Origin of the sequence: Limnobacter parvus, assembly GCF_024623725.1 — a bacterium.
Taxonomy (GTDB): domain Bacteria; phylum Pseudomonadota; class Gammaproteobacteria; order Burkholderiales; family Burkholderiaceae_B; genus Limnobacter; species Limnobacter parvus.
On sequence record NZ_JANKHG010000014.1, the window covers coordinates 115343 to 173013 of the forward strand.

A 57671-nucleotide genomic window follows, 5' to 3' on the forward strand; every position below is an offset into this window, starting at 1 on the left:
AGCTTTCATCCCAGCCTTGGTCAAACAAGGTGTGGGAATCGATCTGCAACAAATAATCTTGATCGTTGTACAACGAAAAAGCGATGGAACGCGCCCAGCATACCCCGCGGGAATCGATAGGTGACAAACCCACATAGTTGATATTTTTTCTGGCAGGAAAGTCAGCAAGCCATTGCGGGTTCAAGTTATCGGATTGATCCACCAAACCCACAAAAATTCGCTCAGGATGTGTGGCCTTGGCAAATAGTTGATGAACCGTAAGGTACAAATGCGGCTCGCAAAAAGCCACAACACTGACGAAAATGGTGGGTGGACTTTGCTGATTCAATTCAAAGCCGACCACACTTTGAATGCGTCGACAGTTTCGCGTACGTCGTGCACACGAACCACCGCAGCACCATGCTGGGCCGCATAGTTTGCCGCGGCCACTGAACCAGACATGCGCAACACCGGATCATTTTGCCCAGTCAGTTCCGCAATCATCTTCTTGCGTGAAACGCCCACCAACACCCCTGCACCCAAGGTTGAAAACAAAGGGGTGGCTTTCATTAACTCGATATTGTGTTGCAGGGTTTTGCCGAAACCAAAACCGGGATCTACCAAAATACGATTGGCTGGTACCCCCAACTCTTCAAGCTCGATCAATCGATGATTCAGGAAATTTTCTACATCACCAACCACATTGCCGTACTCAGGAGAATTTTGCATCGTGCGTGGTTCGCCCTGCATGTGCATTACCACAGCCCCTGCATTGGATTGGGCCAAGACCTGATCGGCACCCTCGGCCCGGAATCCATTCACATCGTTCAAAATATCAACACCCAAGTCGACAGCCTTGGCCATCACCGTGGTTTTCATGGTGTCAATTGACAGGGGCACATTCCAGGTCACAAGTTCCTTGAGCACATCGCCCACACGCTTCCATTCTTCTTCAGCATCCACCGCGCAAGCGCCAGGGCGAGTGGACTCACCACCAATGTCCAGAATGTTGGCACCATTCTCAAGCTGCTGGCGGGCATGGTCGATGGCTTTCAAGGTGTGGAAAAATTTCCCACCATCAGAAAATGAGTCGGGGGTTACATTCACAATGCCCATAATCAGCGGCTTGCCGTGCGTGTAGCTCAGGTCGAATCGACCGGCTTTCCAGGTACGAACCATGTGTTGCCTTGCAAATTGTTGTGCATGTCATTTTACGGCAATGATACTGTTTGCGAAGCTGCTCGTTTATAGCATTCGCAAAGTCGCATGCCCTCACCCCCATGAAAGTCTGTATTTCCCTTTTTGAAATTCACACTGACTCACCTCGCTCGGCAAAAAAGATGGCCGAGTCTCGGTGCCGGCCTTTGGCCGACCGTGCCGTGTGAATTCAAACGGGCAGACTTCCTTGAAGGCGGGATGAGGTCAATGCGAGCATTGCGACTGCAGCGAACCCGCCAGTGACTTGCGACTTGCTGCTCTGCTGCGGCTTAAGTCACCGTTTTACTCTCCAGCGCGGGGCGGTTCCGGCAGGAACCGATGCGAAGACGCTTCCGCGTTTCGCATGACCCAAGCCAGAATCATCAAACCGGGAAAAAAGTCTTGCTTGAGGCAAGGCGATGTGGCACCTAAACCGACCCAAGCGCGGCTGCCAAAACAAAAAAGCCGCTGATTAAAACCAGCGGCTTTCTTGAATTCGCATCAAACCGACTAATCAGTCTTCAGCTTTCACACTCATCGCAGCAGGAGCAGGCTGGGGAGTTGGAACAACCTTCTCACCGCCACCGCCGCCACTTGAACTTGGGCTGCCACCGGTGGGTGGTGTGCTTCCACCTGCTGATGGAGGACGTGGGTCTTTCCCATCCATGATGTCGTTGATTTGATCAGCATCAATGGTTTCCCATTCCAGCAGCGACTTGGCCATCAAATGCACCTTGTCGCGATTTTGATCAAGAATATCCCAAGCCACCTTGTACTGAGAATCAATGATCTTGCGAATTTCGGCATCCACCATTTGCATGGTTTGCTCGCTCATGTGCGTTGTCTTGGTCACTGAACGGCCCAAAAACACTTCACCTTCGTTCTCGGCATACACCATGGGGCCCAAGGCCTCGGTCATGCCGTAACGAGTCACCATGTCACGGGCGATGGCTGTTGCACGCTCGAAATCGTTCGATGCGCCAGTGGTCATCTGGTTCATGAAAATTTCTTCAGCAATACGACCACCAAACAGCACGGCAATGGTACACAACATGCGTTCTTTGTCCATGCTGTAACGATCACCTTCCGGCAATTGCATGGTGACACCCAAAGCGCGACCACGTGGAATGATCGTGACTTTGTGCACTGGGTCAGTTTTGGTCATCAACTTGGCAACCACCGCGTGGCCAGACTCGTGGTAAGCCGTGTTGCGGCGTTCCTCTTCGGGCATCACCATACTGCGGCGCTCGGCACCCATGATGATCTTGTCCTTGGCTTTCTCGAAGTCGTTCATTTCCACTACACGGCCGTTGCGGCGTGCAGCAAACAAAGCAGCTTCGTTCACCAGGTTGGCCAAGTCGGCGCCAGAAAACCCTGGGCAACCACGGGCCAATACAGACGCATCCACATCTGGAGACATTGGAATTTTGCGCATGTGCACTTTCAGAATCTGCTCACGGCCACGAATGTCCGGCAGGCTTACCACCACCTGGCGGTCAAAACGACCTGGGCGCAACAAGGCTGGGTCCAACACATCGGGTCGGTTGGTTGCCGCAATCACGATAATGCCTTGATTGGTGTCAAAACCATCCATCTCAACCAACATTTGGTTCAGGGTTTGTTCGCGTTCGTCGTTACCGCCGCCCAAACCGGCGCCACGCTGGCGACCTACCGCATCGATTTCGTCGATAAAAATAATGCAAGGTGCCTGCTTTTTGGCTTGTTCAAACATGTCGCGAACGCGGGCGGCGCCCACACCCACGAACATTTCAACGAAATCCGAACCTGAAATCGCAAAGAATGGCACCTTGGCTTCACCCGCAATTGCTTTCGCAAGCAGAGTTTTACCTGTACCGGGTGAACCGACCATCAAAACACCGCGTGGAATTCGCCCGCCCAACTTTTGGAATTTGGTTGGATCTCTCAGGAACTCAACCAACTCGTGCACGTCTTCTTTTGCTTCGTCACAGCCAGCAACGTCGGCAAAGGTAACGGGATTGGTGTTTTCATCCAGCAGCTTGGCTCGGCTTTTACCGAAGCTGAATGCTCCGCCCTTGCCGCCACCCTGCATTTGCCGCATGAAGAATATCCACACACCAATCAGCAGAATCATGGGGAACCAGCTAACGAACAGGCTCATCAACAAAGATGGCTCTTCTTCGGGCTTGGCCCGCACCTGGACACCGTACTTCAGCAAGTCGCCCACCATCCAGATGTCGCCAGGCGTGTAAATTACCCGCTCGCGGTCGTCTGTAGTCAGGGCACGCACCGTGCGGCCTTCCACAATGGCGCTTTTAATGCGTCCGTTCTGCGCATCTTGCATGAACTCGGAATAGGTCATTTCATTGGAACGAACCTGTTGCCCTTCGAACTGCCTGAACACAGTGAAGAGCACCAGCGCCACGACCAACCAAACTGCTGCTTTTGAAAACGAATTATTCAATGCTACTTCTCCTCGAGGACACTGGCCCCACCCTATGGAAATGGGGGCAGGTTGTCCATTTTAAACCCAAGCCACTGAATTGCGCCATCACACTAATTCATGGTGTGCATAAACAATGGTAATCGCCAGGGCAATTTTGCTGCTAAATACCTATTTAAGACCCTTGCAAAGCAAAAAGGTTTCCCTGGATTTGTCTCTGGAAGCCTTTGGTTTACGCGGTGAAACGCTTTTGAAGACTTGTTTCATTTGATGCACCACGTTGCTGTAAGACGATCCGTGAAATATTTTTACAATCAGCGCGCCATTGGGCTTCAAATGATTCACGGCAAAATCCATGGCCAATTCGCAAACATGTTCAATTCGGGCCGCATCGGCTGCGGCCACCCCGGAAAGGTTAGGAGCCATGTCAGAAACCACCAGATCCAGCTTTTCGCCACCCAAGCGCTGATTCAGGTCTTCCAGCACGGCTTCGTCGCGAAAATCCCCAAGAATGAATTCAACACCCGCAATAGGTTCCATTGGAAGCAGATCCAGTGCGATAATACGGCCATTGATGACCCCACCGGGTCCTACCAAGGCTTCCCTAAGCACCTGCGACCAGCTACCTGGCGTGCTGCCCAGGTCGACCACCTTGATACCCGGCTTCAACAACCCTTCCGGCTCGGCAATTTCCTTCAGCTTGAAGGCTGCGCGGGCGCGATAACCCGCATTCGTGGCCATTTTCACGTAAGGGTCGTTGATGTGATCATGCAACCAGTTTTTATTGAGTTTCTTCTTTTTAGCCACCGATTACCCAACCGAGTGAAAAATTAATATGACGGACACCACTGCTGTAACCCTGACACCTGCTGAAAAAAAGGCGCTTAAAGCCCAGGCCCATGCGTTGGATCCGGTGGTTTTGATTGGCGACAAAGGCTTGACACCCAATGTAGTCAAGGAAATTGACATGAATTTGAGTGCCCATGGCCTGATCAAGGTTCGTGTAGCAGGCGATGACAGGGAAGCCCGACTGGAATATGCCCAAACCATTTGCGATGAAACCGGTGCAGCGCTGGTACAACACATCGGTAAATTGCTTGTGCTCTTCCGCACCAAGGCGGAAGACCCTGAAAAAGCCAAAGCCAAAAGCCGCCCTAAACCAAAAGGCCCGCGCCAAACCAAACGTCAGTTTGCTTCAAAGGCTTGATTAGCTACCTTAGTGCCAAACTTCGTGGCGTACCAAGCAGCGGGCTTAACTGGCCTGCTTCACGCCAAATCGGTTTAAGCCCCACACCAAAGCGCCAATCATTTTGACGGAATACAGCACGCTGGAAATGGCATGCATGTTTCCGAACTGGCTGCGCATGGCAGCCAATTCATCGCCTTGCAAACCAGCCATGGCATTGCGCAAATCATCCATGTGCGGCTGAAGCCAAGCCAATTCCAGCACGCTGACACCCAAAATTACTGCCATCAGCACATTCAGACGCAGCGCAGCGCGTAATTCACCTGCCCAATTCGACAAGGCCAACAACAGCCCGCTGCTGACCAAGGAATACAAAGCCAACATATAAAACAGACGGCCTGCCACCAAACCCGCTTCCGGGCGAGGCAACCACTTGAACAAGCCGGGTGCAACCAGGATGGCCATGAACCACAAGGCTCCTAGCCAAATGGCCCAGAACGCAAGCTCCGCACTCCGAAAACCGCGCCAAGTCATTGTTCGAGTACTCCTTTATTGATTCAACATCAAATGTACCTAACTTCCAGCACTTCGTATTCACGCAGGCCACCTGGGGCCTGAACATGGGCCACATCGCCTTCGTACTTGCCAATCAAGGCCCGAGCAATAGGGCTTGAAATGGAAATCAAGCCAGATTTAATATCAGCTTCGTCGTCGCCCACGATTTGATATTCCACGGTTGCACCGGCTTCGATGTCTTCCAGTTTCACTGTAGCGCCAAAAACCACACGGCCTTCAGCGTCAACATTGGTGGGGTCGATGATTTGCGCATTGCTCATCTTGCCTTCAATTTCCTTGATACGCCCTTCGATAAAACCCTGCTTTTCTTTGGCTGCATCATATTCTGCGTTCTCAGACAAATCACCTTGTGCACGCGCTTCAGAAATGGCATTAATCACAGCAGGGCGATCAATGGTTTTCAGGCGATGCAATTCTTGTTTCAGCTTTTCAGCACCTTTGACGGTCAACGGGATAGTGGCCATAACTTCAATTGTTCCTGCAAATAAATGGAAAGCCGCCTGATAGCAAACGTTGCTATAAGACGGCTCGTAAAAGTTCAGACAGGCAGATTAAGCAGAGAGTTCCGCGTGCAGGCTTTGAACGCTGTATACATCCATTGAGCCAAGGTGTTTCATGCCCTCAACTGAAGCCAGTGCACCTGCCATTGTTGTGAAGATCGTAACACGAGAACTCAGCGATGTGGTTCGAATATAACGGCTGTCGTTGATCGCACTGCGGCGCTCTTCAACCGTGTTCACCACCAACTGCACCTCGCCGTTTTTCAGCATGTCCACAATATTTGGGCGGCCTTCCAGCACTTTGTTTACCACCGTGCATTCAATGCCACCCGCTGCAATGGCCGCTGCCGTGCCACGTGTCGCGATAATTTTGAAACCCAGTTCAACCAGCCCTTTGGCCAGCTTCACAGTGTGCTTTTTGTCTTCGGTCTTCACACTGATGAAGGCTGTTCCACCTTCAGGTAATTTAACCGAGGCGGCCAATTGCGACTTCACGAAAGCTTCACCAAAAGTACGGCCCACACCCATTACTTCGCCAGTGGACTTCATTTCAGGGCCAAGAATGGTGTCAACACCGGGGAACTTCACGAACGGGAATACAGCTTCTTTCACGGAGAAGTACTTGGGCACCACTTCACCCTTCACGCCCTGAGATTCAAATGTTTGCCCAGCCATACAACGGGCAGCAATTTTTGCCAGTTGCAAGCCTGTGGCCTTTGAAACATACGGTACGGTGCGCGACGCGCGTGGGTTTACTTCAAGTACAAACACATTGTCGTTTTGAATTGCAAACTGCACATTCATCAAGCCCACTACATTCAAGGCTTTGGCCATGACTTCCGACTGGCGCTTCAGTTCATTGACCATTTCAGCCGACAGGCTGTACGGGGGCAAGCAACAGGCGGAATCGCCGCTGTGCACACCCGCTTGTTCAATGTGCTCCATCACGCCGCCGATCATGACGGTTTGGCCATCGCACAGCGCATCCACGTCCACTTCAATTGCGTCATTCAGGAAGCGATCTAGCAGCACGGGGCTGTCGTTGCTGACCTTCACCGCTTCGCGCATGTAGCGCTCAAGGTCTTTTTGCTCGTGCACAATTTCCATGGCACGACCACCCAGCACATAGCTTGGGCGCACAACCAGTGGGTATCCAATTTCCTGGGCATGTGAAATGGCTTCGGCTTCAGTGCGCGCAGTGCGGTTTGGCGGCTGGCGCAGGTTCAGCTTGGTCAGTAATTTCTGGAAACGCTCGCGGTCTTCAGCAATATCAATACTTTCCGGGCTGGTACCAATAATAGGTACGCCGTTGGCTTCCAGCGATTTCGCCAGTTTCAACGGGGTTTGACCACCGTACTGAACAATTACGCCGATGGGCTTTTCAATGGCCACAATTTCCAGCACATCTTCAAGTGTCAAGGGCTCGAAGTACAAGCGGTCGGAGGTGTCGTAATCGGTTGAAACTGTTTCAGGGTTGCAGTTCACCATGATGGTCTCATAACCATCTTCACGCAACGCCATGGCGGCGTGTACGCAGCAGTAATCAAATTCGATGCCTTGGCCAATCCGGTTGGGACCACCGCCCAGCACCATGATTTTTTTCTTGTCGGTGGGCGCTGCTTCGCATTCCTCTTCATAGGTGGAATACATGTAGGCCGTGCCGGTTTTGAATTCAGCCGCGCAGGTGTCGACGCGCTTGTAAACAGGGCGCACATTGTACTGGTGGCGTAGCTTACGAATTTCCGCTTCCGATGTATCAAGCAGGTAAGCCAGGCGACGGTCTGAGAAACCCTTGCGTTTGAGCAAACGCATTACTGGCTCAGTCAAATCGGCCAGGGTTTTGGTTTCTAGTTCCAGTTCAGTGTCCACGATGTCTTGAATTTGAACCAGGAACCACCGGTCGATTTTGGTCAACTGGTGCACTTCTTCCAGGCCAAAGCCTTGAGCAAAGGCATCGCCCACGTAAAAAATACGCTCGGGGCCAGGTTCACCCAGCTCGCGCTCAATTACTTCACGATCCGTGGTTTTCTGATTCAGGCCATCGACACCCACTTCCAGACCGCGCAAGGCCTTCTGGAAACTTTCCTGGAAGGTACGGCCCATCGCCATGACCTCACCCACGGACTTCATTTGGGTGGTCAAGCGGTCGTCAGCAGTCGGGAACTTTTCGAATGCGAAGCGTGGAATTTTGGTAACCACGTAATCGATCGAAGGCTCGAACGACGCAGGAGTCAAGCCACCGGTGATGTCGTTCTTCAATTCATCGAGCGTGTAGCCCACTGACAACTTGGCTGCCACTTTGGCAATCGGGAAGCCGGTTGCTTTGGAAGCCAGTGCCGAGGAACGCGACACACGCGGGTTCATTTCGATCACGATCATGCGGCCGTTGGCCGGGTTGATCGAGAACTGCACATTGGAACCACCGGTGTCTACGCCAATTTCACGGAGAATCGCAATAGACGCGTTGCGCATCAACTGGTATTCGCGGTCAGTCAACGTTTGTGCCGGTGCAACAGTAATGCTGTCGCCTGTGTGCACACCCATGGGGTCCAGGTTTTCAATGGAACACACGATAATGCAGTTGTCTGCGCTGTCACGCACCACTTCCATCTCGAATTCTTTCCAGCCAATCAGGCTTTCTTCGATCAACAATTCGTTGGTGGGCGATGCTTCCAAACCACGACGACAAATGGTGTCAAATTCTTCGGCGTTGTAGGCAATGCCGCCGCCCGTGCCACCCAAGGTGAAGCTGGGGCGAATAATGACGGGGAAGCCGTTGCTGCCCACTTCTTTGGCAATGCGCGCCTGCACTTCAAGTGCTTCTTCCATGGAATGGGCCACACCGCTTTTCGCAGAATCCAGACCAATGCTGGTCATGGCATTCTTGAACTTCAAACGGTCTTCGGCTTTTTCGATGGCTTCTTCTTTCGCACCGATCAACTCCACGTTGTACTTGGCCAGCACGCCGTGTTTGGCCAGATCAAGCGCGCAATTCAGCGCGGTTTGGCCGCCCATGGTGGGCAGCACCGCATCTGGGCGCTCTTTTTCAATAATGCGCTCAACAACCTGCCAAGTAATGGGTTCGATGTAGGTGACATCAGCCATTTCGGGGTCGGTCATGATGGTGGCCGGGTTGCTGTTCACCAGCACCACTTTGTAACCCTCCTCGCGAAGCGCTTTGCAGGCTTGTGCACCCGAGTAGTCGAATTCGCATGCCTGGCCGATCACGATGGGGCCGGCGCCGATAATCAGGATGGTCTTTAGATCGTTACGCTTTGGCATAACTTCCCTTTAATTTTAAAATTTTCAATACGGTTCAAACAGGTTTGCACAATGGCTGCTTAAGCCTTGGCTGCCTTGATGTCTGAAATAAAACGGTCGAACAGTTCTGCCAAATCGTGCGGGCCTGGGCTTGCTTCCGGGTGTCCCTGGAAACAGAAGGCTGCGCGGTCAGTGCGCTCAAGGCCTTGAATCGAGCCATCAAACAGTGACACATGCGTAACACGCAGGTTGGCAGGCAATGAATCGGCATCGACTGCAAAACCATGGTTCTGGCTGGTGATCGCCACGCGCTTGGTTTTCAGGTCTTGTACAGGGTGGTTGGCCCCGTGGTGGCCAAACTTCATTTTTAGTGTTTTCGCGCCGCTGGCCAGTGCCATCAGCTGATGCCCCAAGCAAATGCCAAATACAGGCAGCTTGGTTTTATCAAGAATGTGCTTGATTGCAGAAATGGCATAGTCGCAGGGCTCGGGGTCGCCGGGGCCGTTGCTCAAAAACACACCATCAGGGTTCAAGGCCAGCACTTTTTCAACGGGGGTTTGCGCCGGAACCACTGTAACGCGGCAACCGCGCTGGGCCAGCATGCGCAAAATATTGCGCTTGGCGCCATAATCGAACGCCACCACATGGTGTGGGCGTTCGCCGGCCTGGAAATGGGGTTCTTCGGCAGCAACACCCAGTGCCCATTCGCCTTCAGTCCATTCATGCGGTGCTTTGCAAGAAACTACCTTGGCAAGGTCCATGCCGGCAAGGCCGGGGAAACCTTTGGCCAATTCAACAGCGCGTTCGGCGCTGAAAGTTTCGCCACTGTCCTCGGTCAACAGGCAACCACTCTGGGCACCCTTTTCGCGAAGAATTCGGGTGAGCTTGCGGGTGTCAATGCCAGCTATGCCGGGCACACCGTGCTTTTTCAGGTAATCGGCCAATGGCAGGGTTGAACGGAAGTTCGACACCAACTGGGGCAGGTCTTTGATGACCAAACCAGACAAATGGAGCCCATCGGACTCTTCGTCTTGGGGGTTGGTGCCCACATTACCGATGTGCGGGTAAGTCAGGGTAACAATTTGGCGACAATAAGATGGGTCGGTGACAATTTCCTGGTAGCCCGTAAGCGAGGTGTTAAACACCACCTCACCCACTTTCGTGGTTGGGGCGCCAAAAGAAATGCCCTCGAATACTGTGCCGTCTGCGAGCGCGAGCAAGGCGCGCGGGTGGGCGCTTGCGACTAATTTCGACAAGGGAAACTCCAATAGATGCGACAAAACACCCGGGGACAAATAACACCCGCGCAGGCTTTTGCCTAAGAATCATTCAGCTAGCCGAGAATTATACCCGGAACGGTGGCGTTCGGCCACACCGAAATGCGGCCTACTCAGAACTTTGGAGAACTTTGAGCTAATTGGGATGCTGGATTAACTGGGCAGTCTTCTGCCGTACCAGCACAACAAGGCAACGGTTACGTACATCAACAGGCCGTAAACCACCACTGGCACCGCAATCTCGGCGTCTTGCAACAAAGAAAGAGCAATGGTTAGCCCCAACGTTGAATTCTTTACACACATCTCAATAGACACGGTAAGGCTGTCTCGCGGATTCAGTCCGCTAATTTTGCCACCCAACAAGCCCAGCGCAATCGCTGCCAAGTTCAGGGCCACAACCGGCATCCACGCTTGGGCAAACCAAGTGGGCATGTTTTCAGATTCGCTGACACCAATCAAAACAATAATCGCCACCAACACAAACACCGCGAACTTGTTGATTGCAGGTTCAAATTTTTTGGAAAGCTCTGGCCGCTTGGCTCGAATGAACATGCCAATACACACTGGAATAATTACGATGACCATCATGGTGATCAAGGTTTTCAGAAACGGCAGTTGCAATTCAGTGTCTTGCCCCACGAACATGGGCAAAGCATAGGCCATGTAAAACGGGATGGTGATCACGGTCAAAAGACTGGCTATTACGGTCAGGGTGATGGACAAAGCCAGATTGGCTTTGGCCATGTAAGTGAGCACATTGGAAGTGGTACCACCCGGCATTGCAGCAGACAAGACCAGGCCTGCCGCCATGACCCCGCCACCAAAAAACCCACCGATGGCAAAGCCCAGCAAGGGAACGCCAATGAGCTGAAGCAAGGTACCAACGACAACGCCTTTGGGCTGCTCTTTGATGCGACGAAAATCTTCGACAGTCAGGCTAAGTCCCATGCCGACCATGATGATGAACAGTGAAACGGGCAAGCCGATCGTGATGTAGGTGTTGCCGAGCATTGTGTCTCCGTCAGTGTTTTTTATTGTTCGCTTACTGTAGCTGAACGTCGGCTACAGTGTTGTCAGCAATTTGACGTTTAAGTCGACTTTTTGAACTCAGCCCGCGCAATTTCTTCAAGAAAATCAGCCACCACCCGGGTTTTTAGTGAAATCTGGCTGCTCAAGCCTGGCGGGAATACAAGGTACATGGGCAAACCACCTTGATAGGGGTTGTCGCAATACCAGTCGGTAAGAATTTCAACCAGTTCGCCGCGGGCCAGTGCACCTTGAAGCATCCAGTCGGCGCTGCGCCCGCAACCCAAGCCAGCCAGTATTGCACGCACCACCATCATTGGGCTCGAACAGGTCAGCCAGGAAACCACACGGTGTTTCTGGCTGGGCGCATCGCCCCCTTTGGGCCAGAACTCCCATTCTTTCATGTCGCCACGCTGTGAAAATGCAATGCATTGGTGATGAACCAAATCGCCCGGCGTTTGCGGCATGCCGTGCTTTTCAATGTAGGCAGGCGATGCATAAAGTTTGCGCCAGATGGTCGCAATTTTTCGGGCTCGCAATGTGGAATCTTGCAGCTGCCCCACACGCAGGGCTATGTCGAAACCCTCTTCCACAATCAAGGCATTGCGGTTGGAGAGGTCGATTTGAAGTTGGACATCGGGGTATTTGGCATGAAATTCAGGCAATCGTGGGGCCAGTATTTTTTCACCGACAATCACCGGCAGGCTGATACGCACCGTGCCCTGCGGATTGCCGCTTTGCAACTGGGTCAGCGCGTCGCGCGCCTCTTGCTGACTTTCCAGCATGCGCTGGGCGTACATTTTGTAAATTTCTCCGGCTTCGGTAATCTTGACTTGCCTGGTGGTGCGGTTCAGCAAGCGAATATTCAGATGAGCCTCAAGCTGGGCAATCGCCCTGCTGATGCTGGAAGGATTCTCGCCCTTAAGCTTGGCCGCAGTGGCAAAACTGCCTGTGTTGACGACCATCAGGAATGTTTCAGCCGCTTGAAGTTCATTGAAATTGTTGCTCATGGCGCAATAGTAAAGTTCCCAATAGGTGGTTTATTTGCACAATGTACATCAATAATATGATTTCACACCATCTCAAAAGGAGTGTGAATCATGAATGAATGGCCCGAAAACCTGCCTGGCCTGGAGTTGAACTGGAGCTTGTTTGAAACAGCAAACAAGGCATTCCGGGCAAGCTTGATGTTGATCGTTGTTTTGGCCGGTATTGGCCTTGCTCAAGCCACCGAGCTACCCACAGTGATTGTGGCTGAAACCGCAGAATGGGTCGACTTCTCTGCATGGTTTGCCGATGGATCAATGGGTGGATTTGATGCCGCAGGTGCGGGTTATGGAGGCTGGTGATGTTGCTTGAACTGATTTGGCAGCGCCCTGCTAGGCCCCGCTTCGCCGAGGTGGCCACCGCCACCAGGCGGCAACAACCAGTGCCGCAAAGGCAGCATAAACCGTTGCGAACACCCAGCCCGGAGCGCTGTAAAACATCACTTGATGCACCCAAAACTGAATGAAGCTGCCCTGATAAACACCCTGCCCCGCTTGAATGCGCAGCCAGTTCTCAAGCGTGGTAAGGGGGCACTCGATGCCCAGCAAACTTTCAGCCACCACGATCAATATGGCCAGCAGGTGCAGGGCCCGAAACCAGGTGGTGTTCACCCAGGGCCAACTCATCACATTGCCCAAAACAATCAGCAACAGACCACCCACCACAAACAGCACTATGGCGAAGTGAACCAGCAAAATGATGTCAGCGAATAAGGAATAATTCATGCCCTAGGATAAAACAGAAGTTGAACCTTAAGCACTTGAAGTGATACCCAGTATTTTTAAACAATAAAAAGAGCCATGGGTTATTTCACCATTGATCAAAAAAAAACGAGACAAAATGAACGTTGCATCGCCACATGCGTCGACCACAATTTAGAGTCTACAAAGGCTTTGCAACGGGGCGCCAATGTGCTTCAAAAGTGCGTGAAGAACCTGGCTGAACAGTCGAGTGCCTTAAGCTGCCAATCAGGCCCCTTCAAACGCTGGACACAGAAAACTTTCGATTCAGACTTCGCCAAAATTTTGCAGCAGCAAAAATCTTCGCGACCAGCGGCGCTTGATGCATTGAATAAAACAAGCGAGTTGACGACACAGGCCAAGCAACGACTTGCGGCGACGGAGGCGTTGATCAAGGATTTGGAGGATACAAACAGGCGGATCGAGGCCAAGGTGGATCAGCTACACAAACCACGTTTGACAAGAGATTTACGACTCTCTCAGTCCAGCATTGTTCAAGGTGCGAAGGATTTAACCCTTGAACTTAGTTACAGACAAAGCGCAGAGCAGGTGTTGGCGCTGAGGGATCAGATTCGCGCTTGCGGCGACCAGATTGAAAATAACAAAGATACGTTGATGAACCAATATGGTTTCCCCGCACCGTAGGCGGGGAAACCACAGTAGTAAAACAATTAGAAGTTTGCAACGGCCATTTCAGTGACCGATTGATGGCCGTTCACGATGCTGTCGCGAAGGCTTGGCACAGCGTTCATTACATGGTCAGCAAAAAAGCGTGAAGTCAAAATCTTGTCGCTGTAGAAACTGTCTGTTTCGCCAGCCTTGATTTTCGCTTCCGCTGCCAACAACGCGCGCGCCATTTGCCAGCCTGCCACTGTGGCGCCTGCCAACTTCAGGTAAGGCACTGAGCCGGCGAACACAGCATTGGGATTGCCCTTCATGTTCTCAACCACAAACTGCGCGGCTTCCAAAAATGAAGCACGGGCTGCATCCAGGCGGGCAGCAACAGCCTTGGCATGGGCAGAACCTGATTCGTTCAGTTGAACCACGGTACGAGCGATTTCCGCGCACAAAGTTTTCACCATGGCTGCGCCGTCGCGAGCCGTTTTACGTCCCACCAGGTCGTTGGCCTGAATGGCGGTTGTGCCTTCGTAAATCGTCAGAATTTTGGCGTCGCGGTAGTACTGGGCTGCGCCTGTCTCTTCAATAAAACCCATACCACCGTGTACCTGCACACCCGTGGATGTTACGTCGATACTCATCTCGGTCGACCAGCCTTTGACCAGCGGAACCATGAATTCATACACGGCCATGTTCTGTTTGCGAGTGGCTTCATCGGCGTGGTAATGGGCAGCGTCGTAAGCCGCACCCGCCACGCAGGCCATGGCGCGAGCCGCTTCAACCTGGCTGCGCATGCTCATCAACATGCGTTTCACGTCGGGGTGATGAATAATCGCAACCGCTTCATTCGAAGAACCATCGACAGGGCGAGACTGCACGCGATCGTTGGCGTACTGCACTGCTTTTTGGTAAGCACGTTCAGCCAAACCGATGCCCTGAACACCCACCTGGAAACGGGCGGCGTTCATCATCACGAACATGTATTGCAGGCCTTTGTTTTCCTCGCCCACCAGGTATCCGATGGCGCCCTGGCCCACTTCGCCTTTGTTGTCGCCATACAGCAGCACCGCAGTAGGTGAAGCCTTGATGCCCAGCTTGTGCTCAATCGATGCGCAGTACACATCGTTGCGCTTGCCCAGTGAACCGTCTTCATTCACCATCACTTTTGGCACCACGAACAAGCTGATGCCTTTCACGCCTTCAGGCGCATCAGGTGTGCGGGCCAACACCAGGTGTACGATGTTCTCGGCCATGTCGTGTTCACCGTAGGTGATGTAAATTTTCTGACCAGAAATGCGGTAGGTGCCATCGCCCTGCGGCACGGCCTTCGAACGCACCAAGGCCAGGTCTGAACCAGCCTGCGGCTCAGTCAGGTTCATGGTGCCGGTCCATTCGCCAGAAATCATCTTGGGAATGTACGTTTCTTTCAGTTGCTGGCTGCCTGCCACCAACAAAGCCTCAATGGCGCCATCGGTCAGCAGGGGGCACAGCGCAAAGCTGAGGTTGGCACCATTGACCATTTCCATGCACGGTGTTGCCACCAGCTTGGGCAAACCCTGCCCGCCAAATTCAGAAGGGTGCTGCAAACCTTGCCAGCCCTGTTCTCCAAATGCCTTGAAGGCTTGCTTGAAGCCTTTGGCAGTGGTTACAACGCCGTCTTTCCAGTTGGCGGCTTCCACGTCGCCCGACCAGTTCAGTGGCGCAACCACTTCGCTGGTGAACTTCGCGTTTTCGTTCAGAACCGCATCCACGGTTTCCTCGGTCGCGTCTTCACAACCGGGCAACTGGGATACTTGATCCAAGCCGGCCAATTCTTTCAACACAAACATCATGTCTTTAACTGGGGCGTTGTAACTCATTGTCGTCTCCTGATACAGCTTTGCGTTTTTGTTTGCTTACAGTTTTTCAGTCAGTTGTGGCACCACATCGAACAGGTCGCCCACCAAGCCGTAATCGGCCACACCAAAAATTGGTGCTTCAGGGTCTTTGTTCACGGCCACAATCACTTTGCTGTCTTTCATGCCAGCCAAATGCTGAATGGCACCGGAAATCCCGAAGGCCATGTACAGCTGGGGCGCCACGATTTTGCCGGTTTGACCAACTTGCCAGTCGTTTGGCGCGTAGCCTGCGTCGACCGCAGCACGCGATGCGCCAATGGCCGCATTCAATTTGTCGGCCAAGGGGTTCAGTACGCTGAAGTTTTCAGCAGAGCCCATGCCACGGCCACCAGAAATAATGGTGCCCGCAGCGGTCAATTCAGGGCGATCGCTCTTGGCCACTTCACGGCTTACAAATGTGGACTTGCCGGAATCGGCAGCGGCGCTCAGGTTTTCAATCGCGGCAGAACCACCCTCAGTAGCCACTGGGTCGAATGCCGTGGTGCGCACGGTGATGACCTTGGTGGAATCAGAAGATTGGACCGTGGCGATCACGTTGCCTGCGTAAATTGGACGTGTAAATGTGTCGGCGCTTTCAACGCTGATGATGTCGGAAATTTGTGCAACGTCCAGTTTGGCTGCAACCCGTGGCAACACGTTTTTGCCCACGCTGGTGGCAGGTGCCAGAATGTGGCCGTAGTTGCCGGCAATTGCCAGAATTTGTGCAGCCAGATTTTCTGCCAACTGGTCGCCCAGTGAGTCGGAATCGGCCACCAATACTTTGGCAACGCCTGCTGCCTTGGCAGCCTGTTCAGCCGCAGCGCCACAAGCCTTGCCAGAAACCAGCACGTGAATGTCTCCACCAATTTTCTGGGCCGCTGCAATGGTATTCAGCGTGGCGGGCTTGATGCTCTGATTGTCGTGTTCTGCAATAACAAGTACTGACATTTTTTGCTCCTTGAATCCCTGAAATTAAATGACTTTCGCTTCGTTCTTCAGCTTGTCGACCAGCGTGGCCACGTCGGGCACGGTGATACCAGCAGAACGTACGGGAGGGTCGCTCACTTTCAGGGTTTTAATACGTGGATCCACATTCACGCCCAAGTCAGCAGGCTTGATGGTGTCGATCTGCTTTTTCTTGGCTTTCATGATGTTGGGCAAAGTCACATAGCGTGGCTCGTTCAAACGCAGGTCGGTGGTTACCACTGCTGGCAAGCTCAGGCTGACTGTTTCCAGGCCACCATCCACTTCGCGAGTCACATTCACTTTGCCACCTTCAACCACCACCTTGGATGCAAAAGTACCTTGGGGCATGTCGGCCAGCGCTGCCAACATTTGACCGGTTTGGTTGCAATCGTCGTCAATGGCTTGCTTGCCCATGATGACCAGGTCGATACCCTCTTTCTCAACGATGGCTTTCAGGATTTTGGCCACAGCCAGAGGCTGCAACTCAACATCTGTTTCAACCAGAATGCCGCGGTCTGCACCAATGGCGGCTGCAGTGCGCAGGGTTTCAACGCACTGGGCCACGCCACAGCTTACTGCGATTACTTCAGTGGCCACGCCGGCTTCTTTCAGGCGCGTCGCTTCTTCAACAGCGATTTCGTCGAACGGGTTCATGGACATTTTAACGTTGGCAATATCCACACCTGTGCCGTCGCTTTTGCAGCGAACCTTGACGTTGTAATCGACTACGCGTTTAACGGGTACCAGGATCTTCATGCAAGCCATCCCTTCTTGAAATTAGAAAATGTGTAATTTGGATTATACGAAGCGTTTTCTCAAAAAACGCACGATCGTTCGATTTTTGATAGAGTTTACACTCTAAGGGGTGATTTGTCGAGACTAACGGTAACGCACGCAGATCGCTTTCATGGCCTCGAAACACACCGAATCCACCTCGTCCTGACTGGAAATTGTGCAATTCAGGTTTTCAACCACGCCCGTGCGCAAGCAATACACCAAGCCTGAAATGGCCAATGGTTCGCCCCGAATCCATGCGGCTTGCACCGCTGGACTTTGCGAGGCATTGCGCACTTGCTGAATGACGTTCAATTCACAAAGCTTGTCGACCTTTCGATCGATTGCACCAGCCGATGCACACGCAGTTTGATCGTCAAACATTTGGTGGTCATAAGCCAACTCCCGCACGCCTTCAAGCCAGTCACCGGGCGACCCTTGCAATTGCGCCCCCAAGGCCAAGCGTATACCGCCACAGTTGTGGTGCCCGAAGACCACGATGTGGCGCACCTTCAAACTTTCAATAGAAAACTGCAGGGCGGTTTGCAAACTCAGATCATCAACACCGACCAGGTTCGCCACATTTTTATAAACGAACAACTCCCCCAAATTGCCTTGCAGCAAGGTGTTGGGGTCGGCGCGGCTGTCGCAACAACTGACCACGGTAAACCCGGGACTTTGACCAGACGAAAGTTTTTGAAAATATTCCGGATTCTGAGCAGTAACCTGATTGGCCCACGTCCTGTTTTTGGCCAAAAGCGTGCTTAAACGATCCAGTTCAAGCGGGTCGATCATGACGCCAGCGCCTCGACATGGGCATGCACCGAATCCGCCAAAGCCTCCAGTTCATAACCACCTTCCAGCGTGCTGATCAACCTTCCATCACAGTACTCCTCGGCCACGCGCTTGAGAAAATGGGTAATCCAGCCATAATCCTCGGTGGTCAACCGCATGTCAGCCAGTGGGTCGCTTTCATGCGCATCAAACCCTGCGGATACCAGCACAAGTTGGGGCTTGAACCGGTCAATCGCATCAACCCAGTGGGTTTGAATGGCCTGCTTGATTTCTTCTCTTCCTCCACCTGGCGGGATCGGGCAATTGATCATGTTGCGGCCTTCGTCAAGCCCGCCGCTGAAGGGATAAAGCGGCGACTGAAAGGTGCTGCACATGAGCACTTTCGGATTGTTGGCGAAAGCATTCTCTGTGCCGTTACCATGGTGCACATCGAAATCCACGATCAACACACGCTCCAGCCGATAGGCATCGATGGCATGTTGGGCCGCAATGGCCACGTTGTTGAACACGCAGAATCCCATGGCTCGATCTACGCAAGCATGGTGGCCGGGCGGGCGTACGGCACAAAAAGCATTGTTCACCGCATGCGCCATCACCAGATCAACCGCATGCACGCAGGCACCTGCCGCGCGGCGCGCTGCATCCAGCGAAAACTCTGACAAGGTGGTGTCACCGTCAATATCCACATTTCGCTTCAACGGAAAGCGCGACTTGATGCTTTCAACATAGGCAGGAGTATGCACAGCATTGACGGCAGACCAAGGCACCTGGGGGGCCTCCGCATGCACTAGCCGTGCCCACAAATCGGAAGACTCCAAACGCTCACGAATTACCCGCAAGCGGGCCATGCTTTCAGGGTGGCCCAAGCCCGGGTTGTGCAGGGCGCAATCCGGGTGGGAAATAAAGGCGGTGGTCATGGCTTAGGCCTGAACAGCACGTGGATGCTGGGTTATAGTGAATGAAGGGCCTGCTGCAACCAATGAACATGCGCCGGGCCAACCACACCATCTTCTGACTTTGCCTGAACCGGACATGCTGACTCCAATAATTCGATCAATTGCCTCCATTCTAATCAGCACAGTGCTTTGCACTCAAGCGGTGCGCGCTCAAGACGCCAACAAGGTGAATTTTGCGAATCAACAACAGGCCGCCGCCATGGCGGAACGCTTGCAAGCCAAGGAAGGCATTCCTGCCAGTGAAACCCTGGAATTGTTGCGACAAGCCGAGTTACTGCCTCAAGTGGTGAAAGCGGTGCAGCCAGCAAAAACCAAGAGTGTTCGAAACTGGGACCGATACAGAAACAACTTTGTAGAGCCCTACCGCATTCGCAAGGGTGTGGAATTCTGGGAAGCCAACGCCGACACCCTGAAAGAAGCAGAGGCCCATTACGGCATTCCACAAGAGGTGATTGTGGCCATTATCGGCGTGGAAACCATCTATGGGCAACACATTGGCAATTACCGCGTACTCGACTCTTTGGCGACGCTGGCATTTGCTTACCCGGCGGGGCAAAGAGACCGTTCTGAGTTTTTCTTGAGTGAACTGGAATCCTTCATTGCCCTGTGCAACAAAACCCACTTGAACGCTCTGGAAGTGAAAGGTTCGTACGCAGGTGCCATTGGCCTGGGGCAGTTCATGCCCAGCTCCTGGATTGCGTACGCAGTGGATGGCGACGGCGATGGCGTTGTTGACTTGTTCAACAGCCGCCGCGATGCGATTTTCAGTGTGGCAAATTTCTTGAAGGTTCACGGCTGGGAAAACGGCAAAGCCACACGTGTACTGGTGGAGATTGAACGCACCGACAACCTGCCTGAACTTCTGGCGCCCGACATTGTGCCCACCTTTACCCCGGCCGTAATGCAAGAAAAAGGTGTTGCGCTAAATGGTGATACCCTGCCCGACGAAAAGCTCGCCTTGATTGAACTGGTGCGCGGCGATGCAGAGACTGCGTATGTGGCGGGCGGGCACAACTTTTACGTGGTGACCCGCTACAACCGCAGCTCTTTCTACGCCAACGCGGTGCTGGAACTCAGCGAAGCGTTGAAGCTTAGAAGAGATATGTTGAACTGAGCAATCAGGCTGGGAACACGCCGGTGGACAAATAGCGATCGCCACGGTCACACACAATGAAAACGATGGTGGCGTTTTCAACCTCTTCAGCAATTTTTAGGGCAATGTGTGCAGCACCTGCGGCTGAAATTCCGCAGAAAATACCCTCTTCGGCCGCCATTTTTCGGGCCATTTCTTCGGCTTCAAGCTGCGTAACCTGCACCACGCGGTCCACGCCAGCGGGCTTGTAAATTTTGGGCAAATATTCTTGCGGCCATTTGCGAATGCCCGGAATTTGCGAACCCTCGCTGGGTTCCGCGCCAATAATCTGGATTTCCGGATTCTGGCTTTTCAGGTAACGCGACACACCCATGATGGAACCGGTGGTGCCCATGGCACTCACGAAGTGGGTCACCTTGCCATCGGTATCAAACCAAATTTCAGGGCCCGTGGTCTCGAAGTGAGCCAGCGGATTGTCTTCATTGGCGAACTGGTCAAGAATTACGCCTTTCCCCTGGTCGCGCATTTGTTCGGCCAGATCGCGTGCGTATTCCATACCGCCTTTTTGCGGTGTCAAAACAATTTCAGCGCCAAAGGCACGCATGGTTTGCCTGCGCTCGATGCTGAGGTGTTCAGGCATGATCAACACCATGCGATAGCCTCGAATGGCTGCCGCCATGGCCAAGGCGATGCCGGTGTTACCGGAAGTGGCTTCAAGCAGAGTGTCACCAGGCTTGATGTCACCACGCTCTTCTGCGCGGCGAATCATCGAAATTGCGGGACGGTCTTTCACCGAACCAGCAGGATTATTGCCCTCAAGCTTGCCCAAAATGATATTGCCTCGATCAGCATTTTGCTTGCCGGGCAGTCGTTGCAACAGCACCAAGGGGGTGTTGCCAATGGTGTCTTCAATGGTGAGGTATTTCAAAGCCGGATCACTTCTAACAAAGGTAATCCGGCTATTTTACTGCGCCCGCGAGACACGTGCTGAATGTGGGTGCTTAATGTGGATGTACAACGCCATCCCGCAATGCAGGGCGATGCTCGATCCATTGCGGCAGCAATGAAGCAATGATCATTGCAACAAAACCCAGCACCATACCCAGCAACAGGGGTGGCCAAATTTCGCTGGGGAAGAAGTTTTTCGCGATCAACCAGCTGCTTACACCCACAATGATTGACCACACTGCACCCTGAGAGGTGGCCCGCTTCCAGTACAAACCCATCACAAGCGGAACAAAGGCGGCAGCCAGGGTAATTTCATAAGCGCTTTTGACCATCTCGAAGATTGAGGACTCGCTATTGATGGCAAAAGCCACCACGATGATGGTGAAAACGAACACAGACACCCGCATGGTCAGCAACAGGGCTTTGTCGTCCATCTTGGGATAAATGTTCTTGACAATGTTTTCTGCAAACGAGACGGAGGGCGCCAGCAGGGTGGCGCTTGATGTACTCATGATTGCAGAAATCAAGGCACCAAAAAATATGATCTGGGCAAACACAGGGGTGTGCATCAATACCAGATTGGGCAAGACCATCTGCGAATCTTCAGCCACCATCGCGCTGAATACAGCGGGATCAATCATGATGGCGCCATAGGCCAAAAATACCGGAATGAAAGCGATGAAAAAATACAAAGAGCCCCCAAGCACCGCACCACGCACGGCAGTTTTTTCATTCTTTGCAGAGCTGATTCGCTGAAAAATATCCTGCTGTGGCAAAGAACCGAATGCCATGGTCAGGAACGCGCCAACAAACGGTACCCACAACACGTAACTGAATTCATCCGGGAACAACTGGAGTTTGCCCGCTGCCTCAGCATGGGCAACCACCGTACCAACACCACCTGCCAAGTCGGCCACAATCCACACGATGTAGAAAAGGCCTGCGACGATCACCAGCATTTGAATGAAATCCAGTACCGCCACTGACAACATGCCACCGAACAAGGTGTACACAAGCACCACGGCGGCGCCAATCACCATGCCCCATTCTTGGGACACTGCACCATCCGTGAGCACATTGAAGATCAAACCCAGTGCAGTAATTTGCGCTGCTACCCAACCCAAATAAGACACCACGATGCAGGCGCTACAAAAAACCTCTACTGCACGGTTGTAACGCACCCTGTAGTAGTCGCCCAAGGTTAGCAAATTGAGTCGGTAGATTTTGGGGGCAATGAATAAACCAGCCAGAATAAGACAGGTTGCCGCGCCAAAGGGGTCGGCAATAATGCCGATCATGCCCTCTTCCACAAAAGTGGAAGAAATACCCAACACAGTTTCAGAGCCAAACCAGGTGGCAAATACGGTTGCAGTAACAATGGGCAGGGAAAGGTTTCTACCCGCGACCGCATAGTCAGCGGTGTTTTTCACATTTCGGGCCACATACAGGCCAATAAATACAGAAACCAGCAAATAGGCGACTACGGAGGCAAGCAACATCTTGAAAACCCACCAGAGTGAAAATGATTTCGGATTATAGGCAAGAACCGTGCTCGGTGCTAGAACAAGCCTTTCGGGCCGGCATATCCCATCAAAAATGGCCACAGGAGGTCAAGCGCCACCACGCCAAACAATACAGCCAACATCAATACCATCCAGAACAAAGCCCGGTTAAGGCGTTTTTGCTGTTTGACCAACTGTTCAATCTGGTCGTCTACCCGGCCATTGGAATGGGTCAGGGTTTGATGCAACAAACGTGGCAAGGCGGGCAAAATTTGTGACCATTGTGCGGCTTCCCATTGCAGGGTGGATTGAAACCCCTTGAAACCGATTTGCTGATGCATCCAGTTTTCAAGGTAGGGCTTTGCAGTTTTCCAAAGATCGAGGTCGGGGTCGAGCTGACGGCCAAGGCCTTCCACATTCAGCAGGGTTTTTTGCAGCAACACCAGTTGGGGCTGAATTTCAACATTGAACCGGCGGGAAGTTTGAAACAAGCGCATCAAGGCCTGGCCCAGTGAAATTTCCTTCAATGGCTTGCCAAAGAAGGGCTCAATACAAGCACGAATAGCCGATTCAAGTTCGTCAATGCGCGTGCCCTTGGGCACCCAACCCGATTGCACATGAAGTTCAGCCACGCGCTTGTAGTCTTGCCGAAAGAAAGCCAGGAAGTTTTGCGCCAGGTATTGTTTATCAACGTCGCTCAGCGTACCCACAATACCGAAGTCCAGCGCAATGTAGCGGCCAAAATCTTCAGGCTGATCCCCCACATAAATGTTGCCAGGGTGCATGTCCGCGTGAAAAAAGCCATCACGAAACACCTGGGTGAAGAAAATTTCCACACCCTCGCGGGAAAGCTTTTTCAGATCAATGTTGTTTTCTCGCAGCCGTTCAATCTGCGAAATTGGAATGCCGTGCATGCGCTCCATGGTGATCACAGTACTGCAGCAGTAATCCCAGTACATTTCAGGCACACGCAGCAGGTGCCCACTGCCGGACGTCGGCGAGAAATTGCGGCGTAACTGCGAAGCATTGGCCGCTTCCCGCATCAAATCGAGTTCGTCGTGCAAGTATTTGTTGAACTCGGCCACCACCTCGCGCGGCTTTAACCGTTTGCCATCGGATGAAATTTTTTCAATCCATTGCGCGGCGGTTTTCATCAGGGCCAAGTCTTTGTCGATCACCTCGATCATGCCTGGGCGCAGCACCTTCACTGCAACCTTCTTGCCTTCATGTTCACCAGCGCGAATTACAGCGAAGTGAACCTGTGCAATGGATGCGCTGGCCACTGGTGTGTTTTGAAAATCAAGAAACATGTCGTCAATTTGACGACCCAAACTCACCTCAATCAACTCGCGTGCTTTCTCGGAAGAAAATGCAGGCACCTGGTCTTGAAGTTTGGCCAATTCATCAGCAACGTCTTCGGGCAACAGGTCGCGCCGGGTGGAAAGCAGTTGACCAAACTTCACAAACAACGGGCCGAGGTCCTCGAGCGCGCGGCGCATGCGCTCGCCTCGGGGCGCCTGTACATGCGAGCGCGAGGAAATCAGGGTTAAAAACCACTTGGCCAAGCCGTTGTTGATTGAATCCGCGGCAATCAGAAACAGGCCATACTTTCGGGCCACCAAGGCAATGCGTGCCAAACGGCGAAGCTTCATGACGCCGAATCCGCTGAAGAACCTGACCGGGGAACAGCTGCGGCATCCAGCTTGCCCAAACGCTTTTCCAGACGCGCCAATTCGTCGCGCAACTGGTTAACATCGCTTCGGAACGAATCGAACTCTGATGCAGTAGGCGCCATCGACTTTTCATGCACCACGTATTCACGCAAATTGCTTTTGAAACGCTGCACCACATCGCGCGCATTGGTACCCAAAGCCGACAAGGTGTTCATCACCCACACTGCCTGCGCATCCCCCACCACTCGAGCCAAATCACGTTCAGGGTCCCAACTTAAATCGTTGATCACAGTGGAAACCGTTTGCGCAAAGTCCATGTCGCCTTCAATGGCCGCTTTTCTGGACATGGCATTGGGGTTGCTGACCGAGCCAATCAAATCGGCCCATTGCATTGTAATTTGCGTATCCGCTGGGGCGCTTATACCGTTGGTGGCGCTGCTGGGCTGAAAATAGCCTTGATCGGTGACGCGTAATTTCAAGTGCATCGATGAAACGCTCAAGGCGAGCACTTTGCCAGCATCCTTCTGCAATTTGAACTTGCTACTGCGCTGTTGGTCTAGCAAATGATTCAACACCAAACAAACCATCTGCGTCAAAGTGATCGACATCAAATTCAAAGGGGCGGACAATAGGCCGCCTACTGCGGTAGCACCTTTGGCCTGACTGGTGGACAACAATTTGGAGGCAAACTGAAAAAGCAATTCGGGGGGACTGGCCAAGGCACACTTCCAAACAGTAAAAATTTGTTTGAGTGTAACCCAGCCGGCCAGACCAAGCCCGGCTGAGGGGTTCAAAACTTAAAGATTGTGAATTCCAGAAAGCACCCAGCCACCACCGGTTACCGGGCGGGACATAATCCATAGTTCATTGATTTCAGCTGCGGCAGCGTCTTGCTCTTCGCGCAACATGCCGGTGAAGGCCACGGTTGCGATTTGCTCATCGACATCGGTCTCAAATCCAATTAGCTGCGCATCAAGTGTGACCACATCGGTGCGGTTTACCGTGTTGCCACGGGACTCAATTTCTGCTTTAAGGTGATCCACAACTTCGTCGCTGCAATATTCACGCAGGCCTTCCACGTCGCCTTTGTCGAACACGCCCTGCATGGTCACGAAGAATTTCTTGGCGCTGTTTACAAAGCCAGGCTCATCAAACCCAACTGGCAACTCCTTCAGGGGAGTTGCTGCGGGTGTCGGCGCATCGAACGCATCGGAGTTACCAAACTGGCCAAAACCCTGAAAACCTTGATCAGCGCGAGGCTGACCCATGCCCGGAACAGGGTCGTTGATCGGGCTGGAAGGCGAATCGTAACGCGGTGTTTGTGGCGAAGCGCGGTAGCTGTTGTTGCCTGAACCAGCAGCACCTGGAGCACTGTAAGCGGGGCGCTGCTTTGAAGCCTGCTGACCACGCAACATGCGAACCAAAAACACCACGGCAAACACAGCTGCAGCAATCATTAGCAGCGTACCGAGAAATTCAGCCATGCCCGCGCCAAAACCCAAGTAGCCGAACAAGGCCGCCAGGCCCAAACCCGCAGCCAAGCCACCCAATGGGCCCAGAAAGCGGTTACGTGGTGCGGCTGCGCCTGCGGCACCGGCCGCATTCGGGCTAGCCGCCTGCTGGTTGGGCGCAGTGCGCTGGGGCGCTGCGGCAGGTGCAGTCGGGGGCGACTTCTGGAACTGCGAGGGCGCAGAGCGGCCAAAACTGCCACCACCGCCCATGCGGCGTGCTTCGGCATCAGTTGGCAACACGCTAAGGCTCAAAAAGGCCGCAACTACAGCAAACACAGACAATCGAACAGACCAGATACGGGTTTTCAAAGCAAAAGCCTCCAGAAAATAATAATTTTCACTGAACTAGGTAGACACTGTCAGGCGAATTTGGTTCCTTGGTGCAGGGCGACAACGCCCGCAGTGTAATTGGTGTATTTCACTTGATCAAACCCGCTTTCAAGCATGATGCTTTTCAGGGTCTCCTGATCGGGGTGCATGCGAATACTTTCTGCCAAATACTGGTAGCTGGCGCTGTCTTGCGCCACAATCTGGCCAATTTTAGGCAACACCTGAAATGAATACAAATCGTAAGCCGGGGCCAACAAGGGATTCACCTTCGAAAACTCCAGCACAAGTACCTTGCCACCCGGCTTGATCACCCTGCGCATTTCCGCCAGTGCCACATTTTTGTGGGTCATGTTGCGCAAACCAAATGCCACAGTAACCACATCGAAATAATTGTCAGGGAAAGGCAGTTTTTCGGCGTCGCACAGGGCCATTTTTGGCAAATACCCATGGTCAATCATGCGATTGCGGCCCACACGCAACATGCTCTCATTGATGTCGGTCAGCCACACTTCGCCACTGGGGCCCACTTTATCCAAAAATGCCTTGCTCAAGTCGCCAGTACCGCCTGCAATGTCAAGCACCTTCATGCCTGGGCGAACTCCCGCAGCACGCACAGTGCTTGCCTTCCAAAGGCGGTGCATGCCACCCGACATCAAATCATTCATCACATCATATTTCGCGGCCACCGAATCAAATACTTCGGCCACTTTTTTGGCCTTTTGATCCTCGGGTACTTTTTCAAAGCCGAAATCGGTAGTTTTGTCGTTCATGGTCTTAGTGGCTTGCGCAAGCGCCGCCTTTTTTCTGTTCGAATGGAATGTTCTCGGGTGCATTTGGCTCGCGGCTTGCGCCCGCTGTGTTTATCCGCTCCAGGTAGTCTTCCCACAAACCCTCCTGGTTCTCACCCATCCACAGCAGGTATTGCCAGCTGAACAAACCAGAATCATGGCCATCGGAGAAAAATGGCTTCACCGCGTACATGCCCACAGGTTCCAGATTGGTAATGGTCACTTCCTTTTTCCCCACTTGAAGGGTTTCCTGCCCGGGACCGTGGCCACGAACTTCGGCAGAAGGCGAATACACGCGCAACAGCTCGAAAGGCAGGTTAAAGCAGGCTCCGATATCGAACTCGATTTCCAGAATCTTGGACTTTTGATGCACCACGATGCGTGTTGGGGTGGGAATGTTAGTTGTTTCCATGCTGCGTTGGATCTTTGTGATACGTAATACATAAGTGTATCTCATCGACGCAAGCTGCGGCTTGGGCAAGGTGTCCGGAATAATTTGATGACGATTCATTCAAGTGTCATATTACTGTCATAGAAATCTACTACTTTAGTCAGGATTGCAAAAAACAAAATGAGCCAGAGAAAAGGGAAACCAAGATGTCCAGCACTATCCTAGTTGTTGAAGATGAACCAGCGATTGCAGAGCTGATTGCTGTAAACCTTAGCTTTGCCGGGCACAAAGTGCTGCGCGCCGCAGATGCAGACCAGGCAAAAACCCTGATCACGGCTGAACTGCCCGACTTGGTGCTTCTGGACTGGATGCTACCTGGCAAAACCGGGATTCAATTTGCACATGAACTGCGCGCCCACGAACGCACGCGCGCCGTGCCTGTCATCATGCTGACTGCGCGCACGGAGGAACAAGACAAGGTAGATGGCCTTGAAGCCGGCGCGGACGACTACATCACCAAACCTTTCTCCCCAAAAGAATTGCTGGCCCGCATCAAGGCAGTGCTTCGCCGCCGAGCACCGCAGTTGACTGACGACATTGTGGAAGTACACGGTTTGAAGCTGGACCCTGTGACCCACCGCATCATGGGTCACGATAAAATCATCGACATGGGTCCCACTGAATTCCGTTTGCTGCACTTTTTCATGACGCACCCTGAACGCGTTCACAGCCGTACTCAGCTTCTTGATCAGGTTTGGGGCGACCATGTGTTTGTGGAAGAACGCACCGTGGATGTTCACATCCGCAGGCTGCGCCAGGCCTTGACCATATCGGGCCATGACCGCTTGATAGAGACTGTGCGTGGCGCAGGCTACCGCTTTACCGCGACACAAAACGAAAGCGCGCTGAATTAAGCACGCCCACCGGCAGCATATTCGCCTAGAATACGCACCTATGGCATTCATCTTTTTTCGATTGATTCTATTGGCCATGGTGCTGGGTGCAGCTGCCATTGTGGGCCAAATGCTTCTGGGCCACCTGGGTGCAGTGGCGGGGTCCATTCTTGCGTCGCTATTTGTTTACGCACTGCACATCCGGTCAGGGCTTCGAATTATCGAGTGGCTCGATGACTTTAAGGTTGAAAACGTACCGGATGTGTCGGGCTGGTGGGATGATCTGGCTGCAAAACTGTTTCGTTACCTGCGCCTGCACCAAAGGCAACAACAGGCCTTAACCAACGCCCTTGTTTCATTCCGCACAGCAGCGCAAGCCTTGCCCGATGGCGTGGTGACCCTCGACTCCGAAGGCCACATTTCATGGTGCAATGACACCGCCCAAGATCATCTTGGCTTGAAGCTTGGTAGCGACATTGGACAGCCGCTGATCAACCTGGTGCGCAATCCCAACTTCTCACAATACATCCGCAGTCGTTCCTGGGAACATCCCCTCGTAATGAGTGCCCCAAGAAGCCGAAGCAAAGTGCTTTCTGTGCAGCTGGTTAGCTATGGCGACCAACAAATGCTGGTGCTTACGCGCGACGTAACCCAGGTTGAAAAACTAGAACGCATGCGCCGCGACTTTATTGCCAATGTGTCGCATGAATTGAAAACTCCATTAACGGTACTCAGCGGCTTTCTGGAAACCTTTCGTGATCTGCCTTTGAGTAAAGCGCAGCAAACCGAATACCTGAACTTGATGTACACCCAGGCCAACCGCATGCAAAATTTGGTGGAAGACCTATTGGCGCTGTCGGCCCTTGAGTCTTCACCAAATGCAGGGGAAGGCGGAGAACCAGTCGACCTGAGCGGCATTGCGCAAAAGACCAGCGACGAAGCGCATCAACTTTCCGCAGGCAAACACCACATATCGATTGACATTGAAAAAGGACTCGTGGGTTTCGGCAATTCAGCCGAAATATTCAGCGCTTTTTCAAATATCGTAACCAACGCAGTGCGTTATACACCCGAGAACGGCCACATTACGATTACGCTTCGCAAAACCGAGAATGAAATCGGCAAATCCTGCGCTTCTTTTGTGGTGAAAGACACGGGTATTGGCGTTTCTGCTGAGCACATTCCAAGGCTGACTGAACGTTTTTACCGCGTAGACCGTAGCCGTTCGCGGGAAAGTGGTGGTACTGGCTTGGGATTGGCGATTGTGAAACATGTGGTGCAACGCCACGATGGCGAGCTTGATATTCAAAGCCGGCCAAATGCGGGTAGTACCTTCACGATTCTGATGCCGCTTGCGAAGACTGGTGCTGCTTTCAAGCCTGCTGTGGCTGAAGCGACAATCGGTTGAGTAGAGCGGAGCTTAACTTCACGCACCGCATGCCGCACCGCAAGTCACCCGCTGTTTGCTTGAGCTGGCTCAGGTAGCTATGCCCTCGCAGCGCCGGTCAAGAAAGCCTGCCCTTGGGGTTGAATTCACCGCCCGTTCGGCTGAAAGCCGAAAGCGCAGCCCGCCCGCTTTGTTTGCGGGGCGCTTAGGGTGGTTAATCAACAACAAGGGGGTATTCAGGCTTTCTGGCGCAAAAGGGTATGCGACTGGGCCAACTCAAGCAAACAAGCGGCCAGGCATGCGAATGGACAAGCAGTTCAAACTCAGCAGGGAAAGGCGGCCAGCAACTCGGCTCGCAAAGCCTGCATCCATTTCGGCTTGGAATCCAGCACCCACTGTTGTCGCGGCGACAAGGAAACCCCAGGCTTGACCGCAGCCCAAACCGGTGCCGGAAAATGTTTGTCGTCTGAAAACCGCGGAATGACATGCCAATGAAGATGTGGCACCACATTGCCCAGTGTTGCAACATTGGCTTTGTCTGCTTTGAAGGCACGCAATACGAACTGCTCCAGCAATACCACCGCGTCCATACACAAGATGCGGTCTTCCCGACTCAAATCAGAAAACTCGCGAACATGGTCGTTCCAGATTAGGCGCAGAAAACCCGGGTAGTCTGCATCGACGGCTTCGATGACGCGAAATTTGCTGCAATTGAAAACCCAATCGCCACCCGGTGTAGCGCACAGGGGGCAATTGGGGTTTTGCTCAATGTTATCGGTCATACCAAAATACGTTCAATGCCGCCGTCGTTGGCTTCTTTCACGTAGTTTTGCAACCAGTCCTGGCCCAATACATTTTTGGCGATTTCCACCACGATGTAATCGGCTTCCAGGTTGGCATCGTCGCTGTAGCGACTCAAACCTTGCAAGCAGGAAGGGCAGCTGGTCAAGATTTTCACATCTGCACCCGGCGCCTTGTCGCGCAACTTGTCTGCGCCTTTGCGCATTTCCTCTTCCTTGCGGAATCGAACTTGCGTGGCCACATCAGGACGGGAAACACCAAAGGTGCCCGACTCGCCACAACAGCGGTCGTTCTTCGTGATGTTCTGGCCCTGCAGCTCGCTGTTCATCAACTGGTTCACAACCTTCAAGGGGTCGTAAGTTTTCATGGGCGTGTGGCAGGGGTCGTGGTACATGTACTGCGTACCAGTCACGTTGTCCAGCTTCACGCCTTTTTCCATCAGGAATTCATGAATATCAATGATGCGGCAGCCCGGGAAAATCTTGTCAAATTCATAACCCTGTAACTGGTCATAACATGTGCCGCAACTGACCACCACGGTTTTAATGTCGAGGTAGTTCAGCGTATTGGCCACGCGGTGGAACAGCACACGGTTGTCGGTGATCATTTTCTCGGCTTTGTCGTACTGCCCTGCCCCGCGCTGCGGGTAGCCGCAACACAAATAACCGGGTGGCAACACAGTTTGCACGCCAACATTCCACAACATGGCTTGCGTGGCCAGGCCCACCTGGCTGTACAGCCGTTCTGAACCACACCCAGGGAAGTAAAACACCGCTTCAGTGTCGCCCTGCGTGGTTTTCGGGTTGCGAATTACTGGTACGTAATCGCTGTTCTCAATATCGAGCAATGCGCGTGCGGTTTTCTTGGGCAAACCACCTGGCATGGGCTTGTTGATGAAGTGAATCACCTGCTCCATCACCGGTGCTTTGCCAACGGTGGCGGGCGGCTTGGCGGTTTGTTTGTTCAACATGCCGAGCGACTTGGCCACTTTGTATGCACCGCGCTGAAGCTTGTAACCCACACCCGTCATACCAGCACGCATGGCCTTGATGGTGGCCGGGTCTTTCGCGTTCAGGAACGTCATGGCCAAGGCCGTGCCGGGGTTGAAGCTTTTTTTGTCCATCTTGCGCAGCAAGGCGCGCATGTTCATAGACACTTCGCCGAAATCAATATCGACCGGGCAAGGCGTCAGGCACTTGTGGCACACCGTGCAGTGATCGGCCACGTCCTCAAATTCTTCCCAATGCTTGATCGACACACCACGGCGGGTTTGTTCTTCATACAGGAAAGCTTCGACCAACAGCGATGTGGCCAAAATTTTGTTGCGCGGGCTGTACAGCAAGTTGGCGCGCGGCACGTGGGTCGAACACACGGGCTTGCACTTGCCGCAACGCAGGCAGTCCTTAATGGACTCGGAAATCGAGCCAATGTCGCTTTGGCTCATGATCAAGCTTTCGTGCCCCATCAGGTTAAAGCTGGGCGTGTAAGCGTTGGTCAAATCGCCACCAGGCAACAACTTGCCTTTGTTGAAGCGACCTTCCGGGTCAATGCGCTGCTTGTAATCCTGAAACGGCTGCAGTTCTTCTTGCGTCAGGTATTGGTATTTGGTAATGCCAATGCCGTGCTCGCCGGAAATAACGCCGTCAAGATTGCGTGCAATTTGCATAATGCGGTCCACGGTGTGTTCCGCTTCATGCAGCATTTCATAGTCATCGGAGTTCACGGGAATGTTGGTGTGCACATTGCCGTCACCAGCATGCATGTGCAGGGCCACGAACAGGCGGCCACGCAGCACTTGCTTGTGAATGGCTTTGCATTCTTCCATCACCGGAACAAACACGCCACCTTCAAAGATGCGATTCAGATTGTGACGCAGTTCTGTTTTCCAGCTGACGCGAATGGTGCGGTCTTGCAGCACATCAAACACGGTCGCTTCTGGTTGATCTGCAAGGCGGTGCGCCAGGTTTTCATCCAGATGACCCAAGCCGAGGGTTTTCAGCACGGGTAAGGCTTGGGCCAAGGGCATATTCATATTGCCCAACAACCAGCTCCAGCGCTCGTGCACAGTTTCCAGCAATTCAACGGCGCGGCCCACACGGTCACCCACCAAATCTTCAACAGACAGCTTGGTGGAATCAACTTCGTCTGTTTTGCCCAAGGTGAGCGGCTTCTCGAAGAACGAGCGCAACGCTGCAACCAGCTTCAGCTTGTTGCGAATCGACAATTCAATGTTAATGCGTTCAATTTCATCGGTGTATTCACCCATGCGCGGCAGCGGAATAACCACGTCTTCATTGATTTTGAAAGCATTGGTGTGGCGCGCAATTGCGGCGGTGCGGGCACGGTCAAGCCAAAACTTTTTGCGGGCTTCCGGGCTTACTGCCACAAAACCTTCACCGGCGCGGCCATTGGACAAGCGCACCACTTCCGAAGCGGCCTGGGCCACTGCGTTTTCATCATCGCCCACGATGTCGCCGAACAAGACCATTTTCGGGAATGCACCACGCTTGGATTTCGGGCTGTACTTCACCGCGCGCAAATAGCGTTCATCCAGGTGTTCAAGGCCCGCCAAAATGGCGCCCATGGCTTTGCCTTCACCATCAAGATAGTTCTTGATTTCAACAATCGAAGGCACTGCATCGCGAGCCTGGCCGTAAAACTCCAGGCACACCGTGCGGGTGTGCTTGGGCATGCGGTGCAAAATCCATTTGGCCGAGGTAATTAAACCGTCGCAACCTTCTTTCTGAATGCCGGGCAGGCCCGCCAAAAACTTGTCGGTCACGTCTTTGCCCAAACCCACTTTGCGGAAACGAGCACCCTCAACGGTAAGGCGCTCGGTTTTCAGAATTTTCGCGTTGGGCGCCTGGCGACCATCGGACCACACCAGGTCGAAATCAGCCTGAGGCGCATCGTGAATTTTGCTGAGGTTGTGATTCACGCGGGTGACTTCAAGCCAGTCGCCCTGCGGGTCAACCATTCTCCACCATGCCAAATTGTCGAGCGCAGTGCCCCACAACACGGCTTTCTTGCCGCCCGCATTCATGGCAATGTTGCCGCCGATGCAGCTTGCTTCAGCAGAAGTTGGATCAACTGCGAATATGCGGCCTGCGGCTTCTGCGGCCTCGGCCACGCGCTTGGTGACCACACCTGCGCCTGAAAATACAGTGGCGTATTCTTCAGACAAGCCGGGCAGCACTTCCATTTTTACGGTGCCAAGCTCTTCCAGCTTTTCGGTGTTAATAATGGCCGACATGGCAGTCAACGGCACTGCGCCGCCGGTGTAGCCCGTGCCACCCCCGCGTGGAATGATGGTCAAGCCAAGGTCGATACAGGCTTTCACCAGGCCGGGAATTTCAGATTCGCGGTCGGGTGTCAGCACTACGAACGGGTATTCGACGCGCCAGTCGGTTGCGTCCGTTACATGAGAAACACGGGACAAACCATCGTATTTGATGTTGTCTTTGGCTGTGTGTTGAGCAAGCGTTTTGCGGGCGTGGCCGCGCAAAATGGCCATGGCTTCCAGTTCACGCTGAAACTCGAACACGGCCTGCTCAGCTTTCGTCAGCAGCTCTCGCACTTTGGCGCTGCGATTGTCCATGTCCACTTCAACCGCAGCGTCTTTCACTTCCACACGGCGAGCGTCGATTTCGCTCAAGCGGTGAAACAAGGCTTCAATGAGCGCAGTCAAGCGTTTGGGGTTGTCAAGCAGGTCGTCTTGCAAATAGGGGTTGCGGCGCACCACCCACACATCGCCCAACACTTCGAACAACATGCGTGCTGAACGCCCGGTTTTGCGTTCCTGACGAAGCTCTTGAAGAATGTTCCATGACGACTCGCCCAGCAATCGGATCACGATTTCCCGATCCGAAAACGAGGTGTAGTTGTACGGAATTTCCCGCAGGCGGGCGGTTTCGCCAGCTGAGGGTTTCAGTGTTTTCAATTCGACTGGTGCGTTCATGTAAAACCTTTTGACTGCCTAGCGTTCAATGGTACCAAAAACCAGCCTTCTGCGCCTAGAGCAGGGCCTACTCTGGGCACTGGCAAAACCCTTGTGCAACAAGGGTTTTCGGCCAATTCAGTCAGGTTTTCTTACATCCGCTTGGGCGCGGAAACACCCAAGACCGCCAAGCCATTGGCCAACACCGTGGCCACAGCCACGAGCAGGGCCACCCGCGCGGTTTTCAGGTGTATGTCGTCGATACGAACACGCTCGGCATTGTAGAAAGTGTGGAAGGCGCCCGCCAGTTCCCGCAGGTAAAACGCAATGTGGTGTGGCGCCAACTCTTCGGCTGCCTTGGACAAAATGTCCGGGTAAGAAACCAACGTTCTAAGCAATGCAAGCTCGCTGGGCGCCGTCAGCAGGGTTAAACCGGCCTGATTCAGCGAGTTCAAATCCACCCCAGCCTGATCCAGGATGGAATAAATACGCGCATGGGCATACTGCACGTAGTAAACAGGGTTTTCATCGGATTGGGCCAAGGCCAAATCCACATCGAACACAAATTCCGTGTCGGCTTTGCGGCTAACCAAGAAGAAGCGAACTGCATCGCGGCCCTTCACCAGCGCCTCTGGCTGACTCAGCATGGGCTGGCTTTCATCCACCCCACCCGACCAGCAAATCAGGTCGCGCACCGTGACATAACTGCCCGCACGCTTGGAAATTTTTACTTCCTGCCCGCCTTTCATCACCGTGACCATTTTGTGCAATACATAGTCGGGATAGCCCTGCGGGATACCCACATTGCAGGCTTGCAAACCGGCGCGAACACGGGCAATGGTGCCGTGGTGGTCGGTGCCCTGCACATTGATCACTTTACCGAACCCACGTTTGAATTTTTCAATGTGGTAGGCCACATCTGGCACAAAGTAGGTGTATCCACCTTCGGATTTACGCATGACGCGGTCTTTGTCGTCGCCATAATCGGTAGAACGCAGCCACAAGGCGCCGCCCTCTTCGAAGGTTTTGCCAGAAGCCACCATTTTTTCCACGGCATTTTCAACCTTGCCCTCGAAATACAGGGAGCTTTCCAGGTAAAACTGGTCGAAATTGACCCCAAAGGCTTTCAAATCAAGGTCTTGCTCCGCGCGCAGGTAAGCCACTGCAAAGGCGCGAATGGATTCGAAATCATCAACATTTCCACTGGCTTTGACAGGCTCGCCATCGGCGGCCTGCGCCTGCCCGCCCGCCATAAAATCAGCCGCAATGTCGGCAATGTAGTCGCCGTTGTAGGCATTCTCCGGCCACTCTGCGTCGCCGGGCTTGAACCCTTTAGCGCGTGCCTGAACCGAGGTTGCCAGCGTTTGGATTTGAACCCCGGCGTCGTTGTAGTAAAACTCCTTATGAACCTTCCAGCCCTGGGTTTTCATGACCGCCGCCATGGCGTCGCCCAAAGCGGCCTGCCGACCATGGCCCACATGCAATGGGCCTGTGGGGTTGGCTGAAACAAATTCGATCAACACGGCTTTGTCGGCATGCGCGGCGGAATTTCCAAATTCAGCGCCCTGCTTCAGCACTTCAGCCACCACCGCCACGCGTGCCTGTTGGCTTAAACGAATGTTGATAAACCCGGGTCCGGCAATCTCGATTGCTTCCACAAGTGCCGCACAGTCGGGATTCACTTTCACATGCTCGGCCAGCAACTGCGCCAACTCACGGGGGTTGCGGCGAGCAGGCTTGGCCAATTGCATGGCCAAATTACAGGCTACATCGCCGTGGCTGGCATCTTTGGGTTTTTCAAGCGCAACCACGCCTTCGAAAGGCTGCTTCAGTGCAGCAGCAGCGGCCGCTTCAAATGCGGCGATTAATGTGGTTCTGTGTTGGGCAAGCATGGGGAAATGTAAGGGGCGGTGTTGAGCCAAGCCCCTGATTGTACCAAGGTTTCCCCGATTAGAACTTCGCTGCGCTTCTGACCGCATCAATGTCTTGAGGCAGGGCCATGGCCAGTTCGCTTCGGGCGAGGGCCAACTGAGAGTGAACCCGCGCGGCTTTTGCCAACGGCTTGAATCCGATGGCACTCAAACTTTCGAAAGCCTTTTGCAAACGCACTGCCACTTCGATTGCGCCTGCCCCATCACGGGCGATGCCGGTAAATGCATCATCAAAGAGGTCTTGCTCGACCAAGCCTGGCACATAAATTCGATCATATTGAACCTCGGGCATCTTGCGTTGTTTGCCATCAGCCCACTGGTGAAACAAGCGCACCAGGGTGCCGATCACATCAATTGCGGTACCCGGGTCGTTCACGGCGGGCGACAAGGCGCGGCTGGCAATTTCGCATAGCACCACCAAGCCAAATCGCGGATCTTGATCAAAGGTTCGATTGTCGGCGAGCACAAAACAGTTACCAAGTGCCTGCAGGCCTTCATCGCCCAGTTTTTCGGCCTTGTTGAGATACTCAACAGTCGCAATGGCACGGTTGGGCGTACAAAAAGTCCCCGGCACCGACTGCACGTGAACTTTCAAGTCGAACTTTTCAGCCAAAAGCTGCAACCTGACCATGTCGACACGCTGAAGATAGGCAATTGACTCGCGAAAAATTGACACACCTTGAGGCGTTGAACTCAGCGCCATCTGCCCTCCCAGGTAGGGCATGTGCAAACGTTGCTCAAAAGCACTGGCGGTGGCCTTTTCCACTTTGTCGATGGTGTTGCCCAAGCGGCCAAGTCTCGCAATGCTGTCAACCCAGCGAATGAAAGCCAAAATAACAATTGCAAACACCAGAATTGTGAGTGTGAACAAAGCAAACACACCGGCCTGTTCATAAAAATCGTTTTTCAGGGCGATCAAAGCAACTACGCTAAAAATGAACACGCCGATAAATGTAGACAAGGCATTTTGGGACGTGTCGTCAGCCAATACAAGCGGGAAGGAACGCGGTGTTGCTGAACTGCTGGCCGACGCATAGGCAGCCACCATGGAACCCACAGAAAACATGGCAATGACCAGCATGGTCGAAGCAACCAGCTCAAGCAAGGTTTCAACTGATTCCTTGCTGACCTTGGGCATCCATTCCCTGATTCCAGGCTGATCAGCAACTGTGGCCAGAAATGCCGCCGCAATTGAAAGCAGGCACATCAGCAAAGGTTTGACCCAAAGCTTTTCCCGAATGCGGTTCCAGTGGAACAACCAGTTTTCGTTCATTTAAGTGCCCTTTGGCATGTTGATTTATTTTTTCTTGGCGACCCAGGCAAAGTGTTTTTGCAGGGCCTCGTCGGCCATCAACTTTTCCGGTGTTGAAAACTGTTTGGCCAACTGCATTTCATCATAAAGATCATGAATACCATCGTGACAGGCCCGACAAATATTCACGCCTTGGTTAAGTTGGGGTTTGTCGAAATTTTTGCGAAAGTAAGCCCGCCGGTGCAGTTTTTTGGGAATAAGGTGATGAAACGTGAGTGCAGTTGAACGACCACAACACAAACACTGACCACTTTTCAGCCGCATGAAACAATCCGTTTACTTCACAATCTGGATTTGACTTGGATCAACCACCAAAATTCGTGTTTGATCCGCAAACTGCTCAACGATTCCGAACACCACAATGGTTTTACCAAAAAAGAACTTGGGCAAGTCATGAATGCCCTGGAAGGAATACCAAGCGCCTACACGCCCGTCGACCACCACAGTTAAATTGGATGGGTCACGGAAACTGGTGTTGGAATTCAGGTCCACTTCATCTCGATCGGCGCGCAATTTACTCGACCGCACCTTCATTTGAACCTGAACTTCTTGATTCAAGCGTTTCACCGCAACATCTGCGGAAATGGGCGCAGCTTTCAAGGCCACAGGCGCAAAAAACAAAACAACCAACAATGCGGCGACCAGTAGGCGATCCATGTTGAACTCCAAGCATTGGATGCAAAAAGTGTAACTCAGCTTACAACCAAACAACACGCGTGATCATGTAAGTACCCAACAGCAACAGCACGACAAAAAACACGGTTTTAAATGTTTCAGCACTCAGCATGGCACGGCACCTTTGACCCGCCATTACACCTGCCATCGTCGGGATTAAACACATGGTTGATTCCCATGCTGCGGCCAATTCAAAACTACCCTTCAGGTACAAACCGACTGCCAAAGCAAAAGTGCCCACAGTGAACACCAAACCCAAAGCCTGCAACAAAGCGTCTTTGTTCATGCCCAATGAATTCATATAAGGAGCGGAAGGCACCGACGACACCCCGGTTGCTCCGGCCAGAAACCCGGTCAAACCACCCACCAAGGGCGAGGCCCAGCGTTCATTGTGGGCACTGACCTGCATGTGAAACTTGAACAAGCCAAGCATTGCATAAACAAACAACACCAAACCCAAGGCCAGAGTGGCAGAAGCCGGACTTTCACCGGTCAGCACCCCTACACCAAATGCTGCACCCACACAAATCATGAGCAGCAGCCAACCGAATCTGCGCACTGCGACGAGAAAGCCGGGGCCGACGAGCATTTGCCACACATTGCTGACCATGGAAGGCACCACAATGAGCGCAGCAGCCTGAACCGGCGCTACCACCACCGCCATCAAACCAATTGCGATGGGTGGCAGCCCCATGCCCGTAACGCCTTTGACAAATCCTGCTACCAGAAAGGCCATGCCCACGATCAATGTGTATTCACTGAACTCCAAAACCTGTCCTTTAAAAAACGGTTGGGGCACTTGTGCCACCCGAACCCAGGGCTCGCTGCATAATCAAAGTGCCCAGCCAACGATTGAATTTATAGCCAACATTAGGCATTTGACCCACCTCAACAAAACCCAGCTTGGCATGCAATTCTGCTGAACCCGCAATTCCGCTCTGGGCGATGACAGCAATCATTTGCCGCCAAGGACCTGATTCACAATGTCGGATCACCTCGGCCAGCAAAGCAGTGCCAATGCCCTTTCCCAAATGGTGCGGAGAAATGTAAACGGAATCTTCGACGGTGTAACGATAAGCAGGCCGCGGCCTGTAGGCGGCTGCGTAGGCGTAACCTATGATTTCATCGCCTGTAATGGCAACCAGATAAGGCAACCCTGAATCGACAATAGCCTGCCTACGCGCACACATTTCCTCAAGAGAAGGTGGTACCAGCTCAAAGGTAGCCAGTTCATTGAGAACATAGTGCGCGTAAAGCGCCTGTACAGCTGGCATGTCGGTCAGCGTTGCAGCGCGAATATGACAGGCAGCGCTCATAGGCGGCTTAAACCCATTTAACAACAGCAGGTGCCTGATATTGTTTGAAAGCAGCCAGAAGTTCAGACGCGCAGGAAGTTGCCATCAACATGCTGCGGTGTTGTGGACGAATAAAAGCTTCAGCCGATGCGTGGTCTAAAAATGAAAGCAGGCCGTCGTAATAACCGTTAACGTTCAGCACGCCCACTGGCTTATTGTGAAAGCTGAGCTGCCCCCAGGTCAGGATTTCGAACAATTCTTCGAAGGTGCCCAGCCCACCGGGCAAGGCAATGAAGCCGTCGGACATTTCGGCCATCATGGCTTTGCGTTCGTGCATGTTTCGGGTAACGAACAACTCGGTAAGCGCAGGGTGGGCCAATTCTTTGCTGACCAAGGTTTCAGGAATGATGCCAATTGCCCTACCACCCAGGGCCAGCACCTCTTCAGCCACCACCCCCATCAAACCCAGGTTGGAGCCACCGTACACCAAGCCAAAATTGTTCTCGACCAGCGCACGGGCCAGTGACTTGGCGCCCTCGGCATAAGTGGGTTGGTTTCCGGGGCTTGATCCGCAATACACACAAATGTTTTTCATTGTTTTTGATTCAAGGTGTTTTGAAACAGGTGCTCGACCCATTTGGTTTTGGCATTGGCCACAACGTCGGCAACGGATGCGCCGGGTTGCGCCGATTCAATGGCTTTGGAAATCCATGCTTTGTATTGCCCCGACTGTACCTGTTCCACTGCCAAATGAATTCTATAAAGTTCTTCATGTTCGCCCTTCGCATGGCGAAAAATACGGCATACGTCACCAAGGCGTTCGGGGCGACGGTACAGATCAACGCGTTCCAATACATACCCCAATGCGGATGCGTCAGGTTTATCCAAACTTAAAAAATTATTGAGTTCAACAAACACCACTGTCGCTTGCTGAATTTCTTTGGGTATGCGCCACCGTTTGGACAAGCCATCAACGGCATCTTTGTTACCCAGGTGCGAGAGCTGATACACCCATCGATCAAAAGCACAACTTAGCTGGTCAACGGTTTTCGACGCAGCATCATCTACACGTGCAAACTTCAATGCAGGCTCGCCACCCAGTTCAGGCCAAGCATTCAGTTTGCTCAGCAGTTTGATCATTCGGAATGGTTTTTCTTCCCCCATGCCCTTGTTCAGTTCCGCAAACACACGTTCGGCCACCAGGTGTTTCAATTCACCGGAATCGCGTAATTGGCAGCACAACTCGAGTGTTTCGTCAGCGACTGAAAACTCAAGAAAACGGGCCAGGAAACGGGCCAGTCGCAACACGCGAAGTGGATCTTCCACAAAGGCAGGGCTGACATGGCGCATTAACTTGCTTTGCAAGTCAAGCAGACCGCCATAGGGATCAATCAGCTCACCTTCAGCGCTCATGGCCATGGCGTTCACAGTGAAATCACGGCGTGCAAGGTCTTCTTCCAAGGTGACAGTTGGGTCTGCGTGAAAGGTGAAGCCTTTGTAGCCTGGACCGCTTTTTCTTTCAGTGCGGGCCAGTGCATATTCTTCGTGGGTGCCAGGGTGAAGGAACACGGGAAAATCTGCACCAACCGGTGTAAAACAAGCTGAAAGCATGTCATTGACAGTAGCGCCCACCACCACCCAGTCTTTGTCGATGCTGGTGAGGCCCAACAAGGCATCGCGAACTGCACCACCCACCACATACACCCTTGCGGACGCAGGCAGTTTTCCGACCACGGGGTCGGGAATGAAACCTTGAAGTGTGGAAACCTTGTCCATGGGCAACATGAAAATGAATGTTGCCCAAGGTTACCATTGAATGAAGCTGATTAATTCGACGACTGCCGCCCGCGATTGTGCTGCGCATTGAAATCAATGGCGGGGCCTGCGGGCACTACACGCGTCGGGTTGATCATGTCGTGGCTGTAATAGTAGTGGCGCTTGATGTGATAAAAATTGACTGTTTCAGCCACACCTGGCCATTGATACAGTTCACGCACATAGTTCGAAATATTGGGGAAATCTTCAAGCCGCTGGCGATTGCATTTGAAGTGCCCGTGGTACACCGCATCAAATCGAATCAGGGTTGTAAACAGGCGCCAGTCGGCTTCGGTAATGCGCTTACCCGCCAGGTAACGGTTGTTCTCCAGTATTTTTTCAATTGAATCAAGCGCCATGAACACACCGTTGTAGGCTTCTTCGTAAGCGCCCTGAGTGGTAGCAAAACCAGCCCGATAAACGCCATTGTTGATGTTGTCGTAAACCAGGTCGTTGACCGAATCAATTTTCGCGTGCAGTTCAGCGGGGTGATAATCGTCGTGGTTGCTGGTAATTTCATTGAAAGCAGAATTGAACATTCGAATGATTTCCGACGATTCATTACTCACAATTTGATTGGTTTGCTTGCACCACAGTACGGGCACAGTAACGCGCCCTGAATAATCCTTTTTGTGGCGGGTATAAATTTGATGCATGAAGTCGCTATTGAAAAGCGAATCGCCCGTGCTGCCTGCATCCACGTTGAAGGTCCAGCCGTTACTCAGCATGTCGGGGCTAACCACCGACACATCTATGTGCTTTTCCAGGCCTTTCAATTTCCGAAAAATCAGTGTGCGGTGCGCCCACGGGCAGGCCAGCGATACATACAAATGGTAGCGACCGCTTTCCGCTTTAAACCCACCTTGACCTGTGGGGCCAGCTGCGCCATCGACAGTTACCCAGTTGCGTAACTTGGCGCTTTCGCGTTGAAATTTGCCGCCACTTGAACTGGTGTCGTACCACTTGTCGTGCCATTGTCCGTCTACCAATAAACCCATGCGATGCTCCTTGTACTTCCATAACGAAGCATCACCTTAACAAACCATAACCCTACAGTTGTTCAATATTCTTGAACGTGTCGGCCACTTTTTGCCGAAGCGCAGTGCGCTGGGCATCGTCAAGGCGGGCAATGTTTTTGGCCATCAAGCCAGTGCGAGGGTTGGCTGACAGCATTTTTTCATGCTGATCCAGAAAGCCCCAATACAGCGTGGTGAAGGGACATGCGTCATCACCCACTTTCTCGGATGGCTTGTATTTGCAGCCTGTGCAGTAGTTGCTCATTCGCTTGATGTAAGCACCCGATGCGATGTAGGGCTTGCTGGTGAAACGGCCACCATTGGCGAACAAGGCCATGCCAGCCACATTGGGCAATTCAACCCATTCAATAGCGTCTACATACACCGCAAGAAACCAGTCCTCAACCTGCTGGGGTACCAGGCCCGCCAGCAAGGCGAAGTTGCCGATTACCATCAAACGCTGAATGTGGTGCGCATACCCATGGTCCATGGTCTGACCAATCGAGTCTTTCAGGCAGTTCATCTGGGTTTTCCCGGTCCAGAACCACTTGGGCAGGTCTAGTTTGGCCTGAAGGAAGTTGTCATCACGCATCTTGGGCATGTCGAGCCAATACACGCCGCGCATGAATTCACGCCATCCCAGGATTTGCCGAATAAAGCCCTCGGCACTGGCGATGTCGACCTTGTTTTCTCGAAAGGCGGCTTCCGCCTTTTCAACCACTTCCATGGGGTGCAGCAGGTGCAGGTTGATTGAACTCGACACCAGCGAGTGCCAACCAAAAGGCGTATTGGTCCACATGGCATCCTGGTAATTGCCGAAATTTGTGAAGCGTGTGGCAATGAATGTATCCAACGCTTTTAGCGCTTGTTCACGCGTGACAGGCCACTGAAAATTGGCGAGGGTCCCGGGGTGTTTGGGAAAATGTTGCTCAACCTCGGCAAATACTTCTTTTGTGATCTCATCGGGCTCAAATGCCGCAGGTGGTGAAATTGTGCCAGGGCCACTTTTTGGAAATGCACTGCGGTTCTCAGTGTCGAAATTCCATTTTCCACCGGCGGGCTCGGCACCTTCCATCAGCACACCTGTGCGCTTGCGCATTTCCCGATAGAAATACTCCATGCGCATTTGCTTGTAGCCACTGGCCCACTTCGCAAATTCTGCGCGAGTACACAGGTAGTGGGTGTCGTCCAGTAACCTGAGTTTGATGCCCTTGGTTTTGGCCATGCCCAGAAAGTCTTGCTCAAGGCGCCACTCGCCGGGCTCGGCCATGTCAATGCTTGTGTAGCCATGTTGCTTGCACAAGCTGCCAATTCCTTCTACCAAGCTGTGTTTGCCGGTGTCGCCCAGCTTGCGATAATGCACAGCATAGCCCGCCTTGCGCAGTTCTTCAGCAAAATGCCGCATAGCACTTAAAAACAAGGCGATACGTACTTTGTGCACCCACACCACGGTGGATTCAGCTGGCGATTCCACCATTAGAATATGTGCGGTTTCCGGGGGGTTCGCCAACAGTGCGGGGTTTTTCAAGTCGAGCTGGTCGCCCAACACCACCACGGCGTGTTTTGTGCTGCTCATATTATTTGCTACCGGTTTTGGGTGCTGCCTTGCGGCAGGCGTCTGAACAATATTTCACTTCATCCCAGTTCTTGGCCCAGCTTCTGCGCCAGGCCATGTCTTTGCCACACACCGCGCAAGGCTTTGTCGGCAAATATGATTTATTGCCCTTGAATGACTGTGGTTTTGACTGCGACTTGCTCACAAACCAATTCAGTGCTGATTGATTTGATGGCGCGTGCGCCAATCTGCGATTGATTCTCGAATTGAATCGAGACTGGACAAGAGCACAAAATCATCAGATGGTTTTTTGCGCAGCGCGGTGGATGCGCCACCACACCAGATTTCCACCATGGGCGGCAACTTTTCCCGAAGTTCAGCCAGGGATTCAAGAACAACAGGCGAACTTTGAATTGCTGAAAAGGAAAGCGCCACGATGTTGATGTTCTGGGCGCGCGCAGCCAGCACGATGTCATAAATCGGGGTTTGGGTGCCCAGCGAAATGCACTGGGCTCCTTCCATTGAGAAAATACATTCGGCCATCAATAAACCCAAGCCGTGCAATTCATTGGGTAAGGTGGTCAACAGAACCCGGGGGCCTTTGCGTGTCGATGGGATGGTATTTAGGGAATTGCGCAGCACCACCTGAATGGTTTCGGTGTAGATGTGCTCCTCGAATATTTCAAAGTAACCGCGCGCCCAAGCATCGCCCACCATGGCATTTAATGGGGCCACTATTTCCACGACGAAGCGTTGTAAGCCCATGGTTAAAGCAAGGCGCGACATGGTTTGTCGAAACTCTTCAGCGTCATGGCGCTTGATTAATTCCATGTAGCTGTTGAGTTCATCTAGGCTGTCAGGGGCCACATTCATGCGGGAACCCGCACTGCTCACCTCGGCCAGTTTCACCAGCTCGTCAATGCTTAATCCGATAATTTTTCCTGGGCGATGACCGCCATCAAGAAGGCGCTTGATCACCCGAAGTTTTTCGACTTGATCGATTGTGTAAATTCGCTCGCCGAATGAATCGCGGCCAGGTTGTGGGAAGTTGTAGCGCTTTTCCCAGACTCGCAAGGTGTCTTTGGGCAAGCCGGTGTCTCGCTCAACGGCTGCAATGGAAAATGACGGTTGGCTTAGATCTGCACGCTCATTCATACACAAACCTGACTGCGGTGACACTTCAACATCTTTTGTTTGTCCTAGACAAATTGACTTGCTACGCGTATCGAATAATAATGGAACTCGACTAAAGAATCTTAGTCAAATTAACACATTGCTTGAATATTCACCACACATATAGAGACATTTCATTGATTAACCAGCATTGTAAAGTCAAGCATCTGTCTAGTCCAGCACGCTTCAGCTTTTGGAAACCAACGATGACGCTGATCCTTGCCGCAGGAATACTGACGTTTGCTGGAATTGCTCAGGCAACCGATGGAAAATCGCCGACCAACGCCTCCAGCTGCCCGACGTTGCTTGATCACAAGTTTCCCCGATTGCAAGACGAAAAGATGCTTTCAATGTGTCAGTTTCAGGGGCAGGTACTGCTGGTTGTGAATACTGCAAGCTTTTGTGGATTCACGAGCCAGTACGAAGAACTCGAAAAACTTCAAGCCCAGTTCAAAACAAAGGGGTTTAATGTCGTAGGTTTTCCATCCAGCGATTTTGGTAATCAGGAGTACAAATCCAACAAAGAGATCGCGGCTTTTTGTAATAACACCTTTGGAGTTCAATTTCCGATGTTTGCAAAAACCACGGTTAAGGGTGATTCGGCCAACCCCTTGTACAAACAGTTGGCCAAAGCCACCGGAGAACAACCCGGCTGGAATTTCCACAAATACCTGATTGATCGAAAAGGCCAAGTAGTCGGCACATTTAAAAGTGGAGTGTCGCCCACCAGCCCGGAAATTAAACAGGCAATTCGCCGTGCACTTGATGCACATCCAATCACAAAGCAGTAATTATTATTGGAGCGCTTCTTCATGAATGCACCGGACGGACTTTTTTTACCTGACGAACAATCTCGCACAGACAAGCGCAACATAGCCATTCAGCGCGTGGGCGTGCGTGCAATCAAGCACCCAATCATTGTTGAAACACTGGAAGGCCCGCAGCCTTCTGTAGCCACCATCGACATGTCGGTGTTTTTACCGGGCGATGTGAAGGGCACCCACATGTCGCGCTTTCTGGAAATTTTACAGTCGCAGGAAAGCGCTCTTTCTCCTGCGGGCATGAAGCACATGATGCAGGAGATGTTGCAGCGCCTGGATTCAACTGCAGGCACCATTACCATGAAATTTCCGTATTTTGTTCGCAAGGTAGCGCCCATTTCAGGCGTGGCCAGCTTGCTGGACTACGAGGTGACACTGGAAGCCGACAACAATGGAAAAACCACAGACGTATTCATGACCGTGGTGGTACCAGTAACCAGCCTGTGCCCTTGCTCGAAGAAAATATCCGATTACGGCGCGCACAACCAGCGCAGCCACATTACCATTCGAGCCTTGGTGGCCGATGGAATTGCAGTTGAAGAATTGATCCGCATGGCGGAAGAATCTGCGTCGTGTGAGTTGTGGGGATTGCTAAAGCGCCCAGATGAAAAATACGTCACCGAGCGTGCTTACGACAACCCAAAATTTGTGGAAGACTTGGTACGTGATGTGGCCATCCGCTTGCGGGCCAGCAAAAAAGTGATGGCTTACAGAATTGAAAGTGAAAACTTTGAATCGATCCACAACCACTCGGCTGTGGCTTGGATTGAAGAAGACAAGCGCAAGTGAAATATGAAGGTCGCCAAAGCGGCGGCCGCAAAAGCCAAGGCTTTGGCTGCCTTCATTCGGTAATTACAGGGTACGATACTAGCAATAGTTCGTGCCCTAACTAATTTTTGAGTTCTCATGACCCTGAATAAAAAAGACCACTTGCCAAAAGTTGCCATCGTGGGTGGCGGAATTTCTGGCCTTACAGCCGCTTACGCACTTCGCGACCATGCCCATACCACCTTGTTTGAAGCGAATGATTACATTGGCGGACACACCAATACAGTGGACATTGAAGTTGAAGGCAAACAAGTGGCCGTGGACACTGGGTTTTTGGTTTACAACGAGCGAACCTACCCCAACCTGATTCGCTTGTTTGAAGAACTGGAAGTAGAAACCGTTGAATCGGACATGTCGTTTTCGGTTTGCCTGCCAGAATTGAACATTGAATGGTCGGGCACCAATTTAAATACGGTGTTCGCCCAGCGCCGCAATCTGCTTCGCCCACGCTTTATCCGAATGCTGTTGGATATCTTGCGATTCAACAAAGAAGCCACCGCAATGGTTGCTGATGCCGGGCGCGCTGATTTGTTTCAAAGCAAAGCGAAAATGCACTTGGGCGATTACCTGGTTGAACAAAAATACAGCGCGGAGTTTCGCGATTGGTATCTAATTCCAATGGCTGCCGCAATTTGGTCTTGCCCAAGCGAGCAGATGCTTGCTTTCCCCTTGGCCACCTTCATTCAGTTTTGTCACAACCATGGTTTGCTGCAGGTAAATGACCGACCAAAATGGTTCACTGTAAAAAATGGTGCGCGCAATTACGTGCTGAGAATTTTGCCCTTCGTGGATGTTGCGCACAAAAGCACACCAGTGCTGGAGGTGAACACGCAAGGCATCAAACCCACCGTTAAAACCAGTGCAGGAACGCAAGAGTTTGATCATGTAATTGTGGCTTGCCACAGCGACGAGGCCTTGGCAATGCTGACTGGTAACCAGGCACAGAAAGACCAGTTGCAGCACATTAAGTACCAGCCCAATGTAGCCTTTCTGCACACCGACGTGAAGCTGATGCCAAAAACCCGCAGCACCTGGTCGTCATGGAACTACCTCAGCGATGTGCTGAATCCGCAACCCAGCGTGTCGGTGACATATTGGAGCAATTTGCTACAGCCGCTGCCCGTGAAAACCCCGATCTTTGTCACCCTGAATCCGATTGTGCAACCCGATGCCAAAAAAGTATTTCGCGAAATTCATTATTCGCACCCAGTTTTTGACGTACCCGCTGTGCAAGCCCAGCAGGCACTTGGCGAACTTCAGGGGCTGAACAATGTCTATTTGGCAGGGGCATGGATGAAGTATGGCTTTCATGAAGACGGCCACACTTCCGGGCTGAATGCGGCGCGTGCACTGATCAATAAACTTGAGAACAACACACAAAAGGCGGCTTGATGACGCAAACGCGTTTTCAACTCAGTGAAGTGAAACTTGCCTGGGGCTTGGTGAAGCACCACAGGGAGTACCCCAGGCCCAATGGTTTCACCACTGGTGCCTGTTTTGTTCGACTTGTATTCTCAAACGTAAGTATCAAAACCAAACACAAATATCCCGTGATTGATGGCAATGGTTTGGTATCAGTTAGCGCAACCAATTACGGACTGGAAGCCCATTCATTGCACTTCCCCGAGTTTGTTGAACAGCTAACCGCCCGCATGGCAGCGGAAAGCGGTGAACTGCTGGACGGCCCGGTGCACTTGCACACGTTTCCGAAAGTATTGGGTTATGTGTTCAACCCCGTCAGCTTTTGGTACTTCCACAACAACGCTGGCCAGTGTCGAGTGGTGTTGTGCGAGGTGAACAACACCTTTGGCGAACGTCATTTTTACCTGTTAACGGCCCCTAACTCAAAAGCGCCGTTGAACAAAGGCATGTTGTTGAATGCAAAGAAAGAGTTTCATGTGTCGCCGTTTTTTCCGGTTTCCGGGCGCTATGAATTCAGATTTGTGGGTAGCGAGAATCACAGCCTTGCCCGAATTAACTACTTCGAAGGCACAGTTCAGCAACTCAGCACCAGCGTTAGCGGCGGGTTGCTGCATCCAAGCACCCTGCTTTGGGGTAAAACTTTACTGAAATACGGCTGGTTTACAGTGGCCGTGGTTGCAAAAATTCATTGGCAGGCTGTGAAACTGCTATTCAAAGGCGCGAAGTTCCACGGCAAGCCCGCGCCACCCCGTCAAACAATTACGCAGACAGAATTCGAAGCATGACTCAAGCCATCACTTTCTCCCAGTTCCAATTGCCCAGCCATGCGCCGTCTTCTGCGCAATGGACCCTGAAATTGCTGACCAAACTGAAGAAAGGTCGCCTGGAGGTAATTACCCCGGAAGGCGTCCATTTGCTGTTTGGCGGCGAAGAAGACCAACCCAGCGCCAAGATCAAACTGAATTCCTGGACTGTATGCCAGCGTGCCTTGAAGGCAGGCGACATTGGTTTTGCAGAAGCCTACATTGCAGGCGAATGGGAAACCCATGACATTGCTTCGGTGCTGGGCGTGTTTCTGGAAAACCGGAAAGCGGTAGAAAAGGTGATTTACGGCAGCTTTTTGGGCAGCATCGCCTACAAAATCAAACACCTGCTGAACCGTAACACCAAAGCACAGGCCAAGAAAAACATTCATGCTCATTACGATTTGGGCAATCCGTTTTACCAGTTGTGGCTCGACCCAACCATGACTTATTCGAGTGCACTTTTTGATGGTGACACCAGCCTAAGCCTGGAGCAGGCGCAACATGCCAAGTACATGGCGATGATTGATTACCTAAAACCCAAAGCTGGCGAAGAAGTATTGGAAGTGGGGTGTGGCTGGGGCGGATTTGCCGAGAAGGCTTGCGAAGCAGGTGCCACTGTTGTGGGTCTTACTCTATCGACAGAGCAATTGGCTTTTGCGAAAGCACGCATGGCCAAACAGGGTTATAGCGAGCAGGCTGATTTTCGCTTGCAGGACTACCGCGATTGCCGCGGGCAATTCGATCACATTGCTTCAATTGAAATGTTTGAAGCGGTGGGTGAAGAGTACTGGCCCGCTTACTTTCAGTCGGTGAATCGCTTGCTGAAACCGGGTGGCAAAGCTGCAATTCAAACCATCGTGATTCAAGACGAGCTGTTCGACCGCTACCGAAAGGGTACTGACTTCATTCAACAATACATTTTCCCCGGTGGCATGCTGCCCTCGCCCGCCAAGTTCAGAGCCATGGCAGAAAAACATGGTTTGCGTGTGGTGTCGGAAAAGGCCTTTGGAAAAGACTATGCTGAAACCCTGCGCCGCTGGCGTGTTCAGTTTATGAAAACACTGGAACAGGTGAAGAATCAGGGCTTTGACACCCCCTTTATTCGAACTTGGGAATTTTACCTGGCTTATTGCGAGGCTGGTTTCGAGTACGAAAGCACCGACGTGATCCAGTTTTACCTTGAAAAAGCGGAGAACCAATGAAGTTTTACACGGCTCGAATGATTCAACGTGCATTGCTTTGTGCAGCCTTGCTTGGGCTTTCCCCCATGGCAGTGGCCAGTGACAATTTGAACCCACCGCCGAAACAAGTTACACAAACCATAGAAAACGCCAAAAGAATGGGCCACGGCACCCTGCGGTGGTTTGGCCTGCGCGTGTACGACGGACAACTTTGGTCGAATGCAGAACCTGAAGGCTTCAATTACAAACGCGATCCCGCATGGCTTGAACTGCGATATGCACGCGATTTCGATGGCAGCGACATTGCCGAACGAACCATCGAAGAAATGGAAGCGATTGGTGCCGGCACGGAAGTACAGCGTCAGGGTTGGTTGGTTAAATTGACCGAAATTTTCCCGGATGTGAAAAAGGGCCACACACTGAGTGCATTGTCTACTCCGGGCAAAGGCATGCAGTTTTATCGCAATGGTTTGCCATTGGCCAAAATAGACGACCCAGAACTGGCCGAGGCCTTCATGGGGATTTGGCTTGATCCCAAAACATCAGCGCCGGAAATGCGCCGCGAATTGATTGGCTTAAAGCGCTAAACCATCATCTTTATGAACCAGCCCAGTACACGAACAAGCGCCAAAGACCTTCTGAACTATGGCCTTTTGGGCTGGGCACTGGGCGCAGTAGCGGTTCCAATTTACATCCAGGTGCCCTACCTCTATTCCCGCATTTATGAAGTGCCATCAGCATGGGTTGGCATCATCCTGCTGATTTCCAGGCTACTGGATGCGGTTCTGGACCCGGCCATTGGTTTGTGGGTTGACCGGCGCAGTGGGAAAGGTAACCGGTACGCCCTGCCCTTGCTGCTGGCCATACCATTGCTGCTGCTGGGCATGGCCGGTGTATTTTTCCCCGTTGGCGACAACCCCACCGAATATGCCGCCAGCTTGATGGTCAGCTTGATCATTGTGCACCTGGGCTACAGCTTCGCCAGCATTGCCTACCAGGCTTGGGGGGCAGAACTGGGCCACACCGACAAGGAACGTTCAACCTTTGTGGCTGTGCGGGAAGGCGTGGGCATACTGGGCGTGGTGTTCGCGGTTTCACTGGCGCTTGAAACAAATGCCGGGCTGATCTTCACCGTGTTTGCCGTCATGCTGGTGTTGGGCATGTTCTTGTTGCTGAAGTTTTCACCACAACCGGACAGATCTGCGCAACAAGCAACACCGACACCCGCCAGCGCTTTGGCACAAACCTTCAGCAATGCCCGTGAAAGCGTTGCGACCGCCATCCGAAAAGGATTTGCCGACATCGTGCAGCCGCTGCGCAGGCGCAATTTTCGCAAACTGATGGGTGTGTTTTTATGCAATGGACTGGCTGCGGCCCTGCCCGCCACACTGGTGCCTTTTTATATGCGAGACCGCTTGGGACTGGGCGATTCCGACCAATGGGTACTGGCGGTGTACTTTCTGGTGGGCGCGGCATCCACGGTATTTTGGGTGTGGCTTTCAAGCAAAATTGGCCTGGCGCGGGCATGGTTACTGGGCATGGTAATTTCCATACCGGCTTTTATCGTGGTGATCGCATTGGGCGAAGGCGATTTAACCGGATACCTGTTCGTTTGCATTGTGACCGGCTTTGCGCTGGGTGCCGACCTTTCATTGCCAGCTGCTTTGGTGGCTCGCCTAATTGAAGAAAATGGCGAACGCGGCAAAACCGAGGGCACTTATTTCGGGCTGTGGAACTGGGTGAACAAATTTAACCTGGCGCTGGCGCCCAGTTTTGCGCTGGGTACTTTGCAATGGTTTAACTACTCTGCCGACATGGCAAAAACCGATATGTATCAGAATATGGGTTTGATGCAACAATTGGCCAACGACCCGCTGCTGTGGGTGTACGCGCTGGTGCCCTGCGCACTGAAACTATTGGCCATTGTGCTGCTGGGCCGAAGCGGCTTGGCCAGCCTGAACCGAACAACAACCAACAATGCTATTGGGAGTACCACATGATTTCGAGAACCAGCCGATGGATACAACAAATGCGCCTTACACTTTTGGCTTTGGCCAGCGCTTTGGTGTTGACTGCCTGTGCCAGCCCACAACCCAGCGATTACGCCCAGGAAAAACCAGTACTGGACTTGAAAGAGTATTTCAATGGCACCATTGACGCCTGGGGCGTGTTTCAAGATCGCTCTGGCAAAGTAGTGAAGCGTTTCACCGTGGTAATGAAATGCACCTGGGATGGCGACACGGGCGTGCTGGATGAAGATTTCACCTATTCCGACGGCACCACCCAAAAACGCATCTGGACTTTGAAGAAAGACGGCAACAAGTACACTGGCACTGCCGGTGATGTGTTGGGACAAGCAACAGGTGAAACCGCAGGCAATGCATTCCAGTGGAAATACACCATGCTGTTGCCCGTGGACGGCACCACCTATGAAGTACAGTTTGATGACTGGATGTACCAGATGGACGACAAGGTGATGCTGAACCGCGCCACCATGAGCAAATTTGGCATTGAACTGGGCGAAGTGTTGCTGAGCTTTCGCAAACGAGACTAATTAAGGAAATACCATGAGCTTCAACCCAAAACTAAGCCAGTGGGCCAACAAGCGCGTGTGGCTGGTGGGTGCATCCACCGGCATTGGCGAGGCCTTGGCACGCCAGCTGGACCAATTGGGCTGCAAGCAAATGTTGTCGGCCCGCAGTGCAGACAAACTGGCCACACTGGCCGGTGAACTTCAACATGCAACCGCTCTGCCGCTAGACATTACCGAGCAAGCCGCGGTGAAAGAGGCCTTCGACACCGTAATGGCCGCCTGGGGTGCCGTGGATCTGATCGTGCTGATGGCGGGCACATATTCAGAAATGTCGGTTGAAGGTTTTGACATCGAAAAAGTGTGCCAGCAAATTGATGTGAACCTGAACGGCACCATGTACGTGCTGGCGAATGCCTTGCCCAAACTGCTGGAACAAAAATCCGGCCACCTGGCGATCGTTTCCAGCGTGGCGGGTTACCGGGGTTTGCCCAATTCGCTGGCCTATGGCCCCACCAAGGCGGCGCTAATCAACCTTGCTGAAGCCCTGCATGTGGAGCTGAAACCCCACAAGGTTGGTGTCAGCGTAGTAAACCCGGGCTTTGTTGACACACCACTGACGCGCAAGAACACCTTCCCGATGCCGTTTCTGATAACCGCTGAAAAAGCAGCGCAGGAAATTATTGTGGGCCTTGAGAAAGGTGAATTCGAGATTCACTTCCCCAAAGCATTTACCCGCACCTTGCGCATGCTGCGGATTTTGCCTTATTCCCTGTACTTTGCGGCTGTGCGCCGAATTACTGCTGGTCAGAAAAAATGAGCAAGTCAAATAACGCGAACGGCCTGGCCCCGCTGAACCGCCAGGAACTTTCAGAACCCTTGCGCAGGTTGATTGATTTTTTTGAACACATCACCGAACAAAGCGTGGCAGAAATGCCCAAGTTTTACGCAGCCAATGCCTACTTCAAAGACCCATTCAATGAAGTGAACCGGGTTGAGGACATTGCCCGCATTTTTGGTGAAATGTTCCACCAAGTGAACAACCCACGCTTTGTGGTGCACACAGCCTTTGAGTCTGGCCAGCAGGTATTCATGGCCTGGGACTTTCTGTTCGAGATGAAACGCTTTAAGGTTGGAAAAGTTCAGCGTATAAAGGGATCATCACACCTGATATTGAACCAAACTGGCCTTGTTCAGTCCCACAGAGACTACTGGGACACCGCCGAAGAGCTGTACGAGAAGATTCCGGTACTGGGGGCATTGATGCGCTGGCTGAAAAAGCAGGCAGGTTAAATCGGTTCGTATAACCTGCCAAGTGGTTGTTTTAGCGCACAAATGTACACATAATTCCCCGGTGTCACCAAATCTTCATGCGCTTCATGACATGTCTTGTTAAAATCACAAAGTTAGATCAATTCAGTGAAGGCGGAACAATATGCTGTATCCCGAATTATTCAGGTCATTGGAATCTGTTCGATGGAACATGGAAACAGACATCAACTGGGATCAGTTTGATGCCTCCAAACTGTCTGAAGAACAGGCCCAAACCATCAAGATGAACGCGATTACCGAGTGGTCGGCCTTGCCCGCCACTGAAATGTTCCTTCGTGACAACAAACACGACAGCGATTTTTCTGCATTCATGTCCATCTGGTTCTTTGAGGAACAAAAACACTCACTGGTGTTGATGGAATACCTGCGCCGCTTCCGCCCCGATTTGTTGCCCACCGAAGAAGAGCTGCACGCTGTGCGCTTTGAATTCGACCCAGCCCCGCCACTTGAAACACTGATGCTGCACTTCTGCGGCGAAATTCGTTTGAACCACTGGTACCGCTGTGCTTCAGATTGGCACACCGAACCCGTGATCAAGCAGATTTACAAAATTATTTCCCACGATGAAGCACGCCACGGCGGCGCTTACCTGCGCTATATGAAAAAAGCGCTGATTGAAGTGGGTGATGGCGCGCGCGCTGCATTCAGTAAAATCGGCGTCTTGATGGCTTCAGCCCGCCGCACACAAAAGCCGCTGCACCCCACCAACCTGCATGTGAACAAGGACCTGTTCCCGAACGACACGGTGCAAAGCCGACTGCCCGACCCCGATTGGCTGGAAAACTGGCTGGACGGTCAAATTCGTTTTGATGCCGACTGGGAAAAGAAGGTAGTGGACCGAATTTTGCACAACATGAGCCTTCTGTTTGAGCGCACATTTGAATCGGTGCAAGACCTGAACCGATACCGAAAGGAAGTGATTGCGCGCTTGGGCACCACAGATGAACCGGTTGGCTCGGCGGCTTAATTGACGACTGCCGGAAAACCAGCACGCTTTGAAAAGAAAGTGTGCCACCCTTCGGAATTGGCCGAACGCGCCAAACAACTCAAAGGCCCCGTGGTTTTTACCAACGGGGTTTTTGATTTGCTGCACCGCGGGCATGTGACCTACCTAGACCAAGCGGCGCAAGAAGGCCAAAGCCTGATTGTGGCGGTGAATTCCGATGAATCAGTGAAACGATTGGGCAAGGGGCCAGACAGACCCATCAACACGCAGGTAGACAGGATGCATGTACTGGCCGCGCTGGAATGTGTGGCGCTCGTTACTTATTTTGAAGAAGACACACCGCTGAATGCCATTCTGGCCGCCAAACCCGATGTATTGGTAAAAGGTGGAGATTGGCCAGTTGAAAAAATGGTGGGTGCAAAGGAAGTCCAAAGCTGGGGCGGTACTGCACTTTCAATTGCCTTCGAACACGAACGCAGCACCACTGCCACCCTACAAAAAATTCGCAACCTTTAAATCCGCAAACTTTAAGCCTTGCTTTGTCCTGTACTTGCCTGCGCAAACTGCTCGGGCAGGCTGGCCACATGCAAAGTACTGGTTGGAAAAGCGATTTCAGCGCCATGCTGTTCAATAATGTCTGCGATTCTTAGCAGAACGTCTTGCTTGACTTCATGAAACTTGATCCAGATTGTGGTTTTGGTAAAGGTGTAAACCAGCAGGTTCACACTAGAATCGCCAAACTGGTTCAAGTTCACAATAAGGGTTTGGCTGTCATCAATTTCATCGTGGTCAGTCAACATGCGTTTTACAGCTTCCACGATGCTTCGCACCTGGGCAATGTCGTCGTAGCGCACACCGATCGTTTCCTGAATTCGACGATGCGTCATGCGTGAAGGATTTTCAAGTGAAATGGTGCTGAAAGTGGCATTGGGAACGTACAGGGGGCGTTTGTCGAAAGTGCGAATGCGGGTTAAGCGCCAGCCAATGTGCTCCACAGTGCCTTCAATGTTTTTGTCAGGCGAGCGTACCCATTCACCCACCACGAATGGCCTGTCCATGTACACGGTCAGCCCACCGAAAAAATTGGCAAGCAGGTCTTTGGCCGCAAAACCGACTGCAATGCCACCTACACCGCCAAATGCCAATACACCTGAAATGCTGAAACCCAGATTTTGAAGAATGACCAGTGCTGCAGTGATCACGATAGATGCGCGCAACAACTTGCCGATGGCGCTGGCTGTGGTGGCGTCCAAAGGTTCAGCAAGGCGGTCCGGGCTTTGCAAGGCGGCTTCGAAACGCTTGGCCAGGCCGAATAAAAACCAGGTGATCAGAATGATGACGCCCACGCGCCGAACCGGGTCAATCAGCTCAAATATTTCCGCGTCAGCAGCCGCATCGGTAATTTTCGCAGCCCAAGAAATACCCAACAACCAAATCAGCAGTTTCAATGGCTTGCGCGCGCTTTCAAGCAATACATCGTCCCAGCGGTTGCTTGAATTTTCAGCCAGATGCCCCAGTTTCTTGAATACCAAGCCCACCACATAGCTTAGAGCGACAGTCAAAAAGACCACTGCAAATACTTTGTAAACCCAAGTGTTGTAATTTAATAAACTCGCAGGGATGCCCATGTTTGCGAGCCACGCCTGTACGCTGAGAAAATTCATAAAAGCTCATTCAATTGATCAACACCGACAGTGTAGAGGCTGAACAACAAAAATGCCCGCAAGCGGGCATTTTTCGAACTTCGGAAAATCGACAAATTACTTGGCGTTTGCCTTCATTTTGGCTTCAGCCTTCCTTCTGGATTCAGCCTCAATTTTTGATTCAGCTTTTACCTTGGCATCGGCTTCAGCTTTTGCTTTTGATTTCTCAGCTTTGTCCTCGGCGTTGCCTTCTCTTTTCACCTCTGACTTTGCATCCACGTCCACATCGGCGCTGGAACCCACTTTTCCTTTCGCGTCACCCGTGCGCTTGGCTGCTTCATCTTTTGCTATTGAATTAAGCGCGCCAGCCTCGCTTCGCTTTGCATCGCCCTGTGATTTAGCACCATTTACGGCTGCGCTTGACTTGCCTTTCACATCTGCGTTGGCATTCGCATCTGCATTCGCACCAGCATTCACAGAAACACCCGGTACATCGGCTTTTACACCAGCACCGGCGCTCACACCAAGACCAACCGCCATGGCGGATGCGGAAAAAATCAGGGCACTGCTTGCAATGGCGAATTTAAATGTAGTTTTGTTCATATCGGTAGTTCCCTGTGGATTGTTGTTTGGGAACTACAATAACGGTTATGTTCCTTGAGCCGTTGACGGCTTCTTCCAGAAATCACTTTTGGCAACAGCCGGATCGGGTTCGGGCCAAGCCAGCCCCATTCGCTCAAGCGTACCCACCAGAATTTCCGCCACCAACATATTTCTAAAGCCTTTGTGATCTGCAGGAATAATCCACCACGGGGCGTGTTTGGTACAGGTTTTTTCAAGCACTTGTTCGTATGCATTGGCGTACATGCTGTAGTTTTCACTGCAATGCAGGTCTTTTTCTGTCAGCTTCCAGCGTTTGTCCGGGGCTTCCCAGCGCTC

Annotated in this window: 58 protein-coding genes (2 of these 58 running past the window's edge); 18 read left to right on the forward strand and 40 right to left on the reverse strand. The window is 52.4% G+C overall.

Annotated elements, in window-relative coordinates; all coding sequences use genetic code 11:
• From NSP04_RS02830 to NSP04_RS02845, 4 genes are all read right to left on the reverse strand, one after another.
• Window positions 1–328, reverse strand: partial view of a GlcNAc-transferase family protein gene (locus NSP04_RS02830; protein ID WP_257510824.1) — the 5' portion only. Its footprint begins 629 nt before the window's first position; the window shows 328 of its 957 coding nt (coding positions 1–328); it begins with the start codon at window positions 326–328; its stop codon lies off the left edge, out of view.
• The gene (folP, locus tag NSP04_RS02835) at window positions 325–1158 is read right to left on the reverse strand and encodes a dihydropteroate synthase (protein ID WP_257510825.1); all 834 of its coding nucleotides are present in this window, start codon (window positions 1156–1158) and stop codon (window positions 325–327) included. Before folP ends, NSP04_RS02830 begins: the two co-directional genes overlap by 4 nt.
• A gap of 532 nt (window positions 1159–1690) precedes the next feature.
• On the reverse strand, window positions 1691–3619 hold the full coding sequence (gene ftsH / locus NSP04_RS02840) for an ATP-dependent zinc metalloprotease FtsH (RefSeq protein WP_257510826.1): 1929 nt from the start codon (window positions 3617–3619) through the stop codon (window positions 1691–1693).
• 150 nt (window positions 3620–3769) lie between these two features.
• Complete coding sequence (locus NSP04_RS02845) at window positions 3770–4405, reverse strand: RlmE family RNA methyltransferase (protein WP_257510827.1); 636 nt, start codon at window positions 4403–4405, stop codon at window positions 3770–3772.
• Between the two features lie 28 nt (window positions 4406–4433).
• On the opposite strand from NSP04_RS02845, the gene yhbY reads away from it, so the two are divergent.
• Complete coding sequence (gene yhbY, locus NSP04_RS02850; protein ID WP_257510828.1) at window positions 4434–4805, forward strand: ribosome assembly RNA-binding protein YhbY; 372 nt, start codon at window positions 4434–4436, stop codon at window positions 4803–4805.
• Window positions 4806–4850: 45 nt separating this feature from the next.
• On the opposite strand, the gene NSP04_RS02855 is transcribed toward yhbY, so the two are convergent.
• The 6 genes from NSP04_RS02855 to NSP04_RS02880 all read right to left on the reverse strand — a co-directional run bounded on the left by NSP04_RS02855 (window position 4851) and on the right by NSP04_RS02880 (window position 12434).
• Window positions 4851–5318: a DUF4149 domain-containing protein gene (locus NSP04_RS02855; RefSeq protein WP_257510829.1), complete on the reverse strand. Its 468-nt coding sequence runs from the start codon at window positions 5316–5318 to the stop codon at window positions 4851–4853.
• A gap of 29 nt (window positions 5319–5347) precedes the next feature.
• Window positions 5348–5824 (reverse strand): transcription elongation factor GreA, encoded by a 477-nt coding sequence (gene greA / locus NSP04_RS02860; protein WP_257510830.1) that lies wholly within the window; start codon window positions 5822–5824, stop codon window positions 5348–5350.
• Window positions 5825–5911: 87 nt separating this feature from the next.
• A complete protein-coding gene (gene carB, locus NSP04_RS02865; RefSeq protein WP_257510831.1) occupies window positions 5912–9142 on the reverse strand; it encodes a carbamoyl-phosphate synthase large subunit in 3231 nt (1076 codons plus the stop codon).
• A gap of 59 nt (window positions 9143–9201) precedes the next feature.
• Window positions 9202–10377, reverse strand: coding sequence for a glutamine-hydrolyzing carbamoyl-phosphate synthase small subunit (gene carA, locus NSP04_RS02870; RefSeq protein ID WP_257510832.1), 1176 nt, complete (start codon window positions 10375–10377; stop codon window positions 9202–9204).
• 174 nt (window positions 10378–10551) lie between these two features.
• On the reverse strand, window positions 10552–11409 hold the full coding sequence (locus NSP04_RS02875; RefSeq protein ID WP_257510833.1) for a bile acid:sodium symporter family protein: 858 nt from the start codon (window positions 11407–11409) through the stop codon (window positions 10552–10554).
• A gap of 77 nt (window positions 11410–11486) precedes the next feature.
• Window positions 11487–12434 carry a LysR family transcriptional regulator gene (locus tag NSP04_RS02880; protein ID WP_257510834.1) on the reverse strand — a complete coding sequence of 316 codons (948 nt, stop codon included), beginning with the start codon at window positions 12432–12434 and terminating at the stop codon, window positions 11487–11489.
• Window positions 12435–12524: 90 nt separating this feature from the next.
• Here NSP04_RS02880 and NSP04_RS02885 point away from each other — a divergent pair, with 90 nt between their 5' ends.
• Complete coding sequence (locus NSP04_RS02885) at window positions 12525–12773, forward strand: hypothetical protein (RefSeq protein WP_257510835.1); 249 nt, start codon at window positions 12525–12527, stop codon at window positions 12771–12773.
• 30 nt (window positions 12774–12803) lie between these two features.
• On the opposite strand, the gene NSP04_RS02890 is transcribed toward NSP04_RS02885, so the two are convergent.
• On the reverse strand, window positions 12804–13196 hold the full coding sequence (locus tag NSP04_RS02890; protein ID WP_257510836.1) for a DUF2784 domain-containing protein: 393 nt from the start codon (window positions 13194–13196) through the stop codon (window positions 12804–12806).
• Between the two features lie 75 nt (window positions 13197–13271).
• Between NSP04_RS02890 and NSP04_RS02895 the strand changes: the two genes are divergently transcribed.
• On the forward strand, window positions 13272–13856 hold the full coding sequence (locus NSP04_RS02895) for a hypothetical protein (RefSeq protein ID WP_257510837.1): 585 nt from the start codon (window positions 13272–13274) through the stop codon (window positions 13854–13856).
• A gap of 26 nt (window positions 13857–13882) precedes the next feature.
• Here the strand turns inward: NSP04_RS02895 and NSP04_RS02900 are convergent, their stop codons facing one another.
• From NSP04_RS02900 to NSP04_RS02920, 5 genes are all read right to left on the reverse strand, one after another.
• Window positions 13883–15688, reverse strand: a complete 1806-nt coding sequence (locus NSP04_RS02900; RefSeq protein WP_257510838.1) for an acyl-CoA dehydrogenase — start codon at window positions 15686–15688, stop codon at window positions 13883–13885.
• 36 nt (window positions 15689–15724) lie between these two features.
• Complete coding sequence (locus NSP04_RS02905; RefSeq protein WP_257510839.1) at window positions 15725–16654, reverse strand: electron transfer flavoprotein subunit alpha/FixB family protein; 930 nt, start codon at window positions 16652–16654, stop codon at window positions 15725–15727.
• Between the two features lie 24 nt (window positions 16655–16678).
• Window positions 16679–17428 carry an electron transfer flavoprotein subunit beta/FixA family protein gene (locus NSP04_RS02910; protein WP_257510840.1) on the reverse strand — a complete coding sequence of 250 codons (750 nt, stop codon included), beginning with the start codon at window positions 17426–17428 and terminating at the stop codon, window positions 16679–16681.
• A gap of 123 nt (window positions 17429–17551) precedes the next feature.
• A complete protein-coding gene (locus NSP04_RS02915) occupies window positions 17552–18241 on the reverse strand; it encodes a carbonic anhydrase (RefSeq protein ID WP_257510841.1) in 690 nt (229 codons plus the stop codon).
• Window positions 18238–19158, reverse strand: coding sequence for a histone deacetylase family protein (locus NSP04_RS02920; RefSeq protein ID WP_257510842.1), 921 nt, complete (start codon window positions 19156–19158; stop codon window positions 18238–18240). Before NSP04_RS02920 ends, NSP04_RS02915 begins: the two co-directional genes overlap by 4 nt.
• A 115-nt stretch (window positions 19159–19273) precedes the next feature.
• Between NSP04_RS02920 and mltB the strand changes: the two genes are divergently transcribed.
• Window positions 19274–20311 carry a lytic murein transglycosylase B gene (mltB, locus tag NSP04_RS02925; RefSeq protein ID WP_257510843.1) on the forward strand — a complete coding sequence of 346 codons (1038 nt, stop codon included), beginning with the start codon at window positions 19274–19276 and terminating at the stop codon, window positions 20309–20311.
• A gap of 4 nt (window positions 20312–20315) precedes the next feature.
• On the opposite strand, the gene cysM is transcribed toward mltB, so the two are convergent.
• From cysM to NSP04_RS02960, 7 genes are all read right to left on the reverse strand, one after another.
• Window positions 20316–21218, reverse strand: coding sequence for a cysteine synthase CysM (gene cysM, locus NSP04_RS02930; protein WP_257510844.1), 903 nt, complete (start codon window positions 21216–21218; stop codon window positions 20316–20318).
• A gap of 73 nt (window positions 21219–21291) precedes the next feature.
• Window positions 21292–22737, reverse strand: coding sequence for a high affinity choline transporter 1 (locus tag NSP04_RS02935; RefSeq protein ID WP_257510845.1), 1446 nt, complete (start codon window positions 22735–22737; stop codon window positions 21292–21294).
• A 59-nt stretch (window positions 22738–22796) separates the two neighbouring features.
• Window positions 22797–24392: a ubiquinone biosynthesis regulatory protein kinase UbiB gene (gene ubiB / locus NSP04_RS02940; protein ID WP_257510846.1), complete on the reverse strand. Its 1596-nt coding sequence runs from the start codon at window positions 24390–24392 to the stop codon at window positions 22797–22799.
• Window positions 24389–25132: a ubiquinone biosynthesis accessory factor UbiJ gene (locus NSP04_RS02945; protein WP_257510847.1), complete on the reverse strand. Its 744-nt coding sequence runs from the start codon at window positions 25130–25132 to the stop codon at window positions 24389–24391. The genes ubiB and NSP04_RS02945 overlap by 4 nt, the downstream gene beginning before the upstream one ends.
• A 78-nt stretch (window positions 25133–25210) precedes the next feature.
• Complete coding sequence (locus NSP04_RS02950) at window positions 25211–26233, reverse strand: Tim44 domain-containing protein (protein ID WP_257510848.1); 1023 nt, start codon at window positions 26231–26233, stop codon at window positions 25211–25213.
• A 50-nt stretch (window positions 26234–26283) separates the two neighbouring features.
• Window positions 26284–27024, reverse strand: a complete 741-nt coding sequence (gene ubiE / locus NSP04_RS02955; RefSeq protein ID WP_257510849.1) for a bifunctional demethylmenaquinone methyltransferase/2-methoxy-6-polyprenyl-1,4-benzoquinol methylase UbiE — start codon at window positions 27022–27024, stop codon at window positions 26284–26286.
• Window positions 27025–27028: 4 nt separating this feature from the next.
• A complete protein-coding gene (locus NSP04_RS02960) occupies window positions 27029–27454 on the reverse strand; it encodes a gamma-butyrobetaine hydroxylase family protein (RefSeq protein WP_257511208.1) in 426 nt (141 codons plus the stop codon).
• Window positions 27455–27639: 185 nt separating this feature from the next.
• On the opposite strand from NSP04_RS02960, the gene phoB reads away from it, so the two are divergent.
• Together phoB and phoR are read left to right on the forward strand one after the other, a co-directional pair.
• The gene (gene phoB / locus NSP04_RS02965) at window positions 27640–28347 is read left to right on the forward strand and encodes a phosphate regulon transcriptional regulator PhoB (RefSeq protein WP_257510850.1); all 708 of its coding nucleotides are present in this window, start codon (window positions 27640–27642) and stop codon (window positions 28345–28347) included.
• 40 nt (window positions 28348–28387) lie between these two features.
• Complete coding sequence (gene phoR / locus NSP04_RS02970) at window positions 28388–29734, forward strand: phosphate regulon sensor histidine kinase PhoR (protein WP_257510851.1); 1347 nt, start codon at window positions 28388–28390, stop codon at window positions 29732–29734.
• 302 nt (window positions 29735–30036) lie between these two features.
• Here phoR and NSP04_RS02975 read toward each other — a convergent pair whose 3' ends face one another.
• The 14 genes from NSP04_RS02975 to NSP04_RS03040 form a co-directional block, all read right to left on the reverse strand.
• Window positions 30037–30495, reverse strand: coding sequence for an HIT family protein (locus tag NSP04_RS02975; RefSeq protein WP_257510852.1), 459 nt, complete (start codon window positions 30493–30495; stop codon window positions 30037–30039).
• Window positions 30492–34472, reverse strand: a complete 3981-nt coding sequence (locus NSP04_RS02980; RefSeq protein WP_257510853.1) for a DUF3683 domain-containing protein — start codon at window positions 34470–34472, stop codon at window positions 30492–30494. The genes NSP04_RS02975 and NSP04_RS02980 overlap by 4 nt, the downstream gene beginning before the upstream one ends.
• 131 nt (window positions 34473–34603) lie before the next feature.
• Window positions 34604–36343 carry an arginine--tRNA ligase gene (gene argS, locus NSP04_RS02985; protein ID WP_257510854.1) on the reverse strand — a complete coding sequence of 580 codons (1740 nt, stop codon included), beginning with the start codon at window positions 36341–36343 and terminating at the stop codon, window positions 34604–34606.
• Between the two features lie 58 nt (window positions 36344–36401).
• Window positions 36402–37655 carry a DUF2254 domain-containing protein gene (locus NSP04_RS02990; RefSeq protein ID WP_257510855.1) on the reverse strand — a complete coding sequence of 418 codons (1254 nt, stop codon included), beginning with the start codon at window positions 37653–37655 and terminating at the stop codon, window positions 36402–36404.
• Between the two features lie 24 nt (window positions 37656–37679).
• Window positions 37680–37958, reverse strand: coding sequence for a hypothetical protein (locus NSP04_RS02995; protein WP_257510856.1), 279 nt, complete (start codon window positions 37956–37958; stop codon window positions 37680–37682).
• 12 nt (window positions 37959–37970) lie between these two features.
• Window positions 37971–38351, reverse strand: coding sequence for a hypothetical protein (locus NSP04_RS03000; protein ID WP_257510857.1), 381 nt, complete (start codon window positions 38349–38351; stop codon window positions 37971–37973).
• Between the two features lie 40 nt (window positions 38352–38391).
• Entirely contained in the window at window positions 38392–39138 is a 747-nt protein-coding gene (locus tag NSP04_RS03005) for a sulfite exporter TauE/SafE family protein (RefSeq protein WP_257510858.1), read from the reverse strand.
• Window positions 39139–39148: 10 nt separating this feature from the next.
• A complete protein-coding gene (locus tag NSP04_RS03010; RefSeq protein ID WP_257510859.1) occupies window positions 39149–39685 on the reverse strand; it encodes a GNAT family N-acetyltransferase in 537 nt (178 codons plus the stop codon).
• 7 nt (window positions 39686–39692) lie between these two features.
• Window positions 39693–40259 carry an LOG family protein gene (locus NSP04_RS03015; protein WP_257510860.1) on the reverse strand — a complete coding sequence of 189 codons (567 nt, stop codon included), beginning with the start codon at window positions 40257–40259 and terminating at the stop codon, window positions 39693–39695.
• Window positions 40256–41440, reverse strand: coding sequence for a tRNA nucleotidyltransferase/poly(A) polymerase-related protein (locus NSP04_RS14940; protein ID WP_306815219.1), 1185 nt, complete (start codon window positions 41438–41440; stop codon window positions 40256–40258). Before NSP04_RS14940 ends, NSP04_RS03015 begins: the two co-directional genes overlap by 4 nt.
• Before the next feature lie 50 nt (window positions 41441–41490).
• Window positions 41491–42477: a glutathione S-transferase family protein gene (locus NSP04_RS03025; protein WP_257510861.1), complete on the reverse strand. Its 987-nt coding sequence runs from the start codon at window positions 42475–42477 to the stop codon at window positions 41491–41493.
• Window positions 42478–42529: 52 nt separating this feature from the next.
• Complete coding sequence (locus NSP04_RS03030; protein ID WP_257510862.1) at window positions 42530–44071, reverse strand: cryptochrome/photolyase family protein; 1542 nt, start codon at window positions 44069–44071, stop codon at window positions 42530–42532.
• Between the two features lies 1 nt (window position 44072).
• Window positions 44073–44255 carry a DUF2256 domain-containing protein gene (locus NSP04_RS03035; protein WP_257510863.1) on the reverse strand — a complete coding sequence of 61 codons (183 nt, stop codon included), beginning with the start codon at window positions 44253–44255 and terminating at the stop codon, window positions 44073–44075.
• 8 nt (window positions 44256–44263) lie between these two features.
• Complete coding sequence (locus NSP04_RS03040; RefSeq protein WP_257510864.1) at window positions 44264–45205, reverse strand: MerR family transcriptional regulator; 942 nt, start codon at window positions 45203–45205, stop codon at window positions 44264–44266.
• 155 nt (window positions 45206–45360) lie between these two features.
• Here NSP04_RS03040 and NSP04_RS03045 point away from each other — a divergent pair, with 155 nt between their 5' ends.
• From NSP04_RS03045 to rfaE2, 12 genes are all read left to right on the forward strand, one after another.
• Entirely contained in the window at window positions 45361–46014 is a 654-nt protein-coding gene (locus tag NSP04_RS03045; protein ID WP_257510865.1) for a glutathione peroxidase, read from the forward strand.
• 21 nt (window positions 46015–46035) lie between these two features.
• Complete coding sequence (gene folE2, locus NSP04_RS03050; protein ID WP_257510866.1) at window positions 46036–46833, forward strand: GTP cyclohydrolase FolE2; 798 nt, start codon at window positions 46036–46038, stop codon at window positions 46831–46833.
• 117 nt (window positions 46834–46950) lie between these two features.
• Window positions 46951–48264: an NAD(P)/FAD-dependent oxidoreductase gene (locus tag NSP04_RS03055; protein WP_257510867.1), complete on the forward strand. Its 1314-nt coding sequence runs from the start codon at window positions 46951–46953 to the stop codon at window positions 48262–48264.
• A complete protein-coding gene (locus NSP04_RS03060) occupies window positions 48264–49079 on the forward strand; it encodes a DUF1365 domain-containing protein (protein WP_257510868.1) in 816 nt (271 codons plus the stop codon). The genes NSP04_RS03055 and NSP04_RS03060 overlap by 1 nt, the downstream gene beginning before the upstream one ends.
• Window positions 49076–50302: an SAM-dependent methyltransferase gene (locus tag NSP04_RS03065; RefSeq protein ID WP_257510869.1), complete on the forward strand. Its 1227-nt coding sequence runs from the start codon at window positions 49076–49078 to the stop codon at window positions 50300–50302. The genes NSP04_RS03060 and NSP04_RS03065 overlap by 4 nt, the downstream gene beginning before the upstream one ends.
• Entirely contained in the window at window positions 50299–50868 is a 570-nt protein-coding gene (locus tag NSP04_RS03070) for a chalcone isomerase family protein (RefSeq protein WP_257510870.1), read from the forward strand. Before NSP04_RS03065 ends, NSP04_RS03070 begins: the two co-directional genes overlap by 4 nt.
• Before the next feature lie 12 nt (window positions 50869–50880).
• Window positions 50881–52281 carry an MFS transporter gene (locus NSP04_RS03075; protein WP_257510871.1) on the forward strand — a complete coding sequence of 467 codons (1401 nt, stop codon included), beginning with the start codon at window positions 50881–50883 and terminating at the stop codon, window positions 52279–52281.
• Window positions 52282–52310: 29 nt separating this feature from the next.
• A complete protein-coding gene (locus tag NSP04_RS03080; RefSeq protein ID WP_257510872.1) occupies window positions 52311–52835 on the forward strand; it encodes a DUF3833 domain-containing protein in 525 nt (174 codons plus the stop codon).
• 13 nt (window positions 52836–52848) lie between these two features.
• On the forward strand, window positions 52849–53631 hold the full coding sequence (locus tag NSP04_RS03085) for an SDR family NAD(P)-dependent oxidoreductase (protein ID WP_257510873.1): 783 nt from the start codon (window positions 52849–52851) through the stop codon (window positions 53629–53631).
• The gene (locus NSP04_RS03090) at window positions 53628–54104 is read left to right on the forward strand and encodes a nuclear transport factor 2 family protein (RefSeq protein ID WP_257510874.1); all 477 of its coding nucleotides are present in this window, start codon (window positions 53628–53630) and stop codon (window positions 54102–54104) included. Before NSP04_RS03085 ends, NSP04_RS03090 begins: the two co-directional genes overlap by 4 nt.
• A gap of 142 nt (window positions 54105–54246) precedes the next feature.
• Complete coding sequence (locus tag NSP04_RS03095) at window positions 54247–55110, forward strand: ferritin family protein (RefSeq protein WP_257510875.1); 864 nt, start codon at window positions 54247–54249, stop codon at window positions 55108–55110.
• Window positions 55111–55605 (forward strand): D-glycero-beta-D-manno-heptose 1-phosphate adenylyltransferase, encoded by a 495-nt coding sequence (rfaE2, locus tag NSP04_RS03100; protein WP_257510876.1) that lies wholly within the window; start codon window positions 55111–55113, stop codon window positions 55603–55605.
• An 11-nt stretch (window positions 55606–55616) separates the two neighbouring features.
• On the opposite strand, the gene NSP04_RS03105 is transcribed toward rfaE2, so the two are convergent.
• From NSP04_RS03105 to NSP04_RS03115, 3 genes are all read right to left on the reverse strand, one after another.
• Window positions 55617–56753 (reverse strand): mechanosensitive ion channel family protein, encoded by a 1137-nt coding sequence (locus tag NSP04_RS03105; protein ID WP_257510877.1) that lies wholly within the window; start codon window positions 56751–56753, stop codon window positions 55617–55619.
• Between the two features lie 96 nt (window positions 56754–56849).
• A complete protein-coding gene (locus NSP04_RS03110; RefSeq protein ID WP_257510878.1) occupies window positions 56850–57335 on the reverse strand; it encodes a hypothetical protein in 486 nt (161 codons plus the stop codon).
• Window positions 57336–57380: 45 nt separating this feature from the next.
• A protein-coding gene (locus tag NSP04_RS03115; protein ID WP_257510879.1) for a PPK2 family polyphosphate kinase crosses the window boundary here: on the reverse strand, window positions 57381–57671 show its final stretch. Its footprint extends 645 nt past the window's final position; 291 of the gene's 936 nt are visible here — the last part of the coding sequence; the start codon falls outside the window, past its right edge; its stop codon occupies window positions 57381–57383.

What these genes read in the sequence shown, in the direction of transcription:
- NSP04_RS03025 (WP_257510861.1), bottom strand. Translation starts at nt 42,477, where the DNA reads ATGGGTTTATTGGTAGACGGACAATGGCACGACAAGTGGTACGACACC.
- ubiE (WP_257510849.1), bottom strand. Translation starts at nt 27,024, where the DNA reads ATGAACGACAAAACTACCGATTTCGGCTTTGAAAAAGTACCCGAGGAT.
- mltB (WP_257510843.1), top strand. Translation starts at nt 19,274, where the DNA reads ATGCTGACTCCAATAATTCGATCAATTGCCTCCATTCTAATCAGCACA.
- NSP04_RS03105 (WP_257510877.1), bottom strand. Translation starts at nt 56,753, where the DNA reads ATGAATTTTCTCAGCGTACAGGCGTGGCTCGCAAACATGGGCATCCCT.
- phoB (WP_257510850.1), top strand. Translation starts at nt 27,640, where the DNA reads ATGTCCAGCACTATCCTAGTTGTTGAAGATGAACCAGCGATTGCAGAG.
- NSP04_RS03095 (WP_257510875.1), top strand. Translation starts at nt 54,247, where the DNA reads ATGCTGTATCCCGAATTATTCAGGTCATTGGAATCTGTTCGATGGAAC.
- NSP04_RS03090 (WP_257510874.1), top strand. Translation starts at nt 53,628, where the DNA reads ATGAGCAAGTCAAATAACGCGAACGGCCTGGCCCCGCTGAACCGCCAG.
- NSP04_RS03015 (WP_257510860.1), bottom strand. Translation starts at nt 40,259, where the DNA reads ATGAAAAACATTTGTGTGTATTGCGGATCAAGCCCCGGAAACCAACCC.
- NSP04_RS03085 (WP_257510873.1), top strand. Translation starts at nt 52,849, where the DNA reads ATGAGCTTCAACCCAAAACTAAGCCAGTGGGCCAACAAGCGCGTGTGG.
- NSP04_RS03080 (WP_257510872.1), top strand. Translation starts at nt 52,311, where the DNA reads ATGCGCCTTACACTTTTGGCTTTGGCCAGCGCTTTGGTGTTGACTGCC.
- NSP04_RS03060 (WP_257510868.1), top strand. Translation starts at nt 48,264, where the DNA reads ATGACGCAAACGCGTTTTCAACTCAGTGAAGTGAAACTTGCCTGGGGC.
- NSP04_RS03070 (WP_257510870.1), top strand. Translation starts at nt 50,299, where the DNA reads ATGAAGTTTTACACGGCTCGAATGATTCAACGTGCATTGCTTTGTGCA.
- folE2 (WP_257510866.1), top strand. Translation starts at nt 46,036, where the DNA reads ATGAATGCACCGGACGGACTTTTTTTACCTGACGAACAATCTCGCACA.
- NSP04_RS02880 (WP_257510834.1), bottom strand. Translation starts at nt 12,434, where the DNA reads ATGAGCAACAATTTCAATGAACTTCAAGCGGCTGAAACATTCCTGATG.
- NSP04_RS02920 (WP_257510842.1), bottom strand. Translation starts at nt 19,158, where the DNA reads ATGACCACCGCCTTTATTTCCCACCCGGATTGCGCCCTGCACAACCCG.
- yhbY (WP_257510828.1), top strand. Translation starts at nt 4,434, where the DNA reads ATGACGGACACCACTGCTGTAACCCTGACACCTGCTGAAAAAAAGGCG.
- NSP04_RS02990 (WP_257510855.1), bottom strand. Translation starts at nt 37,655, where the DNA reads ATGAACGAAAACTGGTTGTTCCACTGGAACCGCATTCGGGAAAAGCTT.
- NSP04_RS03110 (WP_257510878.1), bottom strand. Translation starts at nt 57,335, where the DNA reads ATGAACAAAACTACATTTAAATTCGCCATTGCAAGCAGTGCCCTGATT.
- NSP04_RS03065 (WP_257510869.1), top strand. Translation starts at nt 49,076, where the DNA reads ATGACTCAAGCCATCACTTTCTCCCAGTTCCAATTGCCCAGCCATGCG.
- folP (WP_257510825.1), bottom strand. Translation starts at nt 1,158, where the DNA reads ATGGTTCGTACCTGGAAAGCCGGTCGATTCGACCTGAGCTACACGCAC.
- NSP04_RS03000 (WP_257510857.1), bottom strand. Translation starts at nt 38,351, where the DNA reads ATGGATCGCCTACTGGTCGCCGCATTGTTGGTTGTTTTGTTTTTTGCG.
- NSP04_RS02855 (WP_257510829.1), bottom strand. Translation starts at nt 5,318, where the DNA reads ATGACTTGGCGCGGTTTTCGGAGTGCGGAGCTTGCGTTCTGGGCCATT.
- greA (WP_257510830.1), bottom strand. Translation starts at nt 5,824, where the DNA reads ATGGCCACTATCCCGTTGACCGTCAAAGGTGCTGAAAAGCTGAAACAA.
- argS (WP_257510854.1), bottom strand. Translation starts at nt 36,343, where the DNA reads ATGCTTGCCCAACACAGAACCACATTAATCGCCGCATTTGAAGCGGCC.
- NSP04_RS02995 (WP_257510856.1), bottom strand. Translation starts at nt 37,958, where the DNA reads ATGCGGCTGAAAAGTGGTCAGTGTTTGTGTTGTGGTCGTTCAACTGCA.
- NSP04_RS02885 (WP_257510835.1), top strand. Translation starts at nt 12,525, where the DNA reads ATGAATGAATGGCCCGAAAACCTGCCTGGCCTGGAGTTGAACTGGAGC.
- NSP04_RS02890 (WP_257510836.1), bottom strand. Translation starts at nt 13,196, where the DNA reads ATGAATTATTCCTTATTCGCTGACATCATTTTGCTGGTTCACTTCGCC.
- carB (WP_257510831.1), bottom strand. Translation starts at nt 9,142, where the DNA reads ATGCCAAAGCGTAACGATCTAAAGACCATCCTGATTATCGGCGCCGGC.
- NSP04_RS02895 (WP_257510837.1), top strand. Translation starts at nt 13,272, where the DNA reads ATGGGTTATTTCACCATTGATCAAAAAAAAACGAGACAAAATGAACGT.
- NSP04_RS02980 (WP_257510853.1), bottom strand. Translation starts at nt 34,472, where the DNA reads ATGAACGCACCAGTCGAATTGAAAACACTGAAACCCTCAGCTGGCGAA.
- phoR (WP_257510851.1), top strand. Translation starts at nt 28,388, where the DNA reads ATGGCATTCATCTTTTTTCGATTGATTCTATTGGCCATGGTGCTGGGT.
- NSP04_RS03030 (WP_257510862.1), bottom strand. Translation starts at nt 44,071, where the DNA reads ATGAGCAGCACAAAACACGCCGTGGTGGTGTTGGGCGACCAGCTCGAC.
- ubiB (WP_257510846.1), bottom strand. Translation starts at nt 24,392, where the DNA reads ATGAAGCTTCGCCGTTTGGCACGCATTGCCTTGGTGGCCCGAAAGTAT.
- NSP04_RS02915 (WP_257510841.1), bottom strand. Translation starts at nt 18,241, where the DNA reads ATGATCGACCCGCTTGAACTGGATCGTTTAAGCACGCTTTTGGCCAAA.
- NSP04_RS02910 (WP_257510840.1), bottom strand. Translation starts at nt 17,428, where the DNA reads ATGAAGATCCTGGTACCCGTTAAACGCGTAGTCGATTACAACGTCAAG.
- NSP04_RS02960 (WP_257511208.1), bottom strand. Translation starts at nt 27,454, where the DNA reads ATGGAAACAACTAACATTCCCACCCCAACACGCATCGTGGTGCATCAA.
- NSP04_RS02975 (WP_257510852.1), bottom strand. Translation starts at nt 30,495, where the DNA reads ATGACCGATAACATTGAGCAAAACCCCAATTGCCCCCTGTGCGCTACA.
- NSP04_RS14940 (WP_306815219.1), bottom strand. Translation starts at nt 41,440, where the DNA reads ATGGACAAGGTTTCCACACTTCAAGGTTTCATTCCCGACCCCGTGGTC.
- NSP04_RS03010 (WP_257510859.1), bottom strand. Translation starts at nt 39,685, where the DNA reads ATGAGCGCTGCCTGTCATATTCGCGCTGCAACGCTGACCGACATGCCA.
- NSP04_RS02905 (WP_257510839.1), bottom strand. Translation starts at nt 16,654, where the DNA reads ATGTCAGTACTTGTTATTGCAGAACACGACAATCAGAGCATCAAGCCC.
- NSP04_RS03075 (WP_257510871.1), top strand. Translation starts at nt 50,881, where the DNA reads ATGAACCAGCCCAGTACACGAACAAGCGCCAAAGACCTTCTGAACTAT.
- NSP04_RS02875 (WP_257510833.1), bottom strand. Translation starts at nt 11,409, where the DNA reads ATGCTCGGCAACACCTACATCACGATCGGCTTGCCCGTTTCACTGTTC.
- NSP04_RS02900 (WP_257510838.1), bottom strand. Translation starts at nt 15,688, where the DNA reads ATGAGTTACAACGCCCCAGTTAAAGACATGATGTTTGTGTTGAAAGAA.
- NSP04_RS02935 (WP_257510845.1), bottom strand. Translation starts at nt 22,737, where the DNA reads ATGTTGCTTGCCTCCGTAGTCGCCTATTTGCTGGTTTCTGTATTTATT.
- NSP04_RS03055 (WP_257510867.1), top strand. Translation starts at nt 46,951, where the DNA reads ATGACCCTGAATAAAAAAGACCACTTGCCAAAAGTTGCCATCGTGGGT.
- NSP04_RS03040 (WP_257510864.1), bottom strand. Translation starts at nt 45,205, where the DNA reads ATGAATGAGCGTGCAGATCTAAGCCAACCGTCATTTTCCATTGCAGCC.